Source organism: Priestia sp. JNUCC 25, from assembly GCF_053667915.1.
In genome coordinates this window covers 4,605,237-4,662,907 of sequence record NZ_CM132211.1, presented here as the reverse complement: position 1 = coordinate 4,662,907, position 57,671 = coordinate 4,605,237, and the positions used below count along the sequence as shown (strand labels likewise).

General features: G+C 39.0%; 56 protein-coding genes, 1 pseudogene, 1 riboswitch and 2 other annotated features (1 of these 60 only partly in view). Of the genes and pseudogenes, 40 read left to right on the top strand and 17 right to left on the bottom strand.

What is annotated here, in order from left to right; genetic code table 11:
* Positions 1–196 carry the start of an ABC transporter substrate-binding protein gene (locus JNUCC25_RS24415; RefSeq protein WP_013059540.1) on the bottom strand. The gene continues 803 nt to the left of window position 1, outside the view, so the window shows 196 of its 999 coding nt (coding positions 1–196); the start codon lies at positions 194–196; the stop codon falls past the left edge of the window.
* Between the two features lie 172 nt (positions 197–368).
* On the opposite strand from JNUCC25_RS24415, the gene JNUCC25_RS24410 reads away from it, so the two are divergent.
* Positions 369–1,151: an alpha/beta hydrolase family protein gene (locus JNUCC25_RS24410; RefSeq protein ID WP_013059539.1), complete on the top strand. Its 783-nt coding sequence runs from the start codon at positions 369–371 to the stop codon at positions 1,149–1,151.
* Positions 1,152–1,205: 54 nt separating this feature from the next.
* On the top strand, positions 1,206–1,448 hold the full coding sequence (locus tag JNUCC25_RS24405) for a DUF2584 domain-containing protein (RefSeq protein WP_013059538.1): 243 nt from the start codon (positions 1,206–1,208) through the stop codon (positions 1,446–1,448).
* A gap of 34 nt (positions 1,449–1,482) precedes the next feature.
* On the opposite strand, the gene pckA is transcribed toward JNUCC25_RS24405, so the two are convergent.
* Positions 1,483–3,072, bottom strand: coding sequence for a phosphoenolpyruvate carboxykinase (ATP) (pckA, locus tag JNUCC25_RS24400; protein WP_029319926.1), 1,590 nt, complete (start codon positions 3,070–3,072; stop codon positions 1,483–1,485).
* Positions 3,073–3,446: 374 nt separating this feature from the next.
* Positions 3,447–3,564: riboswitch (SAM riboswitch) on the top strand.
* A gap of 132 nt (positions 3,565–3,696) precedes the next feature.
* Here pckA and metK point away from each other — a divergent pair.
* A complete protein-coding gene (gene metK, locus JNUCC25_RS24395) occupies positions 3,697–4,899 on the top strand; it encodes a methionine adenosyltransferase (RefSeq protein WP_013059536.1) in 1,203 nt (400 codons plus the stop codon).
* 31 nt (positions 4,900–4,930) lie between these two features.
* Here the strand turns inward: metK and JNUCC25_RS24390 are convergent, their stop codons facing one another.
* From JNUCC25_RS24390 to JNUCC25_RS24380, 3 genes are all read right to left on the bottom strand, one after another.
* Positions 4,931–6,076 carry a glycosyltransferase family 4 protein gene (locus JNUCC25_RS24390; RefSeq protein WP_140456555.1) on the bottom strand — a complete coding sequence of 382 codons (1,146 nt, stop codon included), beginning with the start codon at positions 6,074–6,076 and terminating at the stop codon, positions 4,931–4,933.
* Between the two features lie 18 nt (positions 6,077–6,094).
* The gene (locus JNUCC25_RS24385) at positions 6,095–6,619 is read right to left on the bottom strand and encodes a phosphatase PAP2 family protein (RefSeq protein ID WP_029319930.1); all 525 of its coding nucleotides are present in this window, start codon (positions 6,617–6,619) and stop codon (positions 6,095–6,097) included.
* 191 nt (positions 6,620–6,810) lie between these two features.
* Entirely contained in the window at positions 6,811–7,338 is a 528-nt protein-coding gene (locus JNUCC25_RS24380) for a gamma carbonic anhydrase (RefSeq protein ID WP_013059533.1), read from the bottom strand.
* A gap of 107 nt (positions 7,339–7,445) precedes the next feature.
* Here JNUCC25_RS24380 and JNUCC25_RS24375 point away from each other — a divergent pair, with 107 nt between their 5' ends.
* Both JNUCC25_RS24375 and JNUCC25_RS24370 read left to right on the top strand, forming a co-directional pair.
* Positions 7,446–8,222, top strand: a complete 777-nt coding sequence (locus JNUCC25_RS24375; RefSeq protein ID WP_013059532.1) for an alpha/beta fold hydrolase — start codon at positions 7,446–7,448, stop codon at positions 8,220–8,222.
* Positions 8,223–8,253: 31 nt separating this feature from the next.
* Positions 8,254–9,312 (top strand): tetraprenyl-beta-curcumene synthase family protein, encoded by a 1,059-nt coding sequence (locus tag JNUCC25_RS24370; RefSeq protein WP_013059531.1) that lies wholly within the window; start codon positions 8,254–8,256, stop codon positions 9,310–9,312.
* Positions 9,313–9,324: 12 nt separating this feature from the next.
* Here JNUCC25_RS24370 and JNUCC25_RS24365 read toward each other — a convergent pair whose 3' ends face one another.
* Positions 9,325–9,894 (bottom strand): class I SAM-dependent methyltransferase, encoded by a 570-nt coding sequence (locus JNUCC25_RS24365; protein ID WP_013059530.1) that lies wholly within the window; start codon positions 9,892–9,894, stop codon positions 9,325–9,327.
* The gene (locus JNUCC25_RS24360) at positions 9,891–10,853 is read right to left on the bottom strand and encodes a TIGR01212 family radical SAM protein (RefSeq protein ID WP_013059529.1); all 963 of its coding nucleotides are present in this window, start codon (positions 10,851–10,853) and stop codon (positions 9,891–9,893) included. Before JNUCC25_RS24360 ends, JNUCC25_RS24365 begins: the two co-directional genes overlap by 4 nt.
* A 169-nt stretch (positions 10,854–11,022) precedes the next feature.
* Here JNUCC25_RS24360 and JNUCC25_RS24355 point away from each other — a divergent pair, with 169 nt between their 5' ends.
* The 8 genes from JNUCC25_RS24355 (at position 11,023) to JNUCC25_RS24320 (ending at position 18,730) form a co-directional block, all read left to right on the top strand.
* The gene (locus JNUCC25_RS24355) at positions 11,023–11,286 is read left to right on the top strand and encodes a YtzC family protein (protein WP_013059528.1); all 264 of its coding nucleotides are present in this window, start codon (positions 11,023–11,025) and stop codon (positions 11,284–11,286) included.
* Between the two features lie 12 nt (positions 11,287–11,298).
* Positions 11,299–11,454 carry a hypothetical protein gene (locus tag JNUCC25_RS24350; RefSeq protein ID WP_013059527.1) on the top strand — a complete coding sequence of 52 codons (156 nt, stop codon included), beginning with the start codon at positions 11,299–11,301 and terminating at the stop codon, positions 11,452–11,454.
* 158 nt (positions 11,455–11,612) lie between these two features.
* Positions 11,613–12,800, top strand: coding sequence for an MDR family MFS transporter (locus JNUCC25_RS24345; RefSeq protein ID WP_029319939.1), 1,188 nt, complete (start codon positions 11,613–11,615; stop codon positions 12,798–12,800).
* 156 nt (positions 12,801–12,956) lie between these two features.
* Positions 12,957–14,279: a GntP family permease gene (locus JNUCC25_RS24340; RefSeq protein ID WP_029319940.1), complete on the top strand. Its 1,323-nt coding sequence runs from the start codon at positions 12,957–12,959 to the stop codon at positions 14,277–14,279.
* Positions 14,280–14,343: 64 nt separating this feature from the next.
* A complete protein-coding gene (locus tag JNUCC25_RS24335; protein ID WP_029319942.1) occupies positions 14,344–14,541 on the top strand; it encodes a hypothetical protein in 198 nt (65 codons plus the stop codon).
* Positions 14,542–14,783: 242 nt separating this feature from the next.
* Positions 14,784–15,002 (top strand) — a binding site (T-box leader).
* A 64-nt stretch (positions 15,003–15,066) separates the two neighbouring features.
* Entirely contained in the window at positions 15,067–17,481 is a 2,415-nt protein-coding gene (gene leuS / locus JNUCC25_RS24330; protein ID WP_013059523.1) for a leucine--tRNA ligase, read from the top strand.
* A gap of 239 nt (positions 17,482–17,720) precedes the next feature.
* On the top strand, positions 17,721–18,032 hold the full coding sequence (locus JNUCC25_RS24325) for a rhodanese-like domain-containing protein (protein ID WP_013059522.1): 312 nt from the start codon (positions 17,721–17,723) through the stop codon (positions 18,030–18,032).
* Positions 18,033–18,550: 518 nt separating this feature from the next.
* Positions 18,551–18,730: a sporulation protein Cse60 gene (locus JNUCC25_RS24320; RefSeq protein WP_013059521.1), complete on the top strand. Its 180-nt coding sequence runs from the start codon at positions 18,551–18,553 to the stop codon at positions 18,728–18,730.
* A 4-nt stretch (positions 18,731–18,734) separates the two neighbouring features.
* Here the strand turns inward: JNUCC25_RS24320 and JNUCC25_RS24315 are convergent, their stop codons facing one another.
* The gene (locus JNUCC25_RS24315; protein WP_013059520.1) at positions 18,735–20,006 is read right to left on the bottom strand and encodes a BaiN/RdsA family NAD(P)/FAD-dependent oxidoreductase; all 1,272 of its coding nucleotides are present in this window, start codon (positions 20,004–20,006) and stop codon (positions 18,735–18,737) included.
* Positions 20,007–20,216: 210 nt separating this feature from the next.
* Here JNUCC25_RS24315 and JNUCC25_RS24310 point away from each other — a divergent pair, with 210 nt between their 5' ends.
* Both JNUCC25_RS24310 and JNUCC25_RS24305 read left to right on the top strand, forming a co-directional pair.
* Positions 20,217–21,860 (top strand): putative polysaccharide biosynthesis protein, encoded by a 1,644-nt coding sequence (locus tag JNUCC25_RS24310; RefSeq protein ID WP_029319951.1) that lies wholly within the window; start codon positions 20,217–20,219, stop codon positions 21,858–21,860.
* 51 nt (positions 21,861–21,911) lie between these two features.
* Complete coding sequence (locus JNUCC25_RS24305; RefSeq protein WP_013059518.1) at positions 21,912–22,628, top strand: pseudouridine synthase; 717 nt, start codon at positions 21,912–21,914, stop codon at positions 22,626–22,628.
* Positions 22,629–22,850: 222 nt separating this feature from the next.
* Here JNUCC25_RS24305 and JNUCC25_RS24300 read toward each other — a convergent pair whose 3' ends face one another.
* A complete protein-coding gene (locus JNUCC25_RS24300) occupies positions 22,851–23,072 on the bottom strand; it encodes a DeoR family transcriptional regulator (RefSeq protein WP_013059517.1) in 222 nt (73 codons plus the stop codon).
* 408 nt (positions 23,073–23,480) lie between these two features.
* Between JNUCC25_RS24300 and pepV the strand changes: the two genes are divergently transcribed.
* The gene (gene pepV / locus JNUCC25_RS24295) at positions 23,481–24,884 is read left to right on the top strand and encodes a dipeptidase PepV (protein WP_064472174.1); all 1,404 of its coding nucleotides are present in this window, start codon (positions 23,481–23,483) and stop codon (positions 24,882–24,884) included.
* Between the two features lie 32 nt (positions 24,885–24,916).
* On the opposite strand, the gene cysK is transcribed toward pepV, so the two are convergent.
* A complete protein-coding gene (gene cysK, locus JNUCC25_RS24290) occupies positions 24,917–25,849 on the bottom strand; it encodes a cysteine synthase A (protein WP_013059515.1) in 933 nt (310 codons plus the stop codon).
* Positions 25,850–26,039: 190 nt separating this feature from the next.
* Between cysK and thpR the strand changes: the two genes are divergently transcribed.
* The 4 genes from thpR (at position 26,040) to JNUCC25_RS24270 (ending at position 30,876) form a co-directional block, all read left to right on the top strand.
* Positions 26,040–26,594, top strand: coding sequence for an RNA 2',3'-cyclic phosphodiesterase (gene thpR, locus JNUCC25_RS24285; protein WP_029319955.1), 555 nt, complete (start codon positions 26,040–26,042; stop codon positions 26,592–26,594).
* 135 nt (positions 26,595–26,729) lie between these two features.
* Positions 26,730–27,656, top strand: a complete 927-nt coding sequence (locus tag JNUCC25_RS24280; RefSeq protein ID WP_029319957.1) for a hypothetical protein — start codon at positions 26,730–26,732, stop codon at positions 27,654–27,656.
* A gap of 92 nt (positions 27,657–27,748) precedes the next feature.
* A complete protein-coding gene (gene pulA / locus JNUCC25_RS24275; protein WP_029319959.1) occupies positions 27,749–29,890 on the top strand; it encodes a type I pullulanase in 2,142 nt (713 codons plus the stop codon).
* 161 nt (positions 29,891–30,051) lie between these two features.
* Positions 30,052–30,876, top strand: coding sequence for a phosphotransferase family protein (locus JNUCC25_RS24270; protein ID WP_223269002.1), 825 nt, complete (start codon positions 30,052–30,054; stop codon positions 30,874–30,876).
* 6 nt (positions 30,877–30,882) lie between these two features.
* Here the strand turns inward: JNUCC25_RS24270 and JNUCC25_RS24265 are convergent, their stop codons facing one another.
* Entirely contained in the window at positions 30,883–31,161 is a 279-nt protein-coding gene (locus JNUCC25_RS24265; RefSeq protein WP_013059510.1) for a YtzH-like family protein, read from the bottom strand.
* 127 nt (positions 31,162–31,288) lie between these two features.
* Between JNUCC25_RS24265 and trmB the strand changes: the two genes are divergently transcribed.
* Together trmB and JNUCC25_RS24255 are read left to right on the top strand one after the other, a co-directional pair.
* A complete protein-coding gene (gene trmB / locus JNUCC25_RS24260) occupies positions 31,289–31,939 on the top strand; it encodes a tRNA (guanosine(46)-N7)-methyltransferase TrmB (protein WP_013059509.1) in 651 nt (216 codons plus the stop codon).
* 75 nt (positions 31,940–32,014) lie between these two features.
* A complete protein-coding gene (locus JNUCC25_RS24255; RefSeq protein WP_013059508.1) occupies positions 32,015–32,872 on the top strand; it encodes a YtnP family quorum-quenching lactonase in 858 nt (285 codons plus the stop codon).
* Here JNUCC25_RS24255 and JNUCC25_RS24250 read toward each other — a convergent pair.
* On the bottom strand, positions 32,841–33,152 hold the full coding sequence (locus JNUCC25_RS24250) for a PepSY domain-containing protein (RefSeq protein ID WP_013059507.1): 312 nt from the start codon (positions 33,150–33,152) through the stop codon (positions 32,841–32,843). The genes JNUCC25_RS24255 and JNUCC25_RS24250 overlap by 32 nt on opposite strands.
* A 152-nt stretch (positions 33,153–33,304) precedes the next feature.
* Here JNUCC25_RS24250 and JNUCC25_RS24245 point away from each other — a divergent pair, with 152 nt between their 5' ends.
* From JNUCC25_RS24245 to murC, 8 genes are all read left to right on the top strand, one after another.
* Positions 33,305–34,378: a M42 family metallopeptidase gene (locus JNUCC25_RS24245; protein WP_013059506.1), complete on the top strand. Its 1,074-nt coding sequence runs from the start codon at positions 33,305–33,307 to the stop codon at positions 34,376–34,378.
* A 58-nt stretch (positions 34,379–34,436) separates the two neighbouring features.
* A complete protein-coding gene (locus tag JNUCC25_RS24240; RefSeq protein ID WP_013059505.1) occupies positions 34,437–34,961 on the top strand; it encodes a DUF84 family protein in 525 nt (174 codons plus the stop codon).
* 152 nt (positions 34,962–35,113) lie between these two features.
* Positions 35,114–35,431: a thioredoxin family protein gene (locus JNUCC25_RS24235; RefSeq protein WP_013059504.1), complete on the top strand. Its 318-nt coding sequence runs from the start codon at positions 35,114–35,116 to the stop codon at positions 35,429–35,431.
* Between the two features lie 81 nt (positions 35,432–35,512).
* Positions 35,513–36,316 carry a DUF1444 domain-containing protein gene (locus tag JNUCC25_RS24230; RefSeq protein ID WP_013059503.1) on the top strand — a complete coding sequence of 268 codons (804 nt, stop codon included), beginning with the start codon at positions 35,513–35,515 and terminating at the stop codon, positions 36,314–36,316.
* Positions 36,317–36,318: 2 nt separating this feature from the next.
* Entirely contained in the window at positions 36,319–36,924 is a 606-nt protein-coding gene (gene ytpR, locus JNUCC25_RS24225) for a YtpR family tRNA-binding protein (protein ID WP_013059502.1), read from the top strand.
* 429 nt (positions 36,925–37,353) lie between these two features.
* Positions 37,354–40,464, top strand: a complete 3,111-nt coding sequence (locus JNUCC25_RS24220; RefSeq protein ID WP_029319968.1) for a DNA translocase FtsK — start codon at positions 37,354–37,356, stop codon at positions 40,462–40,464.
* A gap of 339 nt (positions 40,465–40,803) precedes the next feature.
* Positions 40,804–41,457, top strand: coding sequence for a hypothetical protein (locus JNUCC25_RS24215; protein ID WP_013059500.1), 654 nt, complete (start codon positions 40,804–40,806; stop codon positions 41,455–41,457).
* A 185-nt stretch (positions 41,458–41,642) separates the two neighbouring features.
* The gene (murC, locus tag JNUCC25_RS24210) at positions 41,643–42,944 is read left to right on the top strand and encodes a UDP-N-acetylmuramate--L-alanine ligase (protein ID WP_013059499.1); all 1,302 of its coding nucleotides are present in this window, start codon (positions 41,643–41,645) and stop codon (positions 42,942–42,944) included.
* 41 nt (positions 42,945–42,985) lie between these two features.
* On the opposite strand, the gene JNUCC25_RS24205 is transcribed toward murC, so the two are convergent.
* Positions 42,986–44,101 (bottom strand): aminopeptidase, encoded by a 1,116-nt coding sequence (locus JNUCC25_RS24205; RefSeq protein ID WP_013085232.1) that lies wholly within the window; start codon positions 44,099–44,101, stop codon positions 42,986–42,988.
* A gap of 282 nt (positions 44,102–44,383) precedes the next feature.
* Between JNUCC25_RS24205 and JNUCC25_RS24200 the strand changes: the two genes are divergently transcribed.
* The 8 genes and pseudogenes from JNUCC25_RS24200 to motS all read left to right on the top strand — a co-directional run bounded on the left by JNUCC25_RS24200 (position 44,384) and on the right by motS (position 50,483).
* Entirely contained in the window at positions 44,384–44,869 is a 486-nt protein-coding gene (locus tag JNUCC25_RS24200; RefSeq protein ID WP_013059497.1) for a DUF948 domain-containing protein, read from the top strand.
* Between the two features lie 27 nt (positions 44,870–44,896).
* Positions 44,897–45,352, top strand: a complete 456-nt coding sequence (locus JNUCC25_RS24195) for a YtxH domain-containing protein (protein ID WP_078082201.1) — start codon at positions 44,897–44,899, stop codon at positions 45,350–45,352.
* 213 nt (positions 45,353–45,565) lie between these two features.
* Positions 45,566–45,889: a bacillithiol system redox-active protein YtxJ gene (gene ytxJ, locus JNUCC25_RS24190; RefSeq protein WP_013059495.1), complete on the top strand. Its 324-nt coding sequence runs from the start codon at positions 45,566–45,568 to the stop codon at positions 45,887–45,889.
* Positions 45,890–45,986: 97 nt separating this feature from the next.
* A pseudogene (locus tag JNUCC25_RS24185) lies at positions 45,987–46,198 on the top strand (hypothetical protein); the annotation flags it as partial.
* Positions 46,199–46,346: 148 nt separating this feature from the next.
* Positions 46,347–47,423: a bifunctional 3-deoxy-7-phosphoheptulonate synthase/chorismate mutase gene (locus tag JNUCC25_RS24180; RefSeq protein ID WP_454222551.1), complete on the top strand. Its 1,077-nt coding sequence runs from the start codon at positions 46,347–46,349 to the stop codon at positions 47,421–47,423.
* Positions 47,424–47,981: 558 nt separating this feature from the next.
* Positions 47,982–48,980, top strand: coding sequence for a catabolite control protein A (ccpA, locus tag JNUCC25_RS24175; protein WP_013059493.1), 999 nt, complete (start codon positions 47,982–47,984; stop codon positions 48,978–48,980).
* Between the two features lie 53 nt (positions 48,981–49,033).
* Positions 49,034–49,837, top strand: a complete 804-nt coding sequence (gene motP, locus JNUCC25_RS24170; protein WP_013059492.1) for a flagellar motor protein MotP — start codon at positions 49,034–49,036, stop codon at positions 49,835–49,837.
* Positions 49,827–50,483, top strand: coding sequence for a flagellar motor protein MotS (motS, locus tag JNUCC25_RS24165; protein WP_029319972.1), 657 nt, complete (start codon positions 49,827–49,829; stop codon positions 50,481–50,483). Before motP ends, motS begins: the two co-directional genes overlap by 11 nt.
* Positions 50,484–50,511: 28 nt before the next feature.
* On the opposite strand, the gene JNUCC25_RS24160 is transcribed toward motS, so the two are convergent.
* From JNUCC25_RS24160 to JNUCC25_RS24150, 3 genes are read right to left on the bottom strand one after another with little or no spacing between them, the layout of a single operon-like run.
* A complete protein-coding gene (locus tag JNUCC25_RS24160; protein WP_029319974.1) occupies positions 50,512–51,675 on the bottom strand; it encodes an acetoin utilization protein AcuC in 1,164 nt (387 codons plus the stop codon).
* Positions 51,675–52,316: an acetoin utilization AcuB family protein gene (locus tag JNUCC25_RS24155; RefSeq protein ID WP_013059489.1), complete on the bottom strand. Its 642-nt coding sequence runs from the start codon at positions 52,314–52,316 to the stop codon at positions 51,675–51,677. The genes JNUCC25_RS24160 and JNUCC25_RS24155 overlap by 1 nt, the downstream gene beginning before the upstream one ends.
* Positions 52,317–52,346: 30 nt before the next feature.
* Positions 52,347–52,979 carry a hypothetical protein gene (locus tag JNUCC25_RS24150; RefSeq protein WP_013059488.1) on the bottom strand — a complete coding sequence of 211 codons (633 nt, stop codon included), beginning with the start codon at positions 52,977–52,979 and terminating at the stop codon, positions 52,347–52,349.
* A gap of 284 nt (positions 52,980–53,263) precedes the next feature.
* Between JNUCC25_RS24150 and acsA the strand changes: the two genes are divergently transcribed.
* Together acsA and tyrS are read left to right on the top strand one after the other, a co-directional pair.
* On the top strand, positions 53,264–54,979 hold the full coding sequence (gene acsA / locus JNUCC25_RS24145) for an acetate--CoA ligase (protein WP_078082198.1): 1,716 nt from the start codon (positions 53,264–53,266) through the stop codon (positions 54,977–54,979).
* Between the two features lie 139 nt (positions 54,980–55,118).
* Positions 55,119–55,329: a binding site (T-box leader), on the top strand.
* Between the two features lie 75 nt (positions 55,330–55,404).
* Positions 55,405–56,664 carry a tyrosine--tRNA ligase gene (gene tyrS, locus JNUCC25_RS24140; RefSeq protein ID WP_013085222.1) on the top strand — a complete coding sequence of 420 codons (1,260 nt, stop codon included), beginning with the start codon at positions 55,405–55,407 and terminating at the stop codon, positions 56,662–56,664.
* 72 nt (positions 56,665–56,736) lie between these two features.
* On the opposite strand, the gene rpsD is transcribed toward tyrS, so the two are convergent.
* The gene (gene rpsD, locus JNUCC25_RS24135; protein WP_013059485.1) at positions 56,737–57,339 is read right to left on the bottom strand and encodes a 30S ribosomal protein S4; all 603 of its coding nucleotides are present in this window, start codon (positions 57,337–57,339) and stop codon (positions 56,737–56,739) included.
* Positions 57,340–57,671 lie beyond the last annotated feature (332 nt).

Here is a 57,671-nt window from a genome sequence, read left to right as displayed (position 1 = left end):
TTTTTAAATCTACCTTTAGTCCTTCTTCTTCAAAAAAGCCTTTTGAAATAGCGACGTACTGGGGAGCATAAAAGATAGAGCGAGTTACTTCGCCAACACGAACCGTTTGTACAGATGTTGTTTTGCTGCAGCTAATTAGTGGAATGAGTAAAATCATAATAGCAAGCAAAGAAAAAAGCCATTTGATTGGTTTCATAAAGCAAACCTCCTTAAAATAATAAAATATTTTATGATAATGTATGTAAAGAAGTGGAAGAAGGTGAGTGCCTATATAACTATGTGTAAAATCAACGAAGTATTAGTCAACAATTGAAAGTACACCTTAGCGGGAGAAAGCAGGCTAGTTATATAAAGAATGGAGGAAAAAAATGAAAGATGGAACAATTCTTCATAAACAGCGTTTCCCATCATCAAACCCTCGCGTGGCGCTGTGGGTGATTACATATGCATGTCAAGGGCTTAAGATTAAAGGAATGCTCGCAGAGCCAAAAGAAAAAGGAATGTATGACGGCTTTTTATACTTAAGGGGAGGTATTAAGAACGTAGGAACGGTTCGTCCTGCTCGACTCATTCAATTTGCTTCTCAAGGTTTTATTGTGATGGCTCCGTTCTATAGGGGAAATCAAGGAGGCGAAGGAAACGAAGATTTTGCGGGAGATGATCGTTACGATGCTTTTGCTGCTTACGATTTACTGAAACAGCTCCCTAACGTCTACCATGACCGCATTCATATTTTTGGGTTTTCAAGAGGGGGAGTGATGGCTTTACTCACAGCCATTGAAAAAAACGACAGCCGTTCTCTTGTGTTATGGGGAGGCGTCACGGATATGGTGCTGACATATGAAGAAAGAGAAGATTTAAGAAGAATGATGAAGCGGGTGATTGGAGGAACGCCTTCTAAATATCCTGAAAGATACGAATGGAGGACACCTTTGCATCGTGCTCATCTCGTCGAGCCGCCGGTCTTGCTTATTCATGGTTTAGAAGATAAAAACGTGTCGATTGATCATTCCTATCAGCTCGAATCTAAACTAAAGAAGTCCAATAAAAAAGTTACCAGCTGGTACTTCGAAAACTTTCCACATGCTTTTCCACCAAAAGAAAACCGAGAAACGGTGAAGAAGTTAACGAAGTGGATGAAAGCGCAATAAAAGATATGCTACGATAGAGAAAACAAGTAGAATAACAGTGAGGAGTGAGAAAAAATGGGGATGCCGCTAGAATTAAATACAATGATTGTGACAAAAGGCAACGAAAAGCGTGTAACGGATAACATTTTTCAAATTGAGAAAAAAGGATATCGCTTGTATCCGTTAGATATTCCATTAAACATTCACAAAACAAAAAATGGAGAATGTATTGGAACTGCTGTTGTGCGTAAGGTAGAAATGGAGCAGGAAAAAACCATTGTCACATATGAACTGACAAAATTACATTCGACTAACTAAAAAACCGATCGTCTTATAGACGATCGGTTTTTTATTAGACTCTAGGTCCGCCTAATGTTGAAATGTCAGATGCTACATCATTAAAACGCTTGAAATTAGCTTTGAATTTAGCAGCAAGCTCAGTTGCCTTTTGGTTATAAGCTGTCGCATCCTTCCATGCTTTAGAAGGCTGAAGCACTTCATCAGGAACTCCCGGAACATGAGTTGGAATCGATAAACCAAAAATAGCATCTGTTACTGTTTCGGTATTAGCTAGTTCTCCTTCAAGGGCTGCTTGAACCATAGCTCGAGTGTAACTTAACTTCATTCGTTCGCCCACGCCGTATTCACCGCCGGTCCATCCAGTATTTACAAGGTATACATTTACGTTATGTTCATCGATTTTCTTTCCTAGCATTTCTGCATAAGTTGTTGGAGCAAGGGGTAAGAAAGGCTCACCAAAGCATGTAGAGAAAGTAGCCTGTGGCGATGTTACGCCGCGCTCTGTTCCAGCTAACTTACTAGTGTATCCGCTCAGAAAATGGTACATCGCTTGTTCTTTTGTAAGCTTGCTGATTGGAGGCAAGACGCCGAAGGCATCAGCAGTTAAAAAGACAATAGCTGTAGGGTGCCCAGCAACGCTTGGCAATACCGTATTATCAATAGAGTCAATTGAATAAGCGGCACGAGTATTCTCTGTTAAACTATTATCATTGTAATCTGCTACTTTCGTATTTTGATTTAACACTACATTTTCCAGTACGGCGCCGAAGCGAATTGCATTGAAAATTTGCGGTTCTTTTTCTTCGGAAAGCTGAATGCACTTCGCGTAGCATCCTCCTTCAATATTAAATACACCAGAGCTTGACCAACCGTGCTCGTCATCTCCGATTAAACGACGGTTTGCATCAGCAGAAAGCGTTGTTTTACCCGTTCCAGATAAACCAAAGAATAATGCAACGTCACCTTCTTCTCCTACGTTAGCAGAACAGTGCATGGATAGAATATTGTTTTGAGGAAGCAAGAAGTTCATCACTGAGAAAATAGATTTTTTCATTTCACCAGCGTATTCAGTTCCTCCAATTAGCACGATGCGTCGCTCTAACGAAAGAATAATGAAGGTTTCAGAATTCGTCCCGTCTGTTTCAGGATCAGCTTTGAACGTTGGAGCTGCTACAATTGTAAACGGCTTCACATCATCATTTGTTTTTTGTTCGGCTGAAGGGCGAATGAATAACTGCTGAGCGAATAGGTTATGCCATGCAAATTCATTAACTACTTGAATTGGTAACTGATACTTTTTATCAGCTCCAGCATATCCATTAAAAACAAAAAGTTCATCCTGCTTCTTTAAGTGGGTTAAGACTTTTTTGTATAGCGCATCGAATCGCTGAGCAGAAATTGGCTGATTGACAGGTCCCCATTCAACCGTTTTTGAAGACACAGCATCGCTTACAATAAATTTATCTAAAGGAGAGCGACCTGTATATTTTCCGGTTTCGACTGACACAGCACCTGTAGAAGTCAGCGTTCCTTCGCGTCGAGCTAGAATTTTTTCAACAAGTTGTGGAACAGATAATTGGTGTTTTGTTGTTTTTAATTGAAGCAAACCATTTAATTCGATAGACATATCAACAGTACTCATGTGCACTACCTTCCTTTTTTAGCTATTATTTATTCATTAATGTTTGAAATTTATAATTAGTATAACACATTTATTTAATTATTCTATACTATTTAACTAAAAATGTTTGTTTATTATAAAAAAATGTACGTTATACCTATTTTAGACACATGTATATGTGATAGGAGCAAAAAAAGTGAAGCTATTTTAAGTGAAAGCCTCATTTTGATCTGTCTTATTAACTAAACTTAGTGATGATTCTTAATAAGATGTACTATTTCGGAATTTGAGTATGTTACATTAAAACAGATTCAAACATAAAGAGATGATTTCCATTTGAATGTTGTTGACAGTGAAGCGCTTTTTCATGTATTATATGTCCTTGAACGGATACTCTCTTATCCCGAGCTGGTGGAGGGACAGGCCCTATGAAACCCAGCAACCATCGTCATTTTTTTGTGTAGACGATAAGGTGCTAACCTGATGCAAGGGCACAACCTTGATCGATAAGAGTGAAAGGCTTATGTAGAATTTGATACCTTTCCTCGATACAAGGAAAGGTTTTTTTATATTTTTTAACGTGTAGTGAAAATAAGGGAATGAGTACCGTATCACAATGTATCGTATTTATAAGGAGGAAAACTGATGTCAACACAACGTCGTCTGTTCACGTCAGAATCTGTTACAGAGGGACATCCCGATAAAATTTGTGACCAAATTTCTGACTCAATTCTTGATGCTATCCTAGCAAAGGATCCAAATGCTCGTGTTGCTTGTGAAACAAGCGTAACAACTGGTTTAGTTTTAGTAAGTGGTGAAATTACAACTTCTACTTACGTGGATATTCCTAAAACAGTTCGTGAAACAATTAAAGGAATTGGCTATACTCGTGCAAAATACGGATTTGATGCTGAAACTTGTGCAGTATTAACATCTATCGACGAGCAGTCAGCTGATATCGCTGCTGGTGTAGACCAAGCGTTAGAAGCACGTGAAGGTCAAATGTCAGATGAAGAAATCGAAGCAATCGGAGCTGGAGACCAAGGGTTAATGTTTGGTTATGCATGTAACGAAACAAAAGAATTAATGCCTCTTCCAATTTCATTAGCTCATAAACTTGCTCGCCGTCTAACAGAAGTACGTAAAGAAGAAATTCTTCCTTACCTTCGCCCGGATGGTAAAACACAAGTAACAGTTGAATATGATGAAAACAACAAACCTGTTCGCATCGATACAATTGTTATTTCAACCCAGCATCACCCAGAAGTAACGTTAGAGCAAATTCAACGTAACTTAAAAGAATATGTTATTAATCCAGTTGTTCCAAACGAGTTAATTGATGAAAATACAAAGTATTTCATTAACCCAACAGGACGTTTCGTAATCGGCGGTCCTCAAGGAGATGCTGGTTTAACTGGTCGTAAAATTATCGTTGATACTTACGGCGGATATGCTCGTCACGGCGGCGGTGCATTCTCTGGTAAGGACGCAACAAAAGTAGACCGTTCAGCAGCTTATGCAGCTCGTTATGTTGCGAAAAACATTGTAGCAGCTGATCTTGCTGATAAATGTGAAGTACAACTAGCATATGCAATTGGTGTTGCACAACCAGTATCTATTTCAATTGATACATTCGGTACAGGAAAAGTTTCTGAAGAAGTACTAGTAGACGTAGTACGCAAAAACTTTGACCTACGTCCAGCAGGCATCATTAAAATGCTTGATTTACGTCGCCCAATTTATAAGCAAACAGCAGCTTACGGCCACTTTGGTCGTACGGATGTGGAGCTTCCTTGGGAGTTCACAGACAAAGCGGAAGCATTAAAAACTCAAGCTTTAGCTAAATAATAAAAAAATCTCCGTGAAAACGGAGATTTTTTTATGCCCATTGAATACCTGCAGCAGATTTTTCTACGACACTTTCATATTCTGAAAGCAAATGCTGAAAAATGGCGTCCCATGATTGAGTAAGAGCGTATTGTCTCGCTGCATGGCCAAAGTGAAGACGCTGATGCAAATCATCGAGTAAATCTGTAATAGCCGAACTGAATTCTTCTAAGGAGTGAGGTTTGCAAAGGTAGCCGTTTCGCCCGTGCTGAACCATCTGTTTAACTCCTCCTGCATTTGCTGCCACTACAGGAGTTCCAGAAGCAAGAGATTCCAGTACAACATTTCCGAAGGTTTCTGTTTCTGAAGGAAAAACAAACAAATCAGATGATGAATAGATATGAGCAAGTTGCTTACCTTCAAGGAAGCCTGTAAATGTCATATGCTCAGATGCTTGCTGCTGCATTTGTTCTTTTAAAGGGCCGTCTCCCACAATAACCCAGTGAATTTGATGGCGGATATGATCAGGTAGAGATCGTGCGATTTTTATTAAAAAATCAGCGTTCTTTTCTTTAGCTAATCTTCCTACATACGTTAAGATGTAGGGTTTTTTTATATTATATTTAATACGAATATCAAAGCGGTCATAGTGGGGATGAAATAATTTATGATTTACTCCTCGCGACCAAATATCTACGTTGTGAAACCCTTGTTCTTCTAGCTGCTGTTTGGTCACTTCAGAGGGAGCGAATATTTTTTGTACAGGTTTATAAAACCATTTCATATATTTTTGCAGTGGTACACGCATTTTTTCAAGTTCATAGTGAGATAAATAATCATCAAAATTGGTATGATAAGAGCCGACAAGAGGAACACCTAATCTTTTCCCGTAATAGGAGCCGCAAAGCCCCATTGTAAAAGGAGTGGCCAAATGAATAATAGAAGGATTGAATGCCTGCAGCTGCTTTTTAATTTTTAGAACGTTTGGCAATGAAAAGCGGCTGTTTGGATAAAGGAAAAACGGCGTGCTCGGCGAACGGTGAACATACGTTGAAAATGACTGATCATGAGCAAATTCAGGAGCAAATACCTGGATGGGAATTTGCTTTGATTTGACGTACTGAGTAAATTGATAAAGTGTTTTAGCAGCTCCGTTAACTTCTGGAGCAAATGTATCCGTAAATAAAGCAATTCTCATTAGTACTCCTCCTATCAATTAAGTTAAAAATATGTTTAGTGAAACAGCACCCGAAAAGATGCCCAGTATCAGACCTACCATGACATCCGTCGGATAGTGCAGGCCAAGATAAATTCTTGAAATTCCTACCATTACTGCAAGAGGCAAAAGAACAGCAGCGAAGGCTGGATAAACAATCATAAGAGGGGTAACCAACGAAAAAATAGCTGTTGTATGCCCAGATGGAAATGAATGATCTTTTAATGGATTTTCTAACACTTTTGTATGTTTTAATTGAATATAAGGTCGTTTTCTCGGATATAGTTTTTTAGCAATGGCGACTGGAATATGACTAACGGCTAGAGAAAACGCACAAGCGTAAGCGATGGAAGAAGGATGCAGAAATAGCAGCAAGCACGCTATCACAATGGTAAAAGTGGCTCCTCCGGCGTGAGTTAGTAAACGTAAAAATCTATTTAAGTGCTTTCGATCAAAATGTTGGTTTACGCTTTTGAATAATCGGCATTCGGCATCGTATACATACTGAATTAACTTGGCTTTCATAGAGTCGCTCCCTTTTCAATAAATACGTCTTTATTATTCAGTTTAATCTTTAATTGTGGAGGCAGTACTAAAACGATGTAAATTAATATGGAAATTTCTTTACAATTGTGGAGAGAATAGAACATGATTGGAGAGTTTGTGGAGATACTAAAAAAATTCCCTCAGTGTGACTTTCTGAGGGAACGTTTCCTTTATAATGAAGAATCAGATTTCTTAATAGACTTATAATACTGCCCTTTTTCTACATATTCTGTACGAATGCGCTGCATATCTTTTAAATCCTCTTCTGTCAGAGTGCGGATCACTTTAGCAGGTCGGCCGAGTGCGAGAGTATTAGGTGGTATTTTTTTACCGGGAGGCACTAAGCTTCCAGCACCGACAAAAGCACCTTCACCAATTTCTGCACCGTCTAAAATAATAGAACCCATGCCAATGAGCGCGCGTTTGCGGATGATGGAGCTATGTAAAATAACTTGATGTCCTACTGTCACATCATCCTCAATAAGCAATGGAGCATTTGGGCTTTGATGGAGTGTTGATTGATCTTGTATATTTACTCGTTTACCAATAATCGTAGGTGAAACATCTCCTCTAATAACAGTGTTAAACCAAATGCTGCTTTCTTCACCAATGGTGACATCTCCAGTAATCGTGACATAGTCTGCGATGAAGCAGCTGGGTGCAATGGTAGGCATTTTTTCTTTATACGGATAAATCATCAAATCATCTCCCTTTATTAGTTGAAAAAAAGTAGTAAATCTTCTAATGTAAGTGTACAAAGGTTTTTTAAGCAGGTAAACAAAAAAAGGAAGAAGGAGTAACTCAAATGCATAAATGGGAAGCAGTAAATCCAAAAGGCGTTATTGTCATGGTCCATGGAGCAGCGGAGCATCACGGACGCTATCGCTGGCTGATTGAGATGTGGCGTTCGGTTGGAATGCACGTAATTATGGGAGACCTTCCTGGCCAAGGCTTAACAACAAGAAGAAGAGGACATATCCTATCCTTTGATGAATATGTGTATGAAGTGGAAGAATGGGTACGTGAAGCGCAAAAATATGATTTGCCTATTTTCCTGTTAGGTCACAGTATGGGAGGACTGGCGGTTATTCGTACGCTCCAGACAAAAAACCTCCCTATATGGGGTGCGATTCTTTCCTCTCCTTGTCTAGGATTAAAAGAGCAAGTACCGGCTTATTTAGATATGCTATCTAAAGGGTTAAATAAAGTCATGCCGAACAAACTTTTCGATTTAGGTCTCACTGTTGAAAAAGCAACAAGAAACCAAGAAGTTCGAGATGAAGATGAAAATGACTCACTGTATGTTACAAAAGTTTCTGTAAGATGGTACCGGGAATTGATCCAAGCTGTCAACTTAGCTTTTAAAGATATCGATCGTTTGCCTGATGTCCCGCTTCTTGTGATGCAGGCAGGAGAAGATAAAATTATTGAAAAGCTGATTGTTAGGCAGTGGTTTGATGAAATAGAGCTAAGTGAAAAAATCTACAAAGAATGGTCTCAGCTGTATCACGAAATCTTTAATGAGCCTGAAAGAGAATACGTTTTTACATATGCGAAAAGTTTTGTCGATCTTCACATTTAATAAGTGCGGTAAGAAATTGAGGTGAAAATAAATGAAGATTCCGTCTCATCCTATTTCATTAATGAGAAAAATTTATCGAGAAGTGTTTCCTGTCGTTCATCATGAGCTTAATCATTGGCGCGAACGAGCAAAAGAGATTCCTAATAAAGAATTGCGTACTCAAGCATTGGCAAGTATCGATACAAAAACTTTTCATTGTGAAGGAGGCGGTATCCTATCGATTTTAGCGAAAGAAAACATGATTGAATGCGTGAAATTTATTGTTGCCTACCAAACAATCAGCGATTACTTAGATAACTTATGTGACCGCAGCAATTCGCTAGACCCTAAAGATTTTGCCGCCTTACATGAATCGATGCCAGATGCGTTGACTCCTCATGCACCTCTTGGGGATTACTATCGTTTTCGAGCGGATAAAGACGACGGAGGATACTTAGCCGGACTTGTCCAGACTTGTCAGCAGTCCTTGCGAAAAGCTTGTAATTACCATATAGTCTCTTCACATTTATTAGAACTAGCTAATTATTATTGTGATTTGCAAATACATAAGCATGTTGAAATCAAGGAAAGAGTTCCACGATTAGAGAATTGGTTCGATGCTCACCGGCACAGTGTTCCTGAAATGGAGTGGTATGAATTTTCAGCGTGCTCTGGTTCAACGTTAGGAATTTTTTGTTTAGTTGCTTATAGCTTTCAAGAAGAGATGACCGAAGAAATGACGCAGAAAATAAAAGCAGGATATTTTCCTTATATTCAAGGCTTACATATTTTACTCGATTATTTAATTGACCAAGAAGAAGATAAAGCAGGAGGAGATTTGAACTTTTGTTTTTATTATCCTCATTATCAGCAAATGATGGATCGCTTTTTGCATTTTGTCGTAAAAGCGGACGAATATGCTAAAAAACTGCCGGATTATCACTTTCACTGCTTTATCTATAAAGGACTCTTGGGCGTTTATTTGTCGGATCAAAAAGTGCGGGCACAAAAACATGTTCATGTGAATGCACGTAGGTTAATAAAAGCGGGGGGAGCCCTCAGCTACTTTTTCTATATCAACGGACGCTTGTACCGAATGTTAAAAAGATAAGCCATATGCGGCTTATCTTTTTTCAATAGCAATGATGAAGGGAGGGTTGTTTTGCTGATTCATGAAACGATATTGTAAAACGTGAACGTCTTTTTGATCAAGATTTTGGACATACGTTAGTAAATCGTCTCTTTCTTGTTTCCCTTGTTCGTGTCCATGATAAATAACGAGCACAATCACTCCTTCAGGTGCTAACAAATCAAGTAACTGCTCAATTGCAGAGATTGTTGTTTCAGAAGTGGTGACAATGTCTTTATCTCCACCTGGTAAATAACCTAAATTAAAGACAGCGCCCGTGACTCGTCCTTTAATAGAACGAGGAAGCATGTTTATATTGCTGTGGCTTTCTTGGATAAGTGTTACTCTGTTTTCTACATGGTGTTCTGTCAATCGCTGCTGAGTTGCTTGAATGGCTTGAGGTTGAATATCAAATCCATATACATGACCTGTATCTCCGACTAAGTTAGCTAAGAACAATGTATCATGTCCATTTCCTGCTGTGGCATCAATCGCGACATCTCCTTGAGCCACAGCATTAGTGAGCAATGTGCGGGCAAAAGGCAGGATACGTTCTATTTTCATCTTTCCATCAACTCTTTTTCATAAGATTTTCCTTGATAGCTTTGACGACGTTCGAGCTCTTGATCAATGGCATTTAATACGCTCCACTTATTTACGCTCCACATCGGTCCAACCATGAGGTCTATCGGTCCATCGCCTGTAATACGATGAACAATCATCTCAGGAGGGATTACTTCGAGCTGATCGCATACAAGCTTTACATATTCTTCAAATGAAAGAAATTCAACAAGGCCCTTTTCATACTGTTTGACCATAGGAGTTCCTTTTAGTAAATGAAGCAGATGAATCTTAATTCCTTGAACGTCTAATTTTGCTACTTCACGTACCGTTTCCATCATCATATCAGGTGTTTCTAAAGGCAAACCATTAATGATGTGAGAACAAACGCGAATACCGTGTTTTCTGAGCTTTGCTACGCCATCTACATAGCATTGATGATCGTGTGCCCGGTTGATAAGCAGTGAAGTTCGTTCATGAACAGTTTGCAGTCCAAGTTCTACCCATAGATAAGTTCGTTCATTTAATTCAGCCAAGTATTCCACCACATCGTCGGGGAGACAGTCAGGGCGCGTGGCGATAGAAAGCCCAACAACTCCGGGAAGCTTTAAGACGGCTTCATATTTTTCACGAAGCTCCTCGACAGGAGCATGAGTATTAGTAAATGCTTGAAAGTAAGCAACGTATTTTCCGTCTTTCCATTTATGATGCATTTTTTCACGGATTTCATTAAATTGTGTCACAAGGTCATCCGCTCTGTTTCCGGCAAAATCCCCCGAACCGGCAGCACTGCAAAACGTACAGCCGCCGTGAGCTACTGTGCCATCTCTGTTTGGACAATCAAATCCTCCATCTAAGGCTACTTTAAATACCTTATGGCCAAAGTGGTTACGTAAGTGGTAATTCCAGGTATGATAACGTTTGTTTTCAGATTTATACGGAAACGGGTTTGTCTGATTCAAATCAGCAACCTCCTTTTTACATGCAATATACATCAACAAATTGTATCAAAAACGTGAAAAAGTGCCAAACAAATTTAAGGATGCTTATATTTAACAGGTTCTTCTTGTCGTAAAGGGAAGTAAAGTTGCGCAAAATAAGACAGAAATGAACGAATAGGAGGAATAGAGAATGACAACTCGTCAAGCAGTGGATCAACTTATGCAACAGTGTGAAGATGCTATTCGCTTTGGACAAGGCCAGTTGCAGGAAGGCATGAAGCAAGAACATTATAACGACACTGAATATACAAAAGCACAGGAAAAATTAGAAAATGCTTATAAAGAAATTGAAGAGTTTTCTCACAGTGCAAATGCACAGCAAAGAGAGCAGCTATATCGCATGCGCCTGCAAGTTCAGCAGCTGCAAAATAAATTGATCACAACTCAGCATTAAGGAGAGGATTTTATGGCAACGCGTTCAAATCAAAATAATCCGGAACAAAAAACAAAAAACGGGATCAACAGCAATGACATTGAGCTAGGAAAAGATTTTGATCCAGTAAAAGAATTAAAAGCACGAAACAGCAAGCGTGCACAGCCGGTTCGTTCGAAGCAAAAGTAAGCGGTAAAAAGGTGATTTTGCATGATATTGTCATGTGAAATCACCTTTTTAAATAGTCAGCGAATTTCAAATAAATTGTCTATATGTAAAAGCATTGCGAACCCTTTAAGAAAAGACTAGAATGTACGTTGGCATTCGAATAGATAGGGGGGAGATCAATGCCCAAATCACTTTGGTTTTTGATTATTGGTATGCTTGTAAACGTAACGGGAGCTTCATTTTTATGGCCTCTCAATACCATTTATATAAATGAACATTTAGGAAAGTCGTTATCCGTCGCAGGAGTTGTTCTTATGCTGAATTCTGCTGCAAGCGTAGTAGGAAATTTGCTTGGAGGAACTCTTTTTGACAAAATCGGAGGATATAAATCCATTTTATCAGGAATTATTATTACTCTTATTGCATTAGTGGGACTCGTGTTTTTCCATGGTTGGCCTACATACGTTGTTCTCTTGGTTGTTGTAGGGTTTGGATCTGGTATTGTGTTTCCATCTATGTATGCAATGGCAGGGTCCGTTTGGCCACAAGGCGGAAGAAAAGCATTTAATGCGATGTACGTTGCTCAAAATGCAGGAGTAGCTATTGGCGCCGCGGTAGGGGGCATTGTAGCGTCTTATTCATTTACGTATATTTTCTTAGCTAATACAATTTTATACGTTATTTTTCTGCTTATTGCTATTTTTTCATATCGTCATATTTCGGTTACCGTTGGACAAACGAATGTCCTTAATGAAGCAGGGAGCATTGGGCATAAAACGAAGCTGACTGCTCTTCTTATTTTATGTACGGGGTATGTCTTATGCTGGGTTGCGTATGTTCAGTGGCAAACAACGATTGCTACGCATACGCGTGAGCTGAATATACCTCTTTCTAGCTACAGTTTGCTTTGGACGATTAACGGGATTTTAATTGTAGTCGGTCAGCCTTTGATCGTACCCATCATTCAAAAAGTAGCAAAAACGTTAAAAGTACAGGTCCTAATTGGAACGGTTATTTTTGTGGCTTCTTTTGTTATCGTGGTGAATGCTACAACATTTCCGCAGTTCTTAACAGCAATGGTTGTGTTAACAATTGGAGAAATGTTCGTTTGGCCAGCCATTCCAGCTGTTGCAAGTCAGTTGGCTCCATCTGGAAAAGAGGGATTTTATCAAGGCGTAGTTAACAGCATGGCTACTGCAGGTAAAATGATTGGTCCTCTCTTTGGAGGCGTTATTTTCGATGCGTTTAATATGTCTACGCTGTGCTATTTATTAATTGGGCTATTGCTATTCAGCATGTGTACAACATGGATATACGATTATAAATTAAAAGAAAAACGTCAGCGTTCATTAACCATCTCTAAATAAATAGAGGTGGTTTTATTTTTGACTGTTAAATAAACGTAGGAATGTCTTCAGTATTCCTTTAATAATATAGTAAGGGTTGTGACAAGCAAAGAAAGGAGTATATACCTGTAAATATGTAAGCGTTTTCTAATTATATGAATTCATGGGGGGCTAAACATGCTTAGTATGATTGGATTAATTGGAGGATTATTGCTGCTCATTGTATTAACGATGAGAGGCATGAATTTATTTATAGCAGGTCCGCTCAGTGCTTTAGTTGTTGCGTTAACAAGCGGAATGCCTTTATTTCCGCAGCTGGTGAAAGAAGGAGAAGCAAATTTTGTTGGAAATTACATGTCTGGTTTCACAGGATTTATTGCTTCTTGGTATTTAATGTTTCTATTGGGCGCCGTCTTTGGAAAAGTGATGGAAGACAGCGGGGCTGCTGATAGTGTTTCTCGCTGGATTGTTAGTAAACTAGGAATGAAAAGAGCAGTGTTGGCGATTGTCCTTGCCTGTGCGGTTTTAACATACGGAGGGGTCAGTCTGTTTGTAGTAGCATTCTCTGTCTATCCAATGGCTTTAAGCTTATTCAAACAAGCCGATTTGCCGAGGCGGTTTATCCCTGCTGCTTTAGCATTCGGTTCAGTTACGTTTACGATGACCTCAGCTGGGTCGCCTGAAATCCAAAACTGGATTCCAATTGAATATTTGAAGACTAGTCCGTATGCAGGATGGGAAGTTAGTTTAGTTGTAGCAGTAGTGATGGCTGTATTCGGCTACTGGTGGTTAAAGCGCTTGATTTCAAAAGCAGTTAAAAATGGAGAGCGTTTTATATCACGCGAGAAAGATCCAGTAGTAACGGAAAATCAGTCTCTTCCTAATCCTTTATTAAGTTTGCTTCCGCTTGTGGTCGTGCTCATTATTTCTTTTGCACTTCATAAGCCACTTCAGCAATCTGCGTTGATTGTCGCACTTTTAAGCGGGATCATTGTCACTTATATTGTGAACCGAAAGCATTTTAAAGGATTTTGGAATGCAGCTTCAGAAGGAACGCTGGGTGCGTTAATTGCTATTGGGAATACAGCCGCTGTCGTAGGTTTTGGAGGAGTTGCTAAGGCTGTTCCCGCGTTTGGAGTGGCTGTAGATGCCATGACGCATATTCCAGGAAGTCCGTTGATTGGGGGAGCTATTGCCGTGAGTGTTATCGCGGGGATGACAGGTTCGGCTTCAGGAGGTCAGGCGATTGCTTTGCCAATTTTAGCGCCTCACTATCTAGATGCTGGTGTAAATCCAGAAGCTCTCCATCGCGTAGTAGCTATTTCCTCTGGAGTATTAGATTCCTTGCCTCATAATGGTTATGTCGTAACAACAATTAATTCTATTTGCGGAGAAACTCATAAAGATGCGTATGGATCAGTTGCAGCAATGACGGTGATTGTGCCGCTTGTTGGTCTTGTACTTGCGATTATCCTGTTTTCTTTTGGGTTGGGCATTTAATAATAGCAGCTAAAGGAAGCAGGGACAGGAATAAAAGTATTTTAGTTGAAGGAAGATCCGAACGATGAATCGTTCGGATTTTTTCATGTTTATGGTGCACGTAGGTTTCATTTGTTTAGGTGCTTCTAGCTGTGGAGTGGAGGGAAAGACAAAGACAAAGACTCCTGAAATAGGTGAGACCCCGCATGAGTGTAAGCAACGAGGAGGCTCATCGGCTGCCCGCGGAAAGAGAAGTCTTGCACGGAAATCAACAGTGGTGTAACCAAGAGATTCATACTAGCGCATTTATCCCATTTGTTCGTCTTTAAATTGGATTGATTTAATTATGTCTCAATCCTTTTTTGTTTGGCCGTGGATGTATGTTTTTGGGAGAAGTTGTTCATATATAAGAATGAAAGAGAGGATTTAGCAACAAAGCAGTGCTGCAGTGCAGAAACTTTTACAAAATCCGTTGAACAACTTGCAGTTTACGAACATATTATTTACAATACAAGGTAGTATGATGTAAAAACTATGATAAGGAATAGTAGTGAACGAAGCGAGCTAAGAGAGTTGACGGTTGGTGCGAGTCAGCAAACGAGCGTTCATGAACTCACCTTGGAGTTGTAAATGTGAAGTAAAGTAACATTTGCCGTCTATCCGCGTTAAGGAAAATGAGTGAGTACATAATTGTGCTAATTTGGGTGGTACCGCGGGAAGTTTATTCAACCTCTCGTCCCTTTGTTTGAGGGATGAGGGGTTTTTTAGTTTAATTAAATACAGCTGGAGCGTACAAGGAGGATTATGTATGGCTTTTAATCATGAAAAGATCGAACAAAAATGGCAAAAAGTTTGGGAAGAAAATAAAACATTTAGAACAACAGAAGATGAAGGAAAGCGTAAGTTTTACGCATTAGATATGTTCCCTTATCCATCTGGCGCTGGTTTACACGTTGGGCATCCAGAAGGTTATACAGCAACGGATATTTTATCTCGTATGAAGCGTATGCAAGGATACAATGTACTTCATCCGATGGGATGGGATGCATTCGGACTACCTGCTGAACAGTATGCATTAGATACAGGAAACGACCCGGCTGAATTCACTGAACTTAACATTAATAATTTCCGTCGTCAAATCAAATCGTTAGGTTTCTCTTACGATTGGGAGCGAGAAATTAATACAACTGATCCAAACTACTACAAATGGACGCAGTGGATTTTCTTACAGCTATATAAAAAGGGCTTAGCTTATGTGGATGAAGTAGCTGTTAACTGGTGTCCTGCTCTAGGAACAGTACTTGCGAACGAAGAAGTGATTGACGGCAAAAGTGAGCGTGGGGGACATCCGGTTGAGCGTCGTCCAATGAAGCAGTGGATGCTTAAAATCACAGCTTATGCAGATCGTTTACTAGAAGATTTAGATGAGCTTGATTGGCCAGAAAGTATTAAAGAAATGCAGCGCAACTGGATTGGCCGCTCTGAAGGAGCTCACGTGCACTTCACAATCGATGGATACGACGACACGTTTACTGTGTTCACAACGCGTCCTGACACGCTATTTGGGGCAACGTATGCCGTTTTAGCACCTGAACATCCGTTTGTGGAAAAAATTACAACAGCCGAACAAAAAGAAGCAGTAGAAGCGTATTTAGATCAAATTAAAAGCAAAAGCGATTTAGAACGTACAGACTTAGCCAAAGACAAAACTGGCGTATTCACTGGTGCTTATGCAATTAACCCTGTAAACGGCGAGAGAATGCCAATTTGGATTGCTGACTATGTTCTAATGAGCTATGGCACCGGTGCAATTATGGCTGTTCCGGCTCATGATGAGCGTGATTATGAATTTGCTGTTAAATTTGAACTGCCTATTAAAGAAGTAGTAGCGGGCGGAGACGTTTCAAAAGAAGCTTATACAGGCGACGGCGAGCACGTTAATTCAGACTTCTTAAATGGTTTAGATAAAGAAGAAGCAATTTCAAATATGATTCAGTGGCTTCAAGCAAATGAAAAAGGTGAAAAACAAGTAACATACCGTCTGCGTGACTGGTTATTCAGTCGTCAGCGCTACTGGGGTGAACCAATTCCTGTTATCCACTGGGAAGATGGCACAACGACTGCAGTTCCTGAAGATCAGCTTCCGCTTGTGTTACCAAAAACGACTGAAATCAAACCGTCAGGCACAGGTGAATCTCCGTTAGCAAACATTGATGACTGGGTGAATGTTGTAGATCCGGAAACAGGCAAAAAAGGGCGCCGCGAAACAAATACAATGCCTCAATGGGCAGGCAGCTGCTGGTATTACTTACGCTACATTGATCCGACAAACAGTGAAGCGTTAGCAGATGCAGATAAATTAAAAGAATGGTTGCCGGTTGATATTTATATCGGTGGAGCTGAACACGCTGTTCTTCACTTATTATATGCTCGTTTCTGGCATAAGTTTTTATATGATATCGGCGTAGTTCCAACAAAAGAGCCGTTCCAAAAACTGTTTAACCAAGGTATGATTCTTGGAGAAAACAACGAAAAAATGAGTAAGTCAAAAGGTAACGTTGTAAACCCAGACGAGATCGTAGAAAGCCACGGAGCAGATACGCTTCGCCTTTATGAAATGTTCATGGGGCCTTTAGATGCATCAATCGCTTGGTCAACAAAAGGGCTTGATGGTGCACGCCGTTTCTTAGATCGTGTATGGCGCTTACTTGTTGACGATAACGGTGAATTAAGCAGCAAGGTTCAAGAAAGCAATGACACTACGCTTGAACGCGTGTATCACCAAACGGTGAAAAAAGTAACGGAAGATTACGAAGGCCTCCGTTTTAATACAGGTATCTCTCAGCTTATGGTATTCATCAATGATGCATACAAAGTTGACGTGCTGCCAAAGCAATACGTAGAAGGATTTGTGAAGCTATTAGCACCAATTTGTCCTCATACGACTGAGGAATTATGGAGCAAACTAGGTCACGAAGATACAATTTCGTATGAGGCTTGGCCTGCGTTTGACGAAGCGAAACTTGTAGATGATGAAGTGGAAATTGTCGTTCAAATTAACGGTAAAGTACGTGCGAAAGTAAACGTACCTGCTGAGGCATCTCGTGAAGAGCTTCAAGATATTGCAATGGCTAATGAAGATGTTAAAGAGTTCATTGAAGGTAAGACAGTGCGCAAAGTGATTGCTGTGCCTGGTAAATTAGTAAACATCGTAGCTAATTAAGTATTGATGTAGAACAGAACTCCTGACTAAAGAGCTGTCAGGGGTTCTGTTCTAGACCTAAGCGCCTGATGTCCGCCTTTCGGGTTAACATCAGGCGCTTAGTTAAATCTTTAACTACGATTGGAAAAGCTTAGGCAGGCTTGCTGCTTAAGCTTTTCTTATTTTGTGGCATAAAGGTATTTGAATTTGCTACAATAGCGATAGCAAGCTGAATGAAAGAATAGAGAGGAATGACGAAGATGGAAGAAGTAAAAGTAATTACGCCTGAAGAACTTCAAAAACGTGTTGAAAATGGAGAAGAACTTCATTTAGTTGATGTTCGCGAAGATGAAGAAGTAGCAGAAGGAATGATTCCAACTGCTAAACACATTCGTATGAATGATATTCCAGCTAATGTGGATTATTTCGATAAAGACAAAGAATATATTTTCATTTGCCGTTCGGGCCGCCGCAGTGAAAACGTATGTTACTACCTTCAAGAACAAGGATATAAAGTAACAAATATGGCTGGCGGTATGTTAGAGTGGGAAGGAAAAACGGTTAATAAATAAAAAAGAGGCTGAGACAAAAGTATCTTAGCTGAAGTGAAAAATGAACCATTGATCAACATGTTTGATTAGTGGTTCATTTTTTTTTGTTATGGTGAACATAGGTTTTATTTGTTTCGTTTCTTCTAGCAGTTGATTGGAAGGCAAGGCGACGACTCCTGCGAGAAAAGCGGAACAGGTGAGCCCCCCAGGAGCGCAAGCGAGGAGGAGGCTCACCGGCCGCCCGCGGAAAGCGAATTCTTGCAAGGAAATCGACTGCCGTGTTACAAGCGGTTCAGCTCATGTATCCCATTTGTTCGTCTTTAGATTGAATTAATTTAGTTATGTCTCAACCTCTTTTTTGAATGAAACTTCTGCCATCCGACTAAAATGATAGCAGGAAAACAAATGATGACTAAATCTATAAAAGCCCTCATAAAAATAGAGGTAGTAAGAGATTGAAAATCCGTACAAAAACCATCATCAAGAGAAACAGTCCATTCTGATTGAAACAAATTTGATAGGACAAGGTGGTAGAAGCTGTGATACAAGTAAAAATGTTTGATAAAGAGCATGAAAAAGATTTAGAATTTGCGGTGAATCGATTTTTACGGAAATTAGAGGATGAAGACGTCGTTGATATTAAATACCAAGTGACAGTGGATGTTGATCGTGATGAGCAGGTGTACTGTTTTTCAGCCATGGTTATGTATAAAGCCTAGCATATTATGCTAGGCTTGTTGCAAATTCTCCTGCATTACTGCCAGCCAAACGGCCTGTTACAAGAGCAGAAGTGATATTGTATCCTCCAGTATATCCGTGGATATCAAGAATTTCCCCGCAGAAGTAAAGGCCTTGCATAAATTTCGAAGACATTTCTTTTGGGTGAATTTCTTTAACGGATACGCCGCCTCCTGTTACGAATGCTTTTTCTAAAGAAAGCGTGCCGTTTACAGCAAATTCAAATCGTTTGCACAGTCTTGCAAATTCTCTCAGTTTCTCATGCTGAAGCTGTCCTGCTAGCGCTTGGCTATCAATGCCTGCTTGCTCGAGTAAAAACAATAGATAGCGTTCAGATACAAAACCTTTTAAGACATTTTTAATTGCTTTTTTCGGCTCTTCTTTTGTTGTTCTGACTAATTGTTGGAAAATATCTTCTTCGTTTTGGCTAGGAAATAAATCAAGAGACATTTGAACAGTGTTGCTTTTTTGTTTCTTTAACTCTTTAACAACATATTGGCTGCAGCGAAGAGCGGCAGGGCCAGAGATGCCAAAGTGAGTGAAAATCATATCCATTTGATGAGTAATGACAGGTTTGCCTTTTTTATTAAGCACGCTTAGTCCTACATTGCGAAGCGATAGACCTTGAAGCGTTTTGGTTTTAATAAAGTGTTCGCTAGATGTAATAGGAACTTCTGTTGGGTAAAGTTCAGTAATTTTATGCCCCGCATCTTTTGCCCATTGATAACCGTCTCCTGTCGAACCTGTATGAGGTACTGATTTTCCACCTACTGCAATCACAACGCTTTTCGTTTGGATTGCTTCCCCGTTTTGAAGCACAACTTCTTTTACCGTGTTATTCTCATAGTTTACGCGTTTAACGGCTGTGTTTGTGCGAATCGTCACACGAAGACGGTGAAGTTCGCTAATTAATGCGTCAACAACAGATTGCGCTTTATTGCTGACCGGAAACATACGACCGTGATCTTCTTCTTTTAATTTAATTCCAAGGCCTTCAAAATAAGAGATGATATCTTCGTTATTAAAAACAGAAAACGCACTGTATAAAAAGCGTCCGTTTCCTGGAATGTGTTTAATAAGTTCATCAATGGGAAGACGGTTTGTCACATTACAGCGTCCGCCTCCAGAAATGGCAAGCTTTCGTCCAAGTTTATTGCCTTTATCAATTAATAATACGTTTGCACCTGACTCACCAGCTGCAATCGATGCCATCAAACCAGAAGGTCCTCCTCCGATTACGACTACATCATATATCATACTTTCACCAACCTGTCTATTCTTAAAAAATTTTAGTTTGTTCACTGACAAATCTCTCAACATTGGATAAAATGGGCTATAGTCTTTGTTTTTTAGTTTGTTGACGAGTGCGAGTGAGTATAAGACCTTTCTTAGTGTATACTGTCACTTGCTTCTTTTCAATTCTATCATTATTATCATTATGTAACATTAAGTATCGGAGGCAAACGTATGTCTGATTCAAAATTGTTAAGAGGGACCTTTGTGCTAACGCTTGGCACCTATGTATCCCGAATCTTGGGAATGATTTATTTATTTCCATTTGCGATCCTTGTTGGAACCGTAGGGGGAGCACTGTTTGGTTACGGATATAACCAATATGCTATTTATTTAAGTATTGCTACAGCCGGTATGCCAATGGCCGTATCGAAATTTGTATCAAAATATAATGCACTCGGTGATTACTATACGAGTAGAAGAATGTACCGGGCCGGCATGAAATTAATGCTTGTCACAGGAATACTTGCATTTTTACTTTTATATTCGTTAGCTCCTGTTATGTCTAGAATTACACTGGGAGGTTCTGATTTAAATAACTCCTTAGAAGATGTAGTAATGGTTATGCGAATGGTTAGTGTTGCGTTAATTGTAGTACCGATGATGAGTTTAATGCGAGGATTTTTCCAAGGTCACCAGTCTATGGGACCAACAGCTGTTTCACAAGTAGTTGAACAGCTTGTGCGGGTTGTCTTTTTATTGGCATCTACCTATATCGTCATCAAAGTTGTCCATGGAAGTCTTGCATTAGCCGTTGGATTTGCTACGATGGGGGCTTTTGTAGGAGCTCTTGCTGGACTGGCTGTATTAATTTGGTATTGGAAAAAACGAAAGCCTTATCTTGATAAAATGGTGAACGAGCAGACGGTAACGCCTACGCGTATTTCTACCGTATCCATTTTTAAAGAGCTGCTTACGTATTCATTGCCATATGTCTTTGTCAGCTTGGCTATTCCGCTTTATCAGTATGTGGACCAATTCACATTTAACCGTGCGATGGTAGCGGCTGGACAAAAAGAAATAGCAGAGTCAATGAACGGAATTGTTCAGTCTTATGTTCCAAAGCTTGTGATGATTCCCGTTTCATTAGCTACTGCGTTCGGTTTGACTCTTGTACCAACGATTACACGTTCCTTTGTGAATAAAGATTATAACGTACTGCAAAAGCAAATTGATCAAACATATCAAACGATTATGTTTCTTGTGCTGCCAGCATCTGTAGGATTAATGGCTTTAGCTGGCCCAGCCTATACGTTTTTCTTTGGAACAGATGCATCGGATGCGGGTGGAAATGTCTTGCTTTACTATGCACCGGTAGCTTTATTGTTCTCATTTTTTACGGTTAATGGAGCTATTTTACAAGGAATCAACAAACAAAAATATGCTGTTTTAAGTCTATTATTTGGATTGATTGTGAAAATTGTCGTGAACGTTCCATTTATTCTTATGTTCCACGAGATTGGTTCAGTTTTAGCGACAGCACTAGGCTATATCGTATCTCTTGTTTATATGTTTGCGCTTATTCAAAAACACGCAAAATATAACTACAGTGAGTTTATAAAACGCTCTGTGCTTATTCTCATTTTTGTTGCGATTATGGGAATCAGCGTAAAAATTGTCGCAGCAGTGATTGGTCTGTTTACAACGCCAGGACGATTCTCTGCCACTGTTATTACGATTATAGGAGCAGCAGTAGGCGGCATTATTTACTTTATTATTACCTATCGTTCAAGCCTGCTTGAAAAAGTAATGGGAGCGAGGGTAACAGGTGCAATTGAACGAAAGATACTGCGCCGAAATAAACAGCGCAGTGCCTAAGAAGATGACTCGTTAGAGTCATCTTCTTTTCAAAAAAGAGGAGGATATTACATGCGTTTGGATAAATTGCTTTCTACCATTGGGTACGGAAGCCGAAAAGAAGTTAAAGGTCTTTTAAAGACTGGAGCTGTTAAGGTAGACGGTACAGCAGTTAAAGATGCTAAGGTCCACGTTAATCCAGATGAACAAGAAATAACTGTGCATGGCGAAGCCGTTTCTTACCGAGAATTTGTTTACTTTATGCTTCATAAGCCGCAAGGCGTCATATCAGCAACAGAAGATTCTCTTCATGAAACAGTTTTGGACTTACTTGAACTTGACGATGCTGTGTATGACCCATTTCCGGTAGGGCGTTTAGATAAAGATACAGAAGGGCTCTTGCTGCTGACGAATGACGGTCAGCTTGCACATCAGCTGCTATCTCCTAAAAAACACGTTCCTAAAACATATTTTGCAAAAATTAATGCACCGGTGACTGAAGAAGATGCTGAAGCATTTAGACAAGGTGTCACTCTTGATGATGGATATGTAACAAAATCAGCAGAGTTAAAGATACTAACAAGCGGTGTGGAATCAGAAATTGAATTAACGATCGTTGAAGGGAAATTTCATCAAGTGAAGCGTATGTTTGAAGCAAGAGGAAAAAAAGTAACGTATTTAAAACGTTTATCTATGGGAGCTTTGCTATTAGACGAGTCGTTAGATTTAGGAGAGTATAGGGAGTTAACGGAAGAGGAACTAGCTTTATTACAACAATCAAATGCCTAAGAAGAGGCGAAAGAAAAAGGAACCTAAGTCTAAAATGGTTCCTTTTTTTGTCCACTTTGTTAGACAAGTGAAACATTTCACGTTAAAGCACTTAAACGAGTACCAACTCTGCTTGACGTGCAAATGGAGCGGGGGACTATGCACTCGTCCAAGTCTGGACTTTCTACTGCGTAGAATTTTATCTCTATATATAAATCACTTACTACCCTTGAAATAAACTTACTAGGATGACATCTTGACCTTCTTTTGCGTAGTCGTCCATGTACCGCGACTTGGGCTGCGAACTAAATCATTATATGCTAACACATTCAAGTCACGCTGAATGGTTCTTGGTGTAATACCAAATTCGTCTACGAGCTCTTGCGTTGTAACTGTTCCATTTTTACAAATGAACATATAGACCGATTTGATACGAGTTAGCATTCGATTAGTTGAAGGTTTCAAAAAACCACTTCCTTATTCGTTTTTCGTAAGGCACAACTTCTTTATAACTCTGAGATGTCAAGCACTATTTCAGTCCTTATCCTTATTGTACACAAAATCGACAGAAAAATAAAAGAGAAAACGCAAATTAACACAATATTTACAAAAAATGATATAAATATGTAATCCTTTCGTAACATCTCCTTCCTCTATTTGCACATTTTTTATAGTATATGTAAACAATAAACAAATAGAATCCGTTTTTATCGATTGTGCCTACAAATTATTTCCCGGAATTTTGACTCTGTAAACCTTTGATATGAAAGGAAAGAGACAATTATTTCTTTCTATATAAAGGTATGATAAAGTTAAATTTACCAATAGTAATGATAGATACAATCTGTAAAAGCAGGAAAAGGAGACAAACAGATGACGGCAATTAATTGGAAAGAGGAAGTTCAAAAAAGAGAAGCTGAAATTCTAGCTGAGACGCAGCGTTTTCTACAAATTAAAAGTGTTTTGACAAGCACAGAAAAACAAGAAGAGCCATTCGGACCTGGAATTGCTCAAGCGCTTCACTTTCTTTTAAATAAAGGAAAAAATGACGGGTTTTCCGTCAAGAACGTAGACGGATATGCTGGTCATATTGAGGCAGGAGAAGGGAAAGACCTTCTTGGCATTCTTTGTCACGTAGACGTTGTTCCTGAAGGAGACGGGTGGTCGTTTGATCCATACGGCGGTGAAATAAAAGACGGGAAAATTTTTGCTAGAGGAGCAATCGATGATAAAGGCCCGACGATGGCTGCTTATTATGCGATGAAAATTGTGAAAGATTTAGGGCTTCCTCTATCTAAACGGGTGCGAATAATTATTGGAACGGATGAAGAAAGTGACTGGAGATGTGTAGACCACTACTTCAACCATGAAGAGATGCCAACTATGGGATTTGCGCCGGATGCGGATTTTCCTATCATTTTTGCTGAAAAAGGCATTACAGACGTAGAAATTCGCCAGCAGCCAATTGAAGGAACAAAGGGAAGCGTTCAGCTTACATCATTTGTCTCTGGGCGACGCTACAATATGGTTCCTGATCTTGCAACAGCTGTTCTTGAATTCCATAGTGAAACGGATATTGAAAATAAATATAATCAATTTTTAAAGGATCAGTCTTTAAAAGGTTCAATAACAGACAAGAGCGGTGTATACACACTTACTTTAGAAGGCGTTTCAGCACATGGAAGTGTGCCTGATAAAGGGAAAAATGCTGGCCTTACGCTTCTTCGCTTTTTACACACATTAGAACTTGATGAACAAGCTAATCAGTTTGTAGGTTATGCAAATGCGTATTTAGTCCAAGATGCACTAGGAGAAAAAATGGGCTTAAATCGCAAAGATGAGGTCACGGGTGATTTAACGATAAATGTTGGAATCATGTCTTACAATCAAGAAGAAGCGGGGCACTTTGGTTTAAACATTCGCTATCCTGTATCAGCTCATATTGACGATATTATTGATACGATTAAAGAAAAAAGTGAATCTTATCAAATGACCATCAAACATTTTACAGATTCTAAACCGCATCACGTCGATCAAAAACATGAGCTTATTCAAACGCTTCAAAAGGTTTACCAAGAACAAACAAATGAAGAACCTACACTTATTTCAATTGGAGGAGGAACATATGCCAGAGCATTAGAAGCGGGTGTGGCATTTGGACCTCTTTTCCCAGGCCGTGAAGAAGTAGCGCACGAAAAAGACGAGTACATGGTAATTGAAGATTTACTTCGTGCAACAGCTATTTATGCACAGGCTATTTACGAATTAGCTAAATAAAAAAAGCGAACGCCTTTGCGTTCGCTTTTTTATTATTCAAATGAGAACAGGTCGCTTGATAAGTAACGTTCACCTGTATCGCAAGCAATACATACGACCACTTGATCAGGAGATAATTTTTTGGCTACCTCGATAGCAGCATAGCACGCAGCGCCAGATGAAGGACCGACTAAAATTCCTTCTTCAGAAGCCAAGCGTCGCGTAATATCGTAGGCTTGTTCATCTTTAATTTTTAAAATTTCATCGTAAACATCTACATTAAGCGTATCAGGAATAAACCCAGGGCTTGTTCCTACAAGCTTGTGCTTCCCAGGTCTTCCTCCAGATAATACAGGAGACCCAGCTGGTTCCACAACATGAACGGTCATATTTGGGTAGTTTTCTCTTAGGACTTCACCAGTTCCTGTAATCGTTCCCCCTGTTCCAGCAGTAGCAACAAAAGCAGATAGGTCTTTGCCTAACTCGTTCATTGCCTCAATAATTTCTTTAGCAGTCGTTTTTCGATGTGCGTCAGGGTTTGCATTATTTTCAAACTGCATGGGCATAAATGCATTTGGAATTTCTTTTGTAAGTTCTTGTGCTTTGCGGATTGCTCCAGGCATTTTCTCATCACCCGGTGTTAGAACAACTTCAGCACCATATGCTTTTAACAAGTTAATTCGTTCTTGAGTCATGGTATCTGGCATGACTAAAATAGAACGATAACCTCTTGCCGCTGCATTCATAGCTAAGCCAATACCTGTATTTCCGCTCGTTGGTTCAATAATAGTAGAATTTTCATTGAGCAAGCCTGCTTTTTCAGCTTCCACGATCATATTAAAAGCAGCACGGTCTTTTACACTACGGCTTGGATTAAAAAACTCTAGTTTTAAGTAAACGGATGCTCCATCTGCAGGTTGAAGACGATTCAACTTAACAAGGGGTGTCTCGCCAATCAAATCAGCCATATTGTTAACAACTTTCATTTTTCTCATCCTTTTCTTATAAAAATTCTCTGTATTGTTTCTATGATAACACAAATTCTTATTTTTTAAGCACATGACAAATTTTCAGAAAAACCTCTCTATTTCATCCGAAAAAGCCTTTAAAATAGATCTAGCTCTTTTTGAACATAACCAATTGGGGAAAGATAATAAAAAGAAAAGGAGCGATTTGATGAAAGGCGATAAACATTATTTTATTGGAATCAACGTGCCTGTATCCATTGCACATCAGGCAGAAAATTGGGCAAAGGAATTAATACCTTTTCCTTTCAAACAATGGACATACCCTGACGATTATCATATAACGCTACAATTTTTAGGGTTTTTAGATGACAAAAAGGAAAAGCTGATTACGCGCTTAAAAGAAGTAGCCTCCCGTCATTCAAGTTTTTCGCTGCAGACAGGTCAGTACGATGTGTTCGGTGCGTATAACAAGCCTAGAGTACTTTATGTAAGCCTTAGGCCAAATGATAAGCTTATGAATCTGCAAAGGGATATACAGGCCGTATGGGAAGAACTGAGCGCCTTATACGAAAAACGTCCTTATCGTCCTCATATTACGATTGCAAAGAAGTGGGGAGGGGAAGCCGGACTTTTGGAAGAACAGTTAAAGCAAACGTCGATTGAAGAACAGTTTCAAGTAAGTTCGTTTGCCCTTTTTGAAGTTCATCCTGCTAGCAAACCTAAATATAAAAAAATACTATCTTTTTCCTTGCAGTCACAGTAGCATATGAACATACAAGCATGGAGAGAGGTTATTTAAATATCACTCTTATCAAAGGAAAGAAAACGCCGATGATAATAGAGAAATCATCGGCGAACAAAGTTTTAGAGGAATTTTAATTAGGGGATTGATGTAAACGTGGCGCAGCTACTTAAGGTGCAAGATTATATTTCCCGTTATGAAAAAGACGTTTATCACTACACGTCTCAGTTTAATCACTTAAAAAGGCATAATTGGAAGAAAGTAAAGCAATTATTTGAAGAAGGGCTATTACATGAACCGCCTGTACAAGAAGAAACAAAAGCTCAACGTTCATTTTTGCAAAAAGCAAAAGAGCGGTTTACAAGAAAAAAAGAAACGTGTGAAGTGGAAGAAGCGTTCTCTAGCGATAGCGTGGAAAATCAAGAGCTATTGAGGTTTACAACTCTTCCACAAACAGCGGAAGACTTGAAAATATTGTTTTTAGAAAATGTATTTGATCTTCAAATGAAATGGGCTACATCCACTTTATTTGAGTTCTCACAAGCAGATCGTAAATATTACCATGATGAAGCTCTCCGTTATTTTATTCAGCGCTTTCCTGATACGTGTCTCGTGATGTACAAGCCTGTTTTCATGATTAATAAAGCTCCGGTAGAAGGAGATATCATTATTGTTACTCCAACGGAAACCCTCTGTATTTGTTTAATAGAAACATATAAAAGCGCTGTTTTTCAGTATTCAAAAGAAAATTTTTGGACAGAGTTAAGAGGAAGAGATCAAAAAAAGATATTAAATCCTTTAATTGGGTTAAATCGAACGGAGCAAATTGTCCGAAGCATCTATCGTACTCACGATATTGAACATAACGTAAAGAAAATATTGCTGAGCAGAAATGGATACATTGATTACGCTGCGGAGCCTTATCAGGTTGAATTTGTAGATGCTAGAAAGTACGAAGAGTGGTTTTATGAACTTAGGAAATCTAAAGCACCTTTAAAGTTTAAGCAAATGAAAGCAGCTCAAGTATTGCTTGAACACAGCCAGAGTATTTATTTTGACCGGGAATTCGAAGCAGGTGAATAATACGAACATTCACGCTATGAAAGTGCTTTCGTTTTTGCGTTTGCTACATATAATGCTACTAAAGAGGTAATTGGCATAAGGAGGAGAAAAGGATGACTGGTGATAATAAGTTTCAAGCTTATTTAGATCAAATAGATCGTATTACTCTTTTAGTTCCAACTTCTTATCATGAAGGTCAAATTGATTTTTTTGTGATTAAAAGTACACAAATGCATGAGACCATCTCTATTGAAAACGTACATGAATTAGAAGGTTTTATCAAATATGAAGGCAAGGTTGAAGGTAGCATAGAAATTGGACAGTCGTACGTTATCTGTGATAATTACGGGGAGAAAGTTCCGCTGCAGGTAGGAGCTGTTATACGAACCAAAGAGTTTGATGAGAGATTTTATTATAATCAAAATGATTTGGGTGCAGCATTTTATTCAGATCATATTATGATAAAAATTTGGGCCCCGACTGCATCAGCAGTGGTTTTAAAATTAATACATGCAAACAGCGGGAAAGAAGAACTGTACGTCATGGCTCGTCAAAGAAAAGGCGTATGGGAAAAGAAACTTCCCTTAGATAAAGAAGGGTATTATTATCGATTTTTAATAGATGTAAACGGCGGGACAAATGAAGCGGTGGATCCTTATGCCGTTGCAGCTACAGCAAATAGTGAATACGGAGTTCTGATAAATCTTCATACAGCCTATGTTCATCTCCATGAAAAGCCACCTTTTCTTCAGCAAACGGATGCCGTTATTTACGAAATGCACGTTCGCGATTTTTCTATTCATCCTTCAAGCGGGATAGAAAAAAAAGGTACGTACCTAGCTGTTACTGAATCAAGCGGGCAGCCAGGCAAAACAACAGGTCTTCATTATTTAAAAGAGCTAGGAGTGACCCACCTTGAATTTCTTCCTATTAACGACTTTGGCGGAGTAGATGAATTAAATCCTCATGCTTCTTATAATTGGGGGTATAATCCATTGTTGTTTAATGTACCAGAAGGAAGCTACTCCGCTGACCCTTCAAATCCCGCCACTCGTATTGCTGAAGTGAAACAATTAATATCAACACTTCATCAACAGGGATTCCGTGTTATTATAGATGTAGTTTATAATCACGTATTTGTACGAGAGGAATCATCTTTTGAAAAAATTGTTCCGGGCTATTATTTTCGACATGATGAGTTTGGGATGCCTTCGAACGGTACGGGAGTAGGAAATGATTTTGCTTCTGAACGGAAAATGGCGCAAAAGTTTATTATCGATTCAGTATTATTTTGGATAAAAGAGTACGACGTTGATGGGTTTCGCTTTGACCTCATGGGGATTTTAGATATAGAAACGATGAACATCATCCGGGAAAAAATAAATGAAATTGATTCTACTATTTTGGTGTTTGGCGAAGGCTGGGATTTAAACACTCCTCTCCCCTATAATCAAAAAGCAATTATGGCGAATGCCCGCCAAACGCCTCAAATCGGCTATTTTAATGATCGATTTCGAGATTCTGTAAAAGGAAGCACGTTTGATGTATATGAAAAAGGTTTTATCAGCGGAAATATTCATCAAAAAGAGACCGTGCAATCTGTGATAGCGGGGAGCATTCTGGATAAAGAAGACAACCGGGCTTTATTTATAAATCCAGCACAATCAGTTAATTACGTTGAATCACATGATAATCATACGCTGTGGGATAAGTTAACGAATTCAAACGGAGAAGAAGACGAAGACAATCGTAGAAGTCGTCACCGCCTTGCTACTGCTATTGTACTTCTTTCGCAAGGCATACCGTTTCTTCATAGTGGCCAAGAGTTTTACCGCACTAAACAAGGCGTAGAGAACAGCTATAATTCACCCGATGATATTAATGCACTTGATTGGAATCGACGGATCAAATTTTCTCCTGATGTGAATTGGGTTCAAGAGCTGATTCGTATTCGCAAACAGCACGGTGCATTTCGCTTGGGAGATGCTTCAGCGATTAGGCAGCATGTCTCTTTCCTAAACACGCCGCAATCCGTTATTGGCTATTGCTTATCAAACGTATTGGCTTACGGTCCGTGGAAGAATATTATTGTGTTTTTTAATCAAGGCCTAATGGAAGAAAAAGTAGTTTTGCCAGAAGGACCATGGAAAATAGCACTTGATCATTGTAAAGTATATAAAAATGGGTATCCTACTATAGAGGATAATGCTATAAACGTTTCAAAGCTTAGCGTTCTTATTTTATTTCAAACGTAATTATTGTCTTCAACCACTTGACGAAAAAAGTGTGATGGAGATAATATTTATAAAGGATGGCTATTGATACATATCCTCAATAGCCGTCTTTTTTATTTACTAAGAAAATAACGTCATGATGTCTTAATAGATTGCTTTATTGAGTGAAATTTTTAAACGAAATGTGTGTGTTGAAATTGAAGGTGAATTGGTTGGAAGATATATTAGGAAGCGAATGGGAAATTACTCCTGCTGGCGGAGCGACAGGAGAAGCTTATTTTGCAAAATTTCAAGACCGAAAGCTTTTTTTAAAGCGTAATTCATCACCTTTTTTAGCAGTATTGTCAGCTGAAGGAATTGTACCGAAGCTCGTGTGGACAAGACGAATGGAAAATGGAGATGTGATCACAGCTCAGCACTGGCTAGATGGTCGAGAATTAAAACCAAAAGATATGAATTCGAGTCGAGTGACAGAATTGCTTAGTAAAATTCATCATTCAAACGAGTTATTAGATATGTTGAAAAGGTTGGGGAAAACACCGCTTCTTCCCGAAGACGTGCTAGCCGATATTGTAGAGAATGTGGACGAGCGACTTCAAAAAGAAAGTATTGTAGAGCAGGGAATCAGTTATTTACAAGCAGAGCTTCCGTCCGTTCAGACAGATAAATATGTTGTGTGTCACTGTGATGTGAACCACAATAACTGGATGCTTGGGGAGAATACGCAGCTATATTTAATCGACTGGGACGGAGCGATGATTGCAGATCCTGCTATTGATTTAGGTTTATTGCTTTATTGGTACATCAATCCATCTCAGTGGGAAGAATGGCTTGAGCATTATGGGGTTGAACTAACCGAGAACTTGAAAAAGAGAATGAAGTGGTATGTGATAAGTCAAACCATTTTATTCATTGAATGGCATCGTTCGAAAAATGAACGTTCTGAAATGAATTACTGGCTTGAATATCTTCGGATGTTGCTCGTCAACGACATTCAAGCACAGTAGCAAAGATTATGACAAGGTAGATAGTTCTTGGACCCATTGTGATAAATTTTGTTGATTGGTTTGAATATGTTCGTCTAAATGAGCAGCACTTTTTGCATCTTGCGTGTATTTATACACGTTTTGTAGTGTTGCTTGTACGTCTGTGCTAGCGTATCCTTTTGCTAACATTGATTGAATTAAACGTTCAACCTGTTCACATTCCGCAACCGTTCCGCAGCAATCACTTTGATGATTAGATAAAATATCTTTTAATATATTCATTTGGTGTTCGGCATTTAAAGGCATTAAGCATCATCCTTTCTCGTATGATGCTCTTATTTTTTTCTATCTAAACACAATTATGCATGAGAATGTCGGTTGTTTCGAATAACCGACATTTTCAATGCGTCAAAATACATTAAAGAGGTGCAACATGAGATTACGAAACAAACCTTGGGCAAAAGATAAAATTGCTGAAAATCCCCAATACGTGGTTCCAAACCCAGCAGAGTATAAAGGGAACTGGAAAGAGGTTTTTGGGAACGAAAATCCTCTTCATATTGAAGTAGGAACAGGAAAAGGCCAATTTTTAGTAGGGATGGCTAAACAAAATCCGCATATCAACTATATTGGAATTGAAATGTATGAAAGTGTCATCTTAAGTGCTCTAGAACGTTTGATTGAAGAAGAGCTTCCAAATTTAAAGCTGTTGAATGTAGATGCTAACCATCTTAGTGAGTTTTTTGCAAAAAATGACGTGGATCGCGTTTATCTCAATTTCTCTGATCCATGGCCAAAAAAGAGACATGCCAAACGCCGTTTAACATACAAAACGTTCTTAAGCATGTATGAAAACCTGCTGGTTGATGGTGGAGAAATTCACTTTAAAACAGATAATCAAGGGCTATTTGAATATTCATTGACAAGCTTTTCAGAATATGGGCTTTTACTCAAATACATTAGCTTAGATTTGCATAAAAGCGATTTTGAAGGCAATGTTATGACGGAATATGAAGAGAAATTTTCACAAAAAGGCAGCCGCATTTACCGCTGTGAAGTAAAATACCTGAACGAAAAAGACTGAGTTCCTCAGTCTTTTTTTGTTCAAAAAGAGAAGGAGATAGTGATAAAATAAAAAGGAATATAATGGAGGTGTAAAATGGAAACGTTAACAATAGGCGAATTAAAAGTGACATGGCTTCGTGGAGGGAATAATCATTTAGACGGGGGAGCAATGTTCGGTGTTGTTCCAAAAGAGCTTTGGACAAAAAAGTATCCTATCTCAGAAGGAAATCGAATTCCAATGAGGACGGATCCTTTGCTCGTTCAAACTGAAAAACACCTCATGTTAATTGATGCAGGCATAGGGAATGGCATGTTGGATGAGAAAAAAAAGCGTCATTTTGGTGTAACAGAAGAATCATTTATTGCTGAAGATTTACAAAAGTTAGGGTTTACGTGCGAAGATATTACTCACGTCATTATGACGCATCTTCACTTTGATCATGTGTCAGGCTTAACAAAATGTAGCAACGGACATTTTTCCTCTGCTTTTCCAAATGCAAGAATCTTTGTTAGTGAAATCGAGTGGAATGAAATGAGAAATCCTAATATACGTTCTAAAAATACGTATTGGAAACAAAATTGGGAATTTATTCAGCATCAAGTAATAACATTTAGCGACAAAGATGAAATTGTGCCTGGAGTAACGGCTCATCATACCGGCGGTCACAGCGATGGTCATGCTGTAGTTGTATTAAAAGGAAACAATGACATCTTAGTGCATATGGGCGATCTTTTGCCAACACATGCACATCAAAATGTCTTATGGGTAATGGCATATGATGATTATCCAATGACTTCGATTGAACAAAAGCAGCAGTGGCTAGCTTATGCCTATGAGAATCAAGCTTGGCTAAGTTTTTATCATGATGCTTTTTATCGAGCTGTAAAATGGGATAATAAAGGAGAAATAGTTGACGAAATTAAACGGATGCATTCAGCGTCAATTCAATAATAGAACCGCTTTTTTTATCAATGAAAAACTCGTAATGTTCCTGTTTTGCATCACGTGTTCTGATAATTCCACCTGTATAACCATAAAAAGAGAGACCATGTTTTTGAATGACTTTAGTCGTTGTTTCAATCCATGAGCCGTCGATTGCCCCATTTTGTTTAAAAGCGCTTTTAACAATCGTAAGGGCTTCCGATGAGGAAATTGACGACTTTCTTTTTTGAAGAATATAAGCGCTTGCAAATCCGACTGCAGCTCCTGCTATTAGTTGAGTCCATTTCACGTTATTCACCTGCTTTTTAAGGATATGTTTTCATCATTATATCAAATTGTCGAATGCTTTGTTAAGTTGAGTTATAGAAGAGAAGGACAGAACTAGCAACTATTTCCGGTTTTCGATACAATAAAGAAAATGATACATAAAGGAGAGTATATATGAACAATGAAACGCTATCTCTATTTAAAACATTAACGGAGTTACCAGGTGCCGCTGGAAACGAACATCAAGTACGTTCATTTATGCGCTCGCAAATTGAACCCCTTGTAGATGAAGTCATTCAAGATGGGTTAGGAAGTTTATTCGGCGTGCGCTATAATGAAGAAAAAGGTCCTAAAGTAATGGTAGCAGGACATATGGACGAAGTAGGATTTATGGTTACGTCTGTAACAGATAAAGGAATGCTTCGTTTTCAAACTCTAGGAGGATGGTGGAGTCAAGTACTGCTAGCTCAACGCGTCCATGTTGTTACTAAAAAAGGTCCTATCACCGGCGTAATTGCTTCTATCCCTCCCCATTTATTAGACGAATCACAGCGCAACAAGCCAATGGCCATTAAAAATATGATGATTGATGTGGGCGCAGATAGCAAGCAGGAAGTAGCAGAAATGGGCATTCGTCCTGGCGATCAAATTGTACCGATTTGTCCGTTTACGCCAATGGCAAATGAAAAGAAAATACTGGCAAAAGCATGGGATAACCGCTATGGGTGCGGACTTGCGATTGAATTATTAAAAGAAGTAAAAAATGAAAAATTGCCAAATATCTTATATTCTGGAGCTACTGTGCAAGAAGAAGTAGGGCTTCGCGGTGCTCAATCAGCTGCGAATATGATTAAACCGGATTTGTTTTATGCACTAGATGCTAGTCCAGCTAACGATACATCAGGCGATAAAAATGCGTTTGGACAATTAGGAAAAGGCGTATTACTTCGTATCTTTGACCGTACGATGGTCACACATAGAGGAATGAGAGAATTTATTTTAGATACAGCTGAGACAAACAGCATCCCTTATCAATACTTTGTTTCTCCAGGAGGTACGGATGCAGGGCGCGTTCATACTTCTAATAATGGAGTTCCTTCTGCGGTAATCGGCGTATGTTCACGTTATATTCATACTCATGCGTCTATGATTCATGTAGATGACTATGCAGCCGCAAAAGAATTACTAGTCAAACTTGTACGTTCTACAGACCAAACAACGCTCGATACGATTAAGCAAAACGGATAAAAAAGAACAAAGCAGCTGCTTTTGCGGTTGCTTTGTTTCATAATGACAGGAGAAAAAAATGAAAATTGCAATCGGAACGAAAAATCCAACAAAAGTAAATGCAGTAAAAAAAGTATTTGGAGATACTTTTACATATGTAGAGGTAGCCGTGCAGTCTGGGGTGTCGCCACAGCCTTTTTCTGACGAAGAAACCATCCAAGGAGCGGTTAACCGCGCGCGTGCTGCTGTCAAAGAGGCAGGTGCTGATATTGGTATTGGGCTTGAAGGAGGGGTGCAGGAAACACCTCATGGCTTATTCCTTTGCAATTGGGGAAGTCTTGTTACCTCTAAGGACCTTGAACCGATTTTAGGTGGAGGAGCTCGTATTCGGCTTCCTGAAGCGGTAGCCGGCATGCTTCGTCATGATAAAAAAGAATTAGCCGAAGCTATGGAAGTGTATACAAACCAAAAGAATATTCGAAAAAAAGAAGGAGCAATCGGTATTTTCACCAATGGAAATTTAGATCGGACCGCTATGTTTTATCAGGTTGTTTTAATGCTAAAAGGACAGCTGGATTTTAGGACAAATCAAGCTGTTCAATAGGAAATTTCTTTGTAACCCTTTATAATAGAAAAGCATCAGTGTATGATAGTTGCAACAACTCATATACTATGTTTTGATGTAGAAGGATTAAATAATGTATAGGGCTTTAGCCGTTTAAATACGAAAGTCAAAGAAAAAGTGGAGGAAGAAAAATGGAAAAAATGCAAACAATTGAACAATACAAAGAAATCATTAAAGAAGGAAAACATATCATGATGTTTTCAGCAGACTGGTGCCCAGATTGCCGAGTAATCGAGCCTGTGCTTCCAGAAATTGAGGCCAATCATAGCGAGTATACATTTCACTATGTCGATCGTGACGACTTTATTGATCTTTGTGCAGAATTAAGCATCTTTGGAATTCCAAGCTTTGTTGGTTACAGCAACGGAGAAGAAACAGGGCGTTTTGTCAGCAAAGATCGTAAAACAAAAGAAGAAATTGAAGAGTTTATTAACGGCTTAAATGCATAAATCAAGTGAAGACTGATAGCGATTTACAGCTATCAGTCTTCATACATAAAAATGAGAAAAGGAGGCGTAAATATGGCGAAAATGAATAGTCAAAAGATGAGAAAACTACTAGAAGAGCGATTAACGGGTGCGGATTGGTCATTTTTATTTGATCGTGAAAAAGATACGCTGCGCGTTGAACATCAGGAAACGAAAAAAGGTGTAACCATTTCTTTACCTGGGCTAATTGCAAAATGGGAAGAAAAAAAGGAAGCGGCTCTAGATGAAATGGTATATTATATAAAAGAAGCTCTTCGTGTTATGAACGATGAACAGCAGGTAACGGGAAAAGAAAAGCGCATTTATCCAGTTATTCGCTCAACGTCTTTTCCAGATAAATCGAATGAAGACGTGCCGTTGATTTATGATGAACATACAGCTGAAACACGCATTTATTATGCGCTTGATTTAGGCAATACATATCGTCTATTAGATGAGAAACTAATTCGTAAGGAAGATTTAGATCTATCCGCAGTGCGGGAAATGGCTAAATTTAATCTTCGCTCTTTGCCGATTTCACATAAAAAAGATACGGTAGCAGGCAATGACTTTTATTTTGTAAATCAGAACGATGGATACGATGCAAGCCGAATTCTTAACGAGGCATTTTTGCAAGATTTTGCTTCTAGTGTTTCGGGCACAATGGCTGTAGCAGTACCTCATCAAGATGTGCTGATTCTAGCTGATATCCAAAACGAAACGGGTTATGATATTCTTGCGCAAATGACCATGAGCTTTTTTGCAAGTGGACGTGTACCCATCACAGCTCTTTCATTTTTATACGAAAACGGTGAGCTAGAACCTATTTTTATTCTAGGAAAAAATCGAAGTAAAGGACGGGACTAATTATGAATCTTTTTTATAATAAAGAAGGTATCGGCGATACGTTAATCGTCAAGCTAGAAGATATCGCAATTGAAAATCGTACGTTTGAAACAAAAGGCGACGTTGTGCGTATATTTGATCAAAAATCAAATACAACAGCTGGCTATAACATCTTTCATGCTTCTTCTAAGTTAAAAGTAGAGGGAAATGGTTCTCTTGAATTAACAGAAGAAATGGTGGAAGAAGTAAATCATGTACTTAGCGAAAGCGGTTTTGAAGGTAAACTTGAAGTGGATTTATCTCCTAAATTTGTAGTGGGATATGTTCAAGAAAAAGAAAAGCATCCAAATGCAGATAAGCTGAACATCTGTAAAGTAGATGTTGGCACAGAAACACTTCAAATTGTGTGTGGAGCACCAAATGTAGACGCAGGTCAAAAAGTCGTGGTAGCAAAAGTAGGAGCGGTTATGCCAAGTGGTATGATCATTAAAGATGCAGAGCTGCGCGGTGTACCTTCTTCAGGTATGATTTGCTCTGCTAAAGAGCTGGCGCTTCCGAACGCTCCTCAAGAAAAAGGGATTTTAGTACTTGAAGATAAATATGAAGTAGGTCAACCTTTTCAAGCATAAAAGCAGAGTGCCATACTGATTTATAGGGCAAAAGCATGATGTTTTTTTACACGTATATTTCAAAGCGTTACAGTTGCTGAAAAGCAATTGTCAATTCTTAAAAAGGTTTGATAAAATTAAAAGCCACTAGTATATACTAGTGGCTTTTTTCGCGTTTAATTATGAGTGCTAACTAGACGCGAAAAAATATTTTTGCAAAGAGGAATTTTACTGTATAAATAAGGGAAGCAAAATAGTAGATTTTATAGTAAGAGTTCAAGCATACGTGATAGAATGATAAATGAAAAGATAGTATATATATCCATCTCAGAGAATACTTTGAGGCCAAAGGTAAATAAAGGATGCATGGATAGCTTTTTGTAGATATCGCAGCACTGCGGTATAAGAGGCTAAACGAAGTAAGATAGTCTGATAGAAAGAGTGATAAAAATGGGTTTTGTACGAAAAGTAATGGATTATTTACTAGGATACGAAGTGAAAGAAATCGTTGTAGACGAACATGGAAATACAACGGAAGAATACCCTTTAAATAGAGAAAAAACAATTCCTAAAAAGAAGGCTCCTAAGCCTAAACAAATGCAGTCAGTTCATCAAAAGCCAGTGATGAAAGCAGCGCCAAAACCTTCTGTTCCACACTCGGCCAGAACGCAAAAGCGGAGTTACAGTGAAGAGCAGCAAGATGTTCATACAAAAGTAGCTTATCAATATCCAAAAGGAACGTTTCGTTTTCCTTTAATTGATGATACGGGAGAAGCAAAAAAGGCAGCAGTTCCTAAAAATGAACCAAGGCCTGTAGCAAAAAAGGCACCGGCTCCGTTTTATCAAGAGCCTGCTCGCAAGTCGGCGCTAACACAGCCTAAGTCAGTATCTCAGCCGTTAAAAACGGTATCTGAAAAGAAAGAAGCGGTTCCGCAAGTAAGAAAACGTCCGTTTCGTCCGACTGAAATTCCTTCACCTGTCTATGGGTTTAATAAGCGGCCTTCTAATGTTGTACAAAATGGAAGTGAGGAAGTAGTAGAATATGAGCTTCCGAGTACACAGTTATCAAAAGCAGCGTTTGAAGATGAAATTTACCGACGAGCGATGAATACAGCTGTTGTAGAGCCGTTAAGAAAACCAGTTTCTAAGCCTATAGCCGAAGAAGCACCGATTCAAGAAACAGAAGAAATGATGCAACTGTCTTCTCAGCGTTTTGCTCAGTGGAAGCAATATGAGGAAAATCAAAAAGAGAAGCTATCATTTCCTGAAGAAAAGCCAAGTTCTTCAGTAGCCGTAAAAGAACAGGAAGAGGTGCCAACTTTTGAAGAATCACACGCGGTCGAACCGTTAGTGGGACAAGAGAGAACTCTTGACTGGGATTTAGCGAAAGGTATGACAGCGGCCGAAGAAGTTACAATTTCAGAGGAACCGCGCCCGTCTGAATCATCAGTTTCTCTCCAACAAGAGATAGGAAATGAGACTGAAGAAGTAGAAGCAGAAACGTTGATGGACGGAAGCGCAGTGTTTTTACAAGCAGCAGAAGAAGTAGAAGTAGAAGCACTAAAGCCTAGAAAGAAAGAAGAAGCTCCAGCTGCTGAGAAAGAAAGTGACGTCATTCTAGAAGAGCCAGCAAACAGTGTTCATATGGAAGCAGAACATGAGCTGAATTCTGAAAGTTTAAATTCATCGCAACCCGCAGCTGATGAATGGCAACCAGAAGCGGCATCGGCTGTTGTTCACCAAGAGCTTGAAAATTCGGTGATAAAAGAGGAAGAGAGCAGTATGCAGGAAAGTCAAGAGTTACAAGAACAAGTACAGCAAGAGTCAGCTGTAGAACCTCTTGTACCTGCAGAACAGCCAGGAAATGCTGAACGAGCTCGCGGTAAGCGATTAGTGCCTTTTAACGTGATGATGCTGAAAAAAGACCGCACAAAGATGGATAACAGCGCTCGAGAAAAAAGTCAGCCGTCTCAAGGTTCATACCAAAGGCAGGAGGCAGAAGCTCTGCAAAAAAAAACGGAAGTAAGTAGGCAAGAAGAAGTTCACGGTGAAAAAACCAAAGAAGCGGTTCCACAGGCTTCGTTAAAAGCTGAAGAACCTGTAAATGTAAAGGCTTCTTCTCCTTATGCATTTCCTGGAATGAACTTGCTTAACATTCCTCCAGCTGCTATTGAAGAAGATAATCAATGGGCGGATGAGCAGCGTGAGCTTTTGGATATGACATTAAAAAACTTTAACGTTCGAGCTAAGGTCGTAAACGTCACGCAAGGTCCTACCGTGACCAGATTTGAAGTACATCCTGAACCCGGTGTGAAAGTGAACAAAATTACGAATTTAACAGATGATATTAAACTGAGCCTAGCCGCGCGTGATATCCGAATTGAAGCGCCAATTCCAGGGAAAAATACGATTGGAATTGAAGTGCCAAATCGTCAAAGTAAGCCGGTGTTAATTCGTGAAATTTTGAGGCATCCTTCTTTTAGAAAAGATAACTCTCCTTTAACGGTGGCGTTAGGGTTAGATATTTCAGGAACGCCGGTTGTGACTGACTTGAATAAAATGCCTCACGGTTTGATTGCCGGAGCGACAGGGTCTGGTAAAAGCGTGTGTATTAATACTATTATCGTCAGCTTGCTTTATAAAGCTGCGCCGCACGAAGTCAAGCTTATGTTAATTGACCCTAAAATGGTTGAGCTAGCTCCTTACAACGGTATTCCGCATTTAGTCAGCCCGGTTATCACGGATGCTAAAGCAGCTACTACAGCTTTAAAATGGGCAGTAGAGGAAATGGAGCGCCGTTATGAATTGTTTGCACATGCGGGCGTACGTGATATTACAAAATACAACGAACGTGTAAAAGAACATAATGAAAAAAGCGGGGAGCTGCCATATCTAGTTATTATTATTGATGAACTTGCCGACTTAATGATGGTATCTCCTGGGGAAGTAGAGGAAGCTATTTGCCGTATTGCACAAAAGGCAAGAGCATGTGGCATTCACTTATTGCTTGCAACGCAGCGTCCTTCCGTAGATGTGATTACAGGCTTAATTAAAGCGAATGTGCCAACGCGTATTGCATTTTCTGTTTCTTCGCAAGTTGATTCACGTACAATTATCGACACAGGGGGAGCAGAGAAGCTACTAGGTAAAGGTGATATGCTGCTTCTTGAAAACGGCTCTTCTAAAAGCGTTCGAATTCAAGGGAACTTTGTTTCAGATGAAGAAATTGACCGCGTTGTAGATCATGTCAAAAAACAAATGAAGCCAACATACTTATTTGATCAAGAAGATTTGTTGAAAAAGCAGCAAAGCTTTGCTTCAAATGAAGAAGATGAGCTTTTCTATGAAGCATGCGAGTTTGTGCTAGATCAAGGCGGTGCATCTACTTCCAGTCTGCAAAGACGCTTCAGAATGGGGTACAATCGCGCAGCGCGCCTAATTGATATGATGGAGCAGCAAGGAATTATTTCAGAAGCAAGAGGAAGCAAGCCGAGAGATGTGCTCATTACCGAAAACGAGCTTCAGGAAATGGAAAGTCAAACAGCCACTTCTACATTTTAAGCTGTTTTTCTACATGTAGGTTAAAAAAGAGGCTATGCAAAATCAGCAGAATACAGCATTGTGTGAGCTAACGCTCTGTCACTGTATCCGTGGCCTCTTGTTTTTCTGCTTTAAGTTCGTTTATACAGAATTTGAGTAGAGATTTTGGAAGAAATCCATCAAGAAAAAAAGGAAAAGGTTTGTCAGAACTAGTAAAATGATTTACTATATGTAAGGATAATGTGTGTTTTGCTTTTTTAGCATGTGATAGTTTGCTATCATTTCTCACCAGCAGAAACATATGAGCTGAAGGCGTATAAAGAGGACAAACTAAAATAATTAGAGTACGAGTGAAGAGTAATGACAGAAGAAAATCATGAACTGATTAACTTTAATGAAATTCGTGAACAAAAGCAGCTTCAGTCTGATAATGCTATTTGCGACTTTTACAATCAATATTTCTTTTTTGTGAACCGCTATACGAATATACGAGAAAAAGTGCGGGCTTCACATTTATTTAAAGAGTTAGTAAACTTGCCTCATGAGGCGCCTCTGTCTGATTCCCATGAACAATTATTTTTTCAGTGGTTTGCATTTGAATATGTAACCATTCAGGGGAAAACCCTGCTGCAGCTTTTTTTAGCTGATCAGGCGAAGCAGAAAACAGAGTCGTTTTTGATTCAAGGAGCCTTTTTTTTGACGAGTGTACTAGAGCCAATTATTGTGTCTAAAGTACCTAATTCGTTTTTCTTAAAAGGATATACCCCATTGACAAATGAGCAGGTTATCATCAAAGATGTAAGAGGAAGATTTGCAAATTTAGAGGAACAACAAGTAATTTGGATTCGGAAAATAAAATCAATCGGATATGACGTGTTAATTGACTCTTTCTTTTTAGGACATAAACAACGCATTGAACAGTTAGTAACGCAATATAATGACAAAAAAAATGCAATGACATGGCGCTCGTTTTTAAAACAGCAGGCTATATACTATGTGATGAAGCCAAAATAAAAGGCCGTTTCGCAAGGCAAGAGAGTAGAAATGGAGTCATGGAGTTATGTTATAAGAAGTGATATAATGTACGAATGTTATCGTGAAATCAGCAATCAAACGACATTTATATACGTTTGTAAGAGCAATTCTAGATAACCGTCATATACTGTCTTACAGATAGACGAATGTTGGAGGTTCTTTATATGACAGTTTACCATTTTGTAGGTATTAAAGGAACAGGAATGAGTGCGCTTGCGCAAATCCTAAACGATATGGGCTTTCAAGTTCAAGGATCGGATATTGAAAAAGAAATTTTTACGCAAAAAGCACTAGAACAGCAGGGAATTCCTGTTTTACCATTTGATAAAAATAATATTAAAGACGGCATGACTGTAATCGCAGGAAATGCTTTTCCTGATACGCATGAAGAAATTGCAGAAGCAGCTTCAAAAGAAGGAGTCAAGCTTGTACGCTATCACCGTTTCTTAGGTGACTTTATGAAACAGTATACGAGTGTAGCCGTAACAGGAGCACACGGAAAAACATCCACAACGGGTATGTTAGCGCATGTGATTCAAGGAGCTGAACCTACTTCATATTTAATCGGAGACGGTACGGGTAAAGGTGTAAAAGACAGCAAGTATTTTGCGTTTGAGGCATGTGAATATCGCCGCCACTTCTTATCTTATACGCCAGACTATGCAATTATGACGAATATTGATTTTGATCACCCTGATTATTTTGCCAATATCGACGATGTATTCAGCGCGTTCCAAGAGATGGCACTTCAAGTCAAAAAAGGAATTATTGCCTGTGGTGACGATGAACATCTGCAGCAAATTCAAGCGAAGGTACCTGTTCTTTATTACGGATTAGGCGAAGAAAATGATTTCCAAGCACGTAATATCGTAAAAAGCACAACAGGCACAACATTTGATGTGTTCGTTCGTAATACATTCCACGCATCATTTGAAATTCCAGGGTATGGCGACCATAACATCTTAAATGCACTTTCTGTTATTGCACTTTGTCATTATGAAGAAATTGACGTTGCTGTGCTGCAAGAGCGTTTTAAAACATATCAAGGTGTAAAGCGTCGTTTCAGTGAAAAGAACGTTGGCAAACAAGTGCTAATCGATGATTATGCACACCATCCAACGGAAATTAATGCAACGATTTCAGCTGCTCGTCAAAAGTATCCAAACCGTGAAGTTGTGGCTGTTTTCCAACCGCATACTTTTACGCGTACACAAACGTTCTTAGAGGATTTTGCAGCAAGCTTACAGCACGCTGATAAAGTATATCTATGTGACATTTTTGGATCAGCTCGTGAGCATCAAGGTAAATTATCAATTGAAGATTTACGAAGCAAAATCAGCGGAGCTGAATTAATTAATGAAGAAACAATTGAATCGTTAAAAGACCATAATGAAGCTGTATTAGTATTTATGGGTGCTGGAGACATTCAAAAGTTTGAAAAACTATATCAGCAAACCGTATCATAAAAAAAAGGCACTCAGGAGAGTGCCTTTTTTTATTTCAAAACTCATTTTAAATTTTCAGGATTTAACGCTTTTAATTCCTCAATGACAAATAGCCCGTCTTTACGAATTAACACGTCATCGAAATAAATCTCACCGCCGCCGTATTCTGGGCGCTGAATCATCACCATATCCCAGTGGATATTTGACTTATTTCCATTATACGCATCTTCGTAGCACTCGCCAGGAGTGAAGTGGAAACTTCCGTCAATTTTTTCATCAAATAAAATGTCTTGCATTGGATGTTGAATATATGGATTTACGCCAATCGCAAATTCGCCAACAAAACGTGCGCCTTCATCCGTATCAAAAATGCCGTTGATGCGTTCTGTATCATTAGCGGTTGCTTCAACAATCTTACCGTTTTTAAATGTTAAGGATACATTCTCAAACGTAAAGCCTTGATAGTTAGAAGGAGTGTTGTAAGAAATTGTTCCGTTTACAGAATCACGTACAGGAGCCGTGTATACTTCACCGTCCGGAATATTCATTTCCCCGGCACACTTCACTGCAGGAATATCTTTAATAGAGAACGTTAAGTCTGTATTCTCACCTGTTAAACGCACTTTGTCCGTACGGTTCATGAGCTCAACTAAAGCATCCATCGCTTTGCTCATTTTGCCATAGTCTAAGTTACATACATCAAAATAAAAATCTTCAAATGCTTCTGTACTCATTTTAGCAAGCTGCGCCATTGAATCGTTTGGATAGCGAAGAACAACCCATTTTGTTTTTGGAACGCGAATTTCTCTATGTACTTTTTTACCGATCGTATTTCCTTGGATTTTCATTTTATCTGCCGGAACATCTGATTGTTCAAAAATGTTTGAACCAGAACGCAAGCCAATATAAGCATTCATTTCTTTCATCACATTTGCTTCGAAGTCTGCCATCATATTGAACTGCTCTTCTTGTGCACCGTTTAAAAGAGCGCGGTCTACCGAATGATCTTTTAGCAGTACAAATGGATAGCCACCCGCCTTGTACGCTTCATCTACAAGTGCTGTCACAAGTTCGCGCTGAAGTCCAAAGTTTTCGATTAATACTTTTTCTCCTTTTTGAAGGCGAACAGAATAATTAATTAAATTTTTAGCTAATGTCGCAATTCTAGGGTCTTTCATAAATAGTGCCTCCTTAAAATAACAATGATTGGTGATTCACTTTCTATTGTACCCCACTGAGCTTATTTTGTTTGTTTTTATGCTTTAAAATCCTTTTTTTCTTTAGGAAGGGAAATAACTCATATATCGCGAAATAATGTAACAATCTTCCCTTTTTCTGAATAAAGGCAGAGAGAATATGGTAAAGTTAAAGAGTCTATAGGGAATAGAAGGTTTAATTGTTTATAAAATTGGGAAAGTAGTTATAACAAGAGAGAAGAAAATAGGAGGTGCCTTGCACAGATGGTTATTATTCTTTATTTAAGCGCTGCTATTGTTGCCATTGCGATTTTTTACCTGGTGGTTTCCGTGTCCAAAACATTGAAATCCGTTCAGCACACATTAAATTCAGTGGCAGGTACTTTAGACGGTGTAGAAAAGCAAATGACAGGAATCACAGCCGAAACAACTGCACTTTTACATAAGACTAATCTGTTAGCTGAAGATATTCAGCGTAAATCCGAAGCGCTGAACACAGTGGTGGATTCTGTTAAAGGCGTAGGTGACTCAATCCAAGACCTAAATAAGTCTATTAAAAGCGTATCATCAAGCGTTTCAGAGAAAGTAGAAGAAAATAAAGAAACTGTTGCTCAAGTTGTTCAATGGAGCAATGTTGCATTAGACGTATGGGAACGTATAAAATTAAGAAAACAGAAAAAAGTTGACGCAGAGCCTGTACCTGTTGAAGTAAAAGAAAAAGCGGTTCAACGCTCACGCTCATTTTCATAAGGATGAACTTTAAAGGAGGAGACGCATATGTCAAACAAACCAAATAAACCAAACAACACTTCAAATAAAGGCTTTTTAGTAGGAACAGTGATTGGAGGAGTTGTAGGAGCTGCAACGGCATTACTACTTGCTCCAAAATCAGGTAAAGAGTTCCGTTCTGATTTAAATGAGCAGGCAGCTTACGTTCGTTTAAAAACAGAGCAAGCGAAAAACAGCGCTGTTGAAAAAGGACAAGGGTTTGCTCAAACGGCTAAAGAAAAAACGGCTGGTCTATCACAAACACTGTCTGAGCAATCTTCACAAGTAGTGGACAAGGTGAAAAACTTCCGTAAAATAGATCCTGAACACGAAGCATTACCGCCAACAAGCTTAGAAGTGCTTGCTGATGAAGTTGAGTCTCAAAGCAACGAAGACGTTCAGCAAAAGCTAACAGAAGCTCAAAAAGCACTAGATGAAGTGGAAAGCACAGTGCCACGACCATAATAAAGAATCAAAAGCGTTTACCCTACAGGGTGAACGCTTTTTTTGTATGTAATTTAGGTTGGATAACAACAAGTAAATAATCGTTTCATTGCAGGAAACCCCCCCACCTTATAAATGAATTTATGAGCATCATACATAAAGCTGAGCACTCTTTTTGTATGGAAACGGTCAAACCATGTAAACTTAAGAGTAAGTACAGAAAGGGTGAAAAAAATGAAAAAAATTTCAACAGTTGAAGAGTTCGAACAAGTTGTAAAGGAAAACAATCGCTTTTTATTTTTAAAACACAGTACAACGTGTCCAATTAGTGCAGCTGGTCATGAGGCATTTTCAGCATTTGCTTCTAGTCATGAAGACATTCCTTCTTATTATCTTCATGTCCAAGATTCACGTGATGTATCTAACTATATTGCTGAGACGTATGAAGTGAAGCATGAATCACCTCAAGCGCTTCTGTTTGAAGATGGAAAAGTAAAGTGGCATGCTTCTCACTGGAACATTAACGAAGACGAATTAGCGAAAAACGTAGCTCACTAATCGAAAAAGTATTTTAGTAAAAGAAAAATCCGAACATTAATCGTTCGGATTTTTTCATTGGCGGGGTGAACGTAGGTTTACTGTATGGAGCTGCTAAGACGAAGACTCCTGCGGGAAAAGCGAAACAGGTGAGACCCCACAGGAGCGTAAGCGACGAGGAGGCTCAGCGGCCGCCCGCGAAAAGCGAAGTCTTGCACAGAAATCAACAGCGGTATGACACGCAATCCATAATAGATTGTTTATCCCATTTGTTCGCCTTTAGATTGGAGCGATTTAGCTATGCCTCAACCTCTTTTTTTTATAAGCTGATTGCGGTTTCATCCGCTTTTTCGTACAATAGATGTAGTTTAGCACATAAAAGCAGAGAAGCCCCTTACATATATCCTCCATCATCTATCATCTTATGTAGTAACCCTGCTAAACGGATTTTTTAAAATCAGTGAAAGGGTGGACGTACATGGCGAATTCAGATCTTCAGCATTTGCGATCTCAAATTGACGAAGTAAATATGAAACTGTTAAAGCTTATTAATGAGCGAGGCGAGCTTGTTCAAGAAATAGGAAAGTTAAAAGGAATGCAGTCAACCAAACGTTTTGATCCCGTTCGTGAACGAGCAATGCTTGATACGATTTTAAGCAAGAATGAAGGACCGTTTCAAACGTCTACGCTTCAACATATTTTCAAAGAGATTTTTAAAGCTCATTTAGAGCTTCAAGAAGATGATCATCGTAAAGCACTTCTTGTATCCCGTAAAAAGAAGCGGGAAAATACAATTGTTACGGTAAAAGGAGAAACAATTGGTGACGGACTTCAGCGTTTTGTAGCAGGACCTTGTTCCGTTGAAAGCTATGAGCAAGTAGCAGCCGTAGCAAAAGCCGTAAAGCAGCAGGGCGTGCGGATGCTTAGAGGCGGAGCCTACAAGCCAAGAACATCTCCTTATGATTTTCAAGGCCTTGGCTTAGAAGGATTGCAAATTTTAAAAAGAGTAGCTGACGAATACGATTTAGCCGTTATTAGTGAAATTGTCGACCCGGCTGATATTGAAACAGCTGTAGAATACGTAGATGTGATTCAAATTGGTGCTCGTAATATGCAAAATTTTGAGCTGTTAAAAGAAGCGGGTGCGGTGAAGAAGCCTGTCTTATTAAAGCGAGGCTTAGCCGCTACGATTGATGAGTTTATTAATGCTGCTGAATACATTGTTTCAAAAGGAAATGATCAGCTGATTTTGTGTGAACGAGGAATTCGTACGTATGAGCGAGCAACGCGAAATACGCTGGATATTTCAGCTGTTCCCATTTTAAAACAAGAAACTCATTTACCTGTTTTAGTCGACGTCACGCATTCAACGGGAAGACGAGATTTACTTGTTCCAACGGCTAAAGCAGCTCTTGCCATTGGGGCAGATGGAATTATGGCAGAAGTTCATCCAGATCCTGCGGTAGCACTTTCTGATTCAGCTCAGCAAATGGATATCCCGCAATTTACAGAATTTATGAAGCAGCTAAAACCTATATGTAACTTAAATTTATAAAAAAACGTAAAAATGAAAAATTCGTATACTTTTATGACAAGTTTGAGGCACTTAATGGTTTCAAGCTTGTTTGCCTTTCGTTATAATAAAGATAAGCGAAATTATCACGTATTTTGAAAACAGTCGATAACTTTTGTCAAAATAGGAAAGAATAAGTGCAAATCCAAAAAACAAGAATTTATGAAATTCTCGTGAAACTTGTCGGAAAAAGGCGGTAAATACGTTGCGATGAAGCACATAGTATCGTATAGTAGTTACAGATATTCGCTATCATTCTGTGATTGCATATGATATAAATTCGCGATTCACTTTTTTTATTTACTTAATATACACCGTCTTTTACATTGTTACATATAAACTGGTAAAATTGTCTTTGCCACGTAATAATAAGGGCATAACAGGAATGATTTAGATGCATACAGGGTATCTAAGCTGTATGTAAGAGTGAAGGAGCTAGAAATAGCCATTCTATAAAGGAAGATGGATTTATATACGTAAATACAAGAAATGAAATAAGGATAAAATAAACGAAATGTTTTTCGATAAGGAGTGTTTGTTGTGAACGTAACAATTTATGATGTAGCAAGGGAAGCAAGCGTGTCGATGGCAACGGTTTCTCGTGTGGTAAACGGAAATCCAAATGTAAAACCATCAACTAGAAAAAAAGTATTAGAAACAATTGAAAGACTAGGCTATCGTCCGAACGCAGTAGCGCGTGGATTAGCAAGTAAAAAAACAACGACAGTAGGAGTTATCATTCCTGATATTTCAAATATTTTCTATGCAGAATTAGCGCGTGGAATCGAAGATATTGCAACGATGTACAAATATAATATCATCTTAAGTAACTCCGATCAAAATCAAGATAAAGAACTTCACCTTTTAAATAACATGCTTGGTAAACAAGTAGACGGAATCATCTTCATGAGTGGGAATGTAACGGAAGAACACGTAGAAGAGCTAAAAAAATCACCGGTTCCAGTTGTACTTGCAGCATCAATCGAATCAACTAACCAAATCCCATCTGTAACTATTGATTATGAACAAGCAGCTTTTGATGCAGTGCAATCACTAATTGACAGCGGTCATAAAAATATTGCATTCGTTTCAGGTACGTTAGAAGAACCAATCAATCATGCGAAAAAAGTAAAAGGGTACAAGCGTGCTCTTACTGAAAGCGGATTGCCTGTACGTGATTCTTATATTGTAGAAGGAGACTACACGTACGATTCAGGTATTGAAGCGGTTGAAAAACTATTAGAAGAAGATGAAAAGCCAACTGCTATTTTCGTTGGAACGGATGAAATGGCATTAGGCGTTATTCACGGGGCACAAGATCGCGGGTTGAATGTACCAAACGATCTAGAAGTTATCGGTTTTGATAACACAAGACTTTCAACAATGGTTCGTCCTCAGTTAACATCTGTTGTACAGCCAATGTATGATATTGGTGCAGTAGCGATGCGTCTCTTAACAAAATACATGAACAAAGAAACGGTAGACAGCAGCATTGTACAGCTTCCTCACCGCATCGAGTTCAGACAATCAACAAAATAATACCTGTGAATGAATAAGAACGAATCCAAAGTTCAGACACGGGGAGATAGAATATGAAAAAAGTTGATATGCTCACACCTATAGGGATACTAATTGGTATCTCTATGGTTGTGTTTGGGGTTATTTCAAGTGGAGGAATGAGCGGTTTTTTAGCTTTTATTGATGTACCATCGATTTTAATTGTACTGGGAGGCGTTTTTGGTACGCTGTGCGTGAGCTTTCCTTTAAAACAATTGAAAAATATGGGAAAAGTAGGGAAACAAGCGTTTCAATCTAAAGAAATAAACGTAGAAGAAATTGTAGGAACATTTGTACATTTATCGGAAAAAGCGCGTCGAGAAGGACTTCTATCGTTAGAAGCAGAGCTTGAACAAATCGATGATTCATTTGTGAAAAAAGGTATTTTGCTAGCCATTGATGGAGTAGAACCGGAAATGATTCGAGAGCTGCTTGAAGCTGAAATAGCTGCAGTGGAAGAAAGACATGCGAGAGGTCGAAGTATGTTTGAAAAAGCAGGCGATTATGCCCCCGCTTGGGGAATGATTGGGACGCTCGTTGGGCTAGTGCTAATGCTTAAAAGCCTTAATACCCCTTCATCGCTTGGGCCTAACATGGCAATTGCTCTTTTAACGACTTTCTACGGGGCGCTGCTTTCAAACTTGTTTTTTCAGCCAATCGCAGCTAAATTAGCTGGTAAAACGGAGCATGAGCTTTTTGTTAAAGAAGTGATTATTGAAGGTGTCATCGGCTTGCAGGCGGGTCAAAATTCTCGCTTTGTGCAAGCAAAGCTAAAAGTATTTGCCCCTGTTGAAAAACGAAAGCTGGAAGAAAAGAGAGAACACGTTCGTGAAGCGTAGAAGAAAAAGGTATTCGGCACAGTCGCCAAAATGGATGGTAACATTTGCTGATTTGGTGACGTTAATATTAGTTTTTTTTATTTTACTATTTTCAATGTCTAGCGTGGATAATCAAAAGTTTCAGACCGTTGTCAATTCGCTTACAAGCGGTGGATCATTAGCTTCTGTAGAAAAGAGCCAGCAGTCTCAAAAGCTGGATAGCATTTTAGCGAAAGTGCAGGACTACCTGAAGGAAAATAAGCTTCAGAATGTCATTACTGCTAAGCGAGATGAACGCGGGGTTGTGCTTATTTTACAAGAACAGGTGCTGTTTGAAACAGGACAAGCCGACATTTTGAAAAAAGGTACCCCTTTTCTGGATGAATTAGGAAGGTTATTCAGTACTATTCCAAATGATATTAAAGTAGAAGGTCATACCGACAATCGACCCATTCACACCTATCGTTATCCATCTAATTGGGAACTATCGGCAGCGCGTGCTAGCGGCGTCATACGTTATTTAACGAACCATTTTTCTCTTTCTGCTAACCGCTTTGAAGCACTTGGATACGGAGATACAAAGCCGCTTGTTCCGAACACGTCTAATGGCAATCTACAAAAAAATAGGCGCGTCGAAATTATTATTTCAGATCCCGAAGCACAGTGAAAAAGGCCATACACTTGTATAGCCTTTTTTAAGAATGAGATGTATGAGAACGAATAGGATAAAGAGCGCGCTCAAGAGTTTGAGCGTTTTTTTCTGTTATTTCTGGTTTTCTTGGAATTGGCTGATAGATATTAGGTTCATCATCCCACTTTGTGCAAACGGGGTGAGGCGATACTTTTGTCCATTTTTCAAGCCATGACAGAGGAAGCATGCCTTCTGCCTTTCGTTCAATCATTTCAAGCCAAATGAATGACCAAGCCCGAGGAACAACCCGCCAAATATCATAACCTCCTCCGCCAACCGCAATCCATCTTCCCTGACAGTATTCATGGGCAATTTCATGAGCAATTTTAGGAATCTCACGGTATATTTTCGTGGTGCCGCATAAATGAGTGAGCGGATCGTAATAATGAGAATCGGCTCCATTTTGTGTCAAGATAACATCTGGTTTAAAAAAAGCAGCTACTTCTTTTAAAGAGGTCTTATAAACGTCGAGCCAAGACTCATCTTCCGTATAAGCATCAACAGGCACATTAAATGAATAACCATAGCCTTCACCGTGCCCGCGTTCGTTAACGTTTCCCGTGCCTGGAAACAAGTAGCGTCCCGTTTCATGAATGGAAAGAGTACAAACGGAAGGGTCGTCATAAAATGTCCATTGCACGCCGTCACCGTGGTGAGCATCTGTATCGACATAGAGAACACGCGCGTTGTACTTTTGCTGCATATATTTGATGGCTACCGCGCTATCGTTATAAATACAGAAGCCGGAAGCTTTTCCTCGAAAGCCGTGGTGCAATCCTCCTCCTAAATTTAGAGCATGCTTAGCTTTTCCAGTCATCACATAATCTACAGCAGTAAGTGTACCCCCAACTAAAAATGCACTAGCTTCATGCATGTTGGGAAACATAGGTGTATCTTCTGTTCCAAGACCAAAATCTGCTGCTTTTTCAACAGAAAGCTCGCCGCTTCCTGCTAATTTTACCGCTTGAATATAGCTAGTATCATGGACAAGCTGAAGTTCTTCATCAGATGCCATCCGCGGTAATACAATATCTTGATTGCCTAAAGCGCCAAATTCCCGTAACAGTTCATATGTTAGTTGAACACGAAGCTGGTTAAACGGATGATTATTGCTGAATTTGTACGAAAGAATATCATCTGAATAAATAAATACAGCATTACTAGTCATTACGTCATCTCCGGTAATTTAGGCCACAACACCTCATAGCCGTTTTCTTTTAATGTATTTATACTAATCAATGGATTAATAGCTTGAATGCGAAGCACAAGGATTTTATATCGTTCATCTACATCAGGGTAGACGAGTACGCTTAAGATGTTTGTTTTCTTTGAACCAAAAAGGGATGTAACTTCAGCGAGCACGCCAGCCTTATTTTCTACTTTTATTTCAATTTGTGAACCTGGCTTATTGGTGCCGGTAAGCTGAATAAACGTATGTAATAGATCTCTTTCGGTAACAACGCCTACTAACCGCTTGTTTTTTGTGACGGGAATACAACCGATTTGATGTTCATAAAAAATACTTGCAATTTCTTCAACAAAATCAAGAGGGTGAGCTGTAATGACTTCTTTTTGCATAATCATCCGCACGGGTTCGGATAGAAGAGCAGATGTATAAGTATTATCTAAAATAGATGGACTTGCATCTCTTACGTCTCGATCAGAAATGATGCCAACTACGTGATGAAGGTCATTAACGATAGGAATATGTCTAATCTTATGTGTATCTAAAAGTTTCATAGCTTCAGCAATCGTATGGTCGGGGGTTAAGGTAACGAGATCAGTTTTCATCATCTCTTCAACAATCATCAGACACAGCTCCTTTTCTTAAAGGTCAGCTTAATACATAAAGCGATTTCGAAAGCGCAGGCTATCAAATTCTTGTATGCTTTCTTGAGGTACTCTGCTCCCGATTCTTACCATCAAACAATTAGCAGGGTGGGAGCTAATCTCCGGATCATCTGTGGCAAACCACGTCAGTCCGCCTTTATTCATCATTTTCTCCATAATTTTGCGGTAATCCCACACATTTAGCCCTGTTCCTTTTAAATCCCAATGCCAGTAGTATTCTGTCGTAATGACAATATAATCTTCCATTGCATCATCCATCATAGATACGATAAGCAAGTTTTTACCAACAGCGTAGCTGCGAAATGGAGCGGCTACCTCTATAGCTCCTAATTCGATTAAATTCTCCATATTTCCTTCCGACCATCGTTCTAGAGGATCGGGATATAAAAAGGTTACATAACCAATGATTGTATGATGATGGCGAGCAATAATGATTCTACCTTCAGGCAAGTTGGCAATCTCGATCAATGCTTCTTTTTGCTGTTCAGGTGGACGAAAGGCCGTTAGTTGCTCATGAAAATCAAGTTGTTGCAAGGTCTTGGAGGAGACAGGTCCTTCAATAACAATTGCTCCGACAGCGGTTTTTAGTTCTTTCATATTGTATGTTTGGGAATGTTTCACATGAATCACCACCTTCAAGCAGTCTTATCTGTATTATAATACAAAAAAAACTTTATATTAAAGCGTTTTCAAAAAATTAAATAAAAGAAAAGGAGTTTTTTAAAATATATAGAATAGAAAATTAAAAGAGATTCTTGTTAATTCGACACTTGTATAACAAAGGTTGTCATATAACAAGGGAGACTATTATCCCAATTCCGACAAATAATTTTTATAAAATTGTGAAAAGTCTATTTTTGTTATATAATAGGTTTGTAAATTTTATACATAAGGGGGAGTTTGTGATGAAGGTGGAAGCGCTTCCTGTAATTGAAGGGGTATACAACTTACAGGACTATGATAAAACGTATCAAACCTTTGACTGGTCACAAGTGGAGAAGGAATTTTCATGGCATGAAACAGGTAAACTAAATGCAGCTTATGAAGCAATTGATAAGCACGCAAACTCTACGCGTAAAAATAAAGTTGCGCTTTATTATCGAGATGCGCAGCGCAATGAGAAATATACATTCAAAGAAATGAAAGAATGGTCAAACAAAGCCGCAAACGTGCTAAAACAAACAGACGTAGAAAAAGGAGATCGCGTGTTTATCTTTATGCCTCGCTCTCCGGAACTTTATTTTGCGTTGTTAGGCGCGGTAAAGCTTGGCGCTATTGTTGGGCCTTTATTTGAAGCGTTCATGGAAGGTGCAGTAAAAGATCGTTTGCAAGACAGTGATGCAAAAGTGTTAATTACAACGCCTGAATTGCTGAGCCGCGTTCCGGTGAAAGATTTGCCAGCTTTAAAACACATTCTCCTTGTAGGGGAAAATGTAGAAGAAGAAGGCATTCAACTAGATTTTCTGAAGCGATTAGAAGCGGCGAATAAAGAGGTGGAAATTGAGTGGGTAGATAGAACAGATGGTATGCTGCTTCATTATACATCAGGTTCAACTGGCAAACCAAAAGGCGTACTTCATGTTCACAACGCAATGCTTCAGCACTATCAAACTGCAAAGTGGGTACTCGACTTAAAAGATGACGATGTGTATTGGTGTACAGCAGATCCCGGTTGGGTAACGGGGACTTCTTATGGGATTTTTGGTCCTTGGCTTGCTGGAGCAACCAATGTGATTGTAGGAGGACGATTTAGTCCAGATGCATGGTATCAAGCACTTGAAGATTTTGGCGTAACGGTTTGGTACAGTGCACCTACAGCTTTTCGAATGCTAATGGGTGCTGGTGATGACTTAGTTAAACGCTATGATTTAAGCAATCTCAGACATGTATTAAGTGTGGGAGAACCGTTAAATCCTGAAGTGGTACGCTGGGGAATGAAGGTGTTCCAAAAACGTATTCATGATACGTGGTGGATGACTGAAACTGGCGGTCAGACGATTTGTAATTATCCGTCTATGAAAATTAAGCCAGGATCTATGGGGAAACCAATTCCAGGTATACAAGCAGCAATCATTGACGATCAAGGACAAGAGCTTCCACCTTATCGAATGGGTAACTTAGCAATTAAAAAAGGCTGGCCATCTATGATGCATACGATTTGGAACAACAAAGAAAAGTATGAGTCATATTTTATGCCAGGTGATTGGTACGTATCAGGTGATTCGGCGTATATGGATGAAGACGGTTATTTTTGGTTCCAAGGCCGAATCGATGATGTTATTATGACGGCAGGAGAACGCGTGGGTCCATTTGAAGTAGAAAGTAAGCTTGTTGAACACCCTGCTGTAGCAGAAGCGGGTGTTATTGGTAAGCCTGACCCTGTGCGCGGGGAAATTATTAAAGCATTTATCGCACTTAGAGATGGGTATGAATCTTCAGATGAACTGATTGAAGATATTCGTCAATTTGTGAAAAAAGGGTTAGCTGCTCATGCAGCCCCGCGTGAAATCGAGTTTAAAGATAAGCTACCTAAAACACGAAGTGGTAAAATTATGCGTCGCGTTTTAAAAGCGTGGGAATTAGATTTGCCAACGGGTGATTTGTCAACGATGGAAGACTAAGGAGTAAATGTTTCAATCTTTGTAGGGAAAATAAGTGATTTTTATAAAGTTCAAACAGCCAGCTGTTTGAACTTTTTTTTGGACTTGAATTTTAAAATGAAATCATTCATAATTGTGGGGTGTAAACTTTTAAATAAAATAAACTGCAGTGATAGGAAGAAGTAATACTTGTCTCCCTGTTTAAGAGAGCTGATGGTTGCTGAAAATCAGTACATAGACAAATATGAAATACGTCCTTGAGCATCTTTTGTGAACTTACAGTAGCAAAAGACGGGTAGACCGTTACATCATTTAAGTGGGAAATAATTTATTTCCAAATAGGGTGGTACCGCGATATTTTCGTCCCTTCTTTTTTAAGAAGGGGCGTTTTTTATGTTGTTCAACAAATTGTAACGAGCAATTAGATAAAGGAGAGAATATATAACATGGATATTTTACAAGATCTTGAGTTTCGAGGGCTCATTAACCAACAAACGGATGAAAAAGGTTTAAGTGAACTTTTGAGTAAAGAGTCTGTTCGTTTGTACTGCGGATTCGATCCGACAGCCGACAGCCTTCACATCGGCCACATGCTTCCTGTTTTAATTTTACGTCGCTTTCAACAAGCTGGACACCAACCAATTGCATTAGTTGGTGGAGGTACGGGTCTTATTGGAGATCCAAGCGGTAAAAAAGCAGAGCGTACGTTAAATGAAAAAGAAACGGTTGCCATGTTTAGTGAGCGTATTAAAGGTCAGCTTTCACGCTTCTTAGATTTCGAAGAAGGTGAAAATGCAGCAGTTATTGCAAATAACTATGACTGGATTGGCTCATTAGATGTTATTACATTCCTACGAGATATCGGTAAAAACTTTGGTATTAACTATATGATGGCAAAGGATTCTGTTCAATCTCGTATCGAATCAGGCATTTCATTTACGGAATTTAGCTACATGATTTTACAGTCATACGATTTCTTGAATTTATACCAAACATATAACTGTAAGCTTCAAATTGGCGGCAGCGACCAATGGGGAAATATTACGGCTGGCTTAGAATTAATTCGTAAATCAGAAGAAGATGCAAAAGCATTTGGATTAACAGTTCCGCTTGTAACAAAAGCGGACGGGACGAAGTTCGGTAAAACAGAAGGCGGAGCAATTTGGTTAGACCCTGAAAAAACAAGTCCGTATGAATTCTACCAATTCTGGATTAATACAGATGATCGTGATGTTATAAAATATTTAAAATACTTTACATTCTTATCACACGAAGAAATTAATGAATTAGCAGCTTCTGCAAAAGAAGCTCCTGAAAAACGCGAAGCACAAAAAGCACTAGCGGCAGCGATGACTACGCTTGTACACGGTGAAGAAGCTCTTGAGCAAGCAATTCGTATTTCGCAAGCTTTATTTAGCGGAAGTATTTCAGAGTTAACAGCAGAAGAAATTAAGCAAGGATTCAAGGATGTTCCTTCTTACACGCATACAGGTGAAGATATTGGTTTAATTGATTTACTTGTAGAAAGTAAAATTTCTCCTTCTAAACGTCAAGCACGTGAAGATATTTCAAACGGTGCGATTTACTTAAACGGTGAGCGTGAACAAGATTTACAAAAAACAGTAGGTGCAGAAGACCGTATTGAAGGTCAATTCACAGTGATTCGTCGAGGCAAGAAAAAATATACCCTTATTCAATACGCATAAAAAAAGGCCGAAAGGCCTTTTTTTATATATAGACAGCAAAAAAGCCGCTCCATAAGGAACGGCTTTTTACTATTAACGAGAGTAGAACTCTACGATTAGTGCTTCGTTGATTTCAGCAGATAATTCAGAACGCTCTGGTAAGCGAGTGAATGTACCTTCTAATTTCTCAGCGTCTACTGTTAAGTAGTCTGGTACGAAGTTGTTAACTTCAAGCGCTTCTTTCACGATTGAAAGGTTGCGAGATTTTTCGCGAACACCGATCACTTGACCAGGTTGTACACGGTAAGATGGGATGTCAACGCGTTTACCGTCAACTAAAACGTGACCGTGGTTAACTAATTGACGAGCTTGACGACGAGTGCGTGCAAGACCCATACGGTATACTAAGTTATCAAGACGAGCTTCTAAAAGAATCATGAAGTTCTCACCGTGCTTACCAGTTAATTTACCAGCAGCAACGAATAAGTTACGGAATTGACGCTCAGTTACACCATACATGTGGCGTAATTTTTGCTTTTCTTGTAATTGTAAACCGTACTCAGAAATTTTCTTACGTTGACCTGGGCCGTGTGGACCTGGAGCGTAAGGGCGTTTTTCTAATTCTTTACCTGTACCACTTAGAGAAAGACCTAAGCGACGAGAGATTTTCCAACTTGGACCTGTATAACGAGCCATGATGACTCCTCCTTGTTTGTGTTTTTATTTTATGCAAAACAAAAACAGACACATTCTAGCGATATGCTCATTTTGTTTTCATGTACCATCGCTCTAGCAGCAGAGAGTTACACGATACACCATCTTGTTAAAAGAATTGCTACTTCTGTAAAACAATCTTTTAATGAGGAACAAAATGAAAAAACATAAAGAAGATTGTATAAGCTGCAATATTTCACACAACGAGTATTATAGGTGTTTCCTCGTATAAAGTCAAGAAAGATTGAAGATTAAAAGAATGTAAAAGAAAGGATATATTCTTTTGAAGTATGAAAGAAGAAGAAAGAACGTAA

Excerpts from the sequence above, each read along its gene's own strand:
- JNUCC25_RS24410 (WP_013059539.1), top strand. The coding sequence starts at position 369 with ATGAAAGATGGAACAATTCTTCATAAACAGCGTTTCCCATCATCAAAC.
- JNUCC25_RS24405 (WP_013059538.1), top strand. The coding sequence starts at position 1,206 with ATGGGGATGCCGCTAGAATTAAATACAATGATTGTGACAAAAGGCAAC.
- pckA (WP_029319926.1), bottom strand. The coding sequence starts at position 3,072 with ATGAGTACTGTTGATATGTCTATCGAATTAAATGGTTTGCTTCAATTA.
- metK (WP_013059536.1), top strand. The coding sequence starts at position 3,697 with ATGTCAACACAACGTCGTCTGTTCACGTCAGAATCTGTTACAGAGGGA.
- JNUCC25_RS24390 (WP_140456555.1), bottom strand. The coding sequence starts at position 6,076 with ATGAGAATTGCTTTATTTACGGATACATTTGCTCCAGAAGTTAACGGA.
- JNUCC25_RS24385 (WP_029319930.1), bottom strand. The coding sequence starts at position 6,619 with ATGAAAGCCAAGTTAATTCAGTATGTATACGATGCCGAATGCCGATTA.
- JNUCC25_RS24380 (WP_013059533.1), bottom strand. The coding sequence starts at position 7,338 with ATGATTTATCCGTATAAAGAAAAAATGCCTACCATTGCACCCAGCTGC.
- JNUCC25_RS24375 (WP_013059532.1), top strand. The coding sequence starts at position 7,446 with ATGCATAAATGGGAAGCAGTAAATCCAAAAGGCGTTATTGTCATGGTC.
- JNUCC25_RS24370 (WP_013059531.1), top strand. The coding sequence starts at position 8,254 with ATGAAGATTCCGTCTCATCCTATTTCATTAATGAGAAAAATTTATCGA.
- JNUCC25_RS24365 (WP_013059530.1), bottom strand. The coding sequence starts at position 9,894 with ATGAAAATAGAACGTATCCTGCCTTTTGCCCGCACATTGCTCACTAAT.
- JNUCC25_RS24355 (WP_013059528.1), top strand. The coding sequence starts at position 11,023 with ATGACAACTCGTCAAGCAGTGGATCAACTTATGCAACAGTGTGAAGAT.
- JNUCC25_RS24350 (WP_013059527.1), top strand. The coding sequence starts at position 11,299 with ATGGCAACGCGTTCAAATCAAAATAATCCGGAACAAAAAACAAAAAAC.
- JNUCC25_RS24345 (WP_029319939.1), top strand. The coding sequence starts at position 11,613 with ATGCCCAAATCACTTTGGTTTTTGATTATTGGTATGCTTGTAAACGTA.
- JNUCC25_RS24340 (WP_029319940.1), top strand. The coding sequence starts at position 12,957 with ATGCTTAGTATGATTGGATTAATTGGAGGATTATTGCTGCTCATTGTA.
- JNUCC25_RS24335 (WP_029319942.1), top strand. The coding sequence starts at position 14,344 with ATGAATCGTTCGGATTTTTTCATGTTTATGGTGCACGTAGGTTTCATT.
- leuS (WP_013059523.1), top strand. The coding sequence starts at position 15,067 with ATGGCTTTTAATCATGAAAAGATCGAACAAAAATGGCAAAAAGTTTGG.
- JNUCC25_RS24325 (WP_013059522.1), top strand. The coding sequence starts at position 17,721 with ATGGAAGAAGTAAAAGTAATTACGCCTGAAGAACTTCAAAAACGTGTT.
- JNUCC25_RS24315 (WP_013059520.1), bottom strand. The coding sequence starts at position 20,006 with ATGATATATGATGTAGTCGTAATCGGAGGAGGACCTTCTGGTTTGATG.
- JNUCC25_RS24310 (WP_029319951.1), top strand. The coding sequence starts at position 20,217 with ATGTCTGATTCAAAATTGTTAAGAGGGACCTTTGTGCTAACGCTTGGC.
- JNUCC25_RS24305 (WP_013059518.1), top strand. The coding sequence starts at position 21,912 with ATGCGTTTGGATAAATTGCTTTCTACCATTGGGTACGGAAGCCGAAAA.
- pepV (WP_064472174.1), top strand. The coding sequence starts at position 23,481 with ATGACGGCAATTAATTGGAAAGAGGAAGTTCAAAAAAGAGAAGCTGAA.
- cysK (WP_013059515.1), bottom strand. The coding sequence starts at position 25,849 with ATGAAAGTTGTTAACAATATGGCTGATTTGATTGGCGAGACACCCCTT.
- thpR (WP_029319955.1), top strand. The coding sequence starts at position 26,040 with ATGAAAGGCGATAAACATTATTTTATTGGAATCAACGTGCCTGTATCC.
- pulA (WP_029319959.1), top strand. The coding sequence starts at position 27,749 with ATGACTGGTGATAATAAGTTTCAAGCTTATTTAGATCAAATAGATCGT.
- JNUCC25_RS24270 (WP_223269002.1), top strand. The coding sequence starts at position 30,052 with ATGTGTGTGTTGAAATTGAAGGTGAATTGGTTGGAAGATATATTAGGA.
- JNUCC25_RS24265 (WP_013059510.1), bottom strand. The coding sequence starts at position 31,161 with ATGCCTTTAAATGCCGAACACCAAATGAATATATTAAAAGATATTTTA.
- trmB (WP_013059509.1), top strand. The coding sequence starts at position 31,289 with ATGAGATTACGAAACAAACCTTGGGCAAAAGATAAAATTGCTGAAAAT.
- JNUCC25_RS24255 (WP_013059508.1), top strand. The coding sequence starts at position 32,015 with ATGGAAACGTTAACAATAGGCGAATTAAAAGTGACATGGCTTCGTGGA.
- JNUCC25_RS24245 (WP_013059506.1), top strand. The coding sequence starts at position 33,305 with ATGAACAATGAAACGCTATCTCTATTTAAAACATTAACGGAGTTACCA.
- JNUCC25_RS24240 (WP_013059505.1), top strand. The coding sequence starts at position 34,437 with ATGAAAATTGCAATCGGAACGAAAAATCCAACAAAAGTAAATGCAGTA.
- JNUCC25_RS24235 (WP_013059504.1), top strand. The coding sequence starts at position 35,114 with ATGGAAAAAATGCAAACAATTGAACAATACAAAGAAATCATTAAAGAA.
- JNUCC25_RS24230 (WP_013059503.1), top strand. The coding sequence starts at position 35,513 with ATGAATAGTCAAAAGATGAGAAAACTACTAGAAGAGCGATTAACGGGT.
- ytpR (WP_013059502.1), top strand. The coding sequence starts at position 36,319 with ATGAATCTTTTTTATAATAAAGAAGGTATCGGCGATACGTTAATCGTC.
- JNUCC25_RS24220 (WP_029319968.1), top strand. The coding sequence starts at position 37,354 with ATGGGTTTTGTACGAAAAGTAATGGATTATTTACTAGGATACGAAGTG.
- JNUCC25_RS24215 (WP_013059500.1), top strand. The coding sequence starts at position 40,804 with ATGACAGAAGAAAATCATGAACTGATTAACTTTAATGAAATTCGTGAA.
- murC (WP_013059499.1), top strand. The coding sequence starts at position 41,643 with ATGACAGTTTACCATTTTGTAGGTATTAAAGGAACAGGAATGAGTGCG.
- JNUCC25_RS24205 (WP_013085232.1), bottom strand. The coding sequence starts at position 44,101 with ATGAAAGACCCTAGAATTGCGACATTAGCTAAAAATTTAATTAATTAT.
- JNUCC25_RS24200 (WP_013059497.1), top strand. The coding sequence starts at position 44,384 with ATGGTTATTATTCTTTATTTAAGCGCTGCTATTGTTGCCATTGCGATT.
- JNUCC25_RS24195 (WP_078082201.1), top strand. The coding sequence starts at position 44,897 with ATGTCAAACAAACCAAATAAACCAAACAACACTTCAAATAAAGGCTTT.
- ytxJ (WP_013059495.1), top strand. The coding sequence starts at position 45,566 with ATGAAAAAAATTTCAACAGTTGAAGAGTTCGAACAAGTTGTAAAGGAA.
- JNUCC25_RS24180 (WP_454222551.1), top strand. The coding sequence starts at position 46,347 with ATGGCGAATTCAGATCTTCAGCATTTGCGATCTCAAATTGACGAAGTA.
- motP (WP_013059492.1), top strand. The coding sequence starts at position 49,034 with ATGAAAAAAGTTGATATGCTCACACCTATAGGGATACTAATTGGTATC.
- JNUCC25_RS24160 (WP_029319974.1), bottom strand. The coding sequence starts at position 51,675 with ATGACTAGTAATGCTGTATTTATTTATTCAGATGATATTCTTTCGTAC.
- JNUCC25_RS24155 (WP_013059489.1), bottom strand. The coding sequence starts at position 52,316 with ATGATTGTTGAAGAGATGATGAAAACTGATCTCGTTACCTTAACCCCC.
- acsA (WP_078082198.1), top strand. The coding sequence starts at position 53,264 with ATGAAGGTGGAAGCGCTTCCTGTAATTGAAGGGGTATACAACTTACAG.
- tyrS (WP_013085222.1), top strand. The coding sequence starts at position 55,405 with ATGGATATTTTACAAGATCTTGAGTTTCGAGGGCTCATTAACCAACAA.
- rpsD (WP_013059485.1), bottom strand. The coding sequence starts at position 57,339 with ATGGCTCGTTATACAGGTCCAAGTTGGAAAATCTCTCGTCGCTTAGGT.